This is a genomic window from Lentzea kristufekii, from assembly GCF_033949925.1.
Lineage (GTDB): Bacteria > Actinomycetota > Actinomycetes > Mycobacteriales > Pseudonocardiaceae > Lentzea > Lentzea kristufekii.
Window position 1 is genome coordinate 115,344 of the sequence record NZ_JAXAVV010000016.1, and the last position, 55,896, is coordinate 171,239.

Annotated in this window: 60 protein-coding genes and 1 pseudogene (2 of these 61 running past the window's edge); 36 read left to right on the forward strand and 25 right to left on the reverse strand. The window is 67.9% G+C overall.

Annotated elements, in window-relative coordinates:
- The 10 genes from SK571_RS29725 to SK571_RS29770 form a co-directional block, all read right to left on the reverse strand.
- Positions 1-1,252, reverse strand: partial view of a hypothetical protein gene (locus tag SK571_RS29725; protein WP_319987385.1) — the 5' portion only. It extends 419 nt beyond the left edge of the window; the window shows 1,252 of its 1,671 coding nt (coding positions 1-1,252); its start codon is at positions 1,250-1,252; its stop codon lies off the left edge, out of view.
- A 433-nt stretch (positions 1,253-1,685) separates the two neighbouring features.
- Positions 1,686-2,315 (reverse strand): hypothetical protein, encoded by a 630-nt coding sequence (locus SK571_RS29730; protein ID WP_319987386.1) that lies wholly within the window; start codon positions 2,313-2,315, stop codon positions 1,686-1,688.
- A gap of 218 nt (positions 2,316-2,533) precedes the next feature.
- The gene (locus SK571_RS29735; RefSeq protein WP_319987387.1) at positions 2,534-3,139 is read right to left on the reverse strand and encodes a hypothetical protein; all 606 of its coding nucleotides are present in this window, start codon (positions 3,137-3,139) and stop codon (positions 2,534-2,536) included.
- Positions 3,136-4,365, reverse strand: a complete 1,230-nt coding sequence (locus SK571_RS29740) for a hypothetical protein (RefSeq protein WP_319987388.1) — start codon at positions 4,363-4,365, stop codon at positions 3,136-3,138. The genes SK571_RS29735 and SK571_RS29740 overlap by 4 nt, the downstream gene beginning before the upstream one ends.
- Complete coding sequence (locus tag SK571_RS29745; RefSeq protein WP_319987389.1) at positions 4,362-4,670, reverse strand: hypothetical protein; 309 nt, start codon at positions 4,668-4,670, stop codon at positions 4,362-4,364. Before SK571_RS29745 ends, SK571_RS29740 begins: the two co-directional genes overlap by 4 nt.
- Positions 4,667-5,146, reverse strand: coding sequence for a YbaB/EbfC family nucleoid-associated protein (locus SK571_RS29750; protein ID WP_319987390.1), 480 nt, complete (start codon positions 5,144-5,146; stop codon positions 4,667-4,669). The genes SK571_RS29745 and SK571_RS29750 overlap by 4 nt, the downstream gene beginning before the upstream one ends.
- Complete coding sequence (locus SK571_RS29755; RefSeq protein WP_319987391.1) at positions 5,143-5,895, reverse strand: ESX secretion-associated protein EspG; 753 nt, start codon at positions 5,893-5,895, stop codon at positions 5,143-5,145. Before SK571_RS29755 ends, SK571_RS29750 begins: the two co-directional genes overlap by 4 nt.
- Positions 5,892-7,145 carry a hypothetical protein gene (locus SK571_RS29760; RefSeq protein ID WP_319987392.1) on the reverse strand — a complete coding sequence of 418 codons (1,254 nt, stop codon included), beginning with the start codon at positions 7,143-7,145 and terminating at the stop codon, positions 5,892-5,894. The genes SK571_RS29755 and SK571_RS29760 overlap by 4 nt, the downstream gene beginning before the upstream one ends.
- A gap of 21 nt (positions 7,146-7,166) precedes the next feature.
- Positions 7,167-7,667 carry a DUF3558 domain-containing protein gene (locus tag SK571_RS29765; RefSeq protein ID WP_319987393.1) on the reverse strand — a complete coding sequence of 167 codons (501 nt, stop codon included), beginning with the start codon at positions 7,665-7,667 and terminating at the stop codon, positions 7,167-7,169.
- 29 nt (positions 7,668-7,696) lie between these two features.
- On the reverse strand, positions 7,697-8,143 hold the full coding sequence (locus SK571_RS29770; protein ID WP_319987394.1) for a type VII secretion target: 447 nt from the start codon (positions 8,141-8,143) through the stop codon (positions 7,697-7,699).
- Positions 8,144-8,410: 267 nt separating this feature from the next.
- Here SK571_RS29770 and SK571_RS29775 point away from each other — a divergent pair, with 267 nt between their 5' ends.
- The 16 genes and pseudogenes from SK571_RS29775 (at position 8,411) to SK571_RS29850 (ending at position 25,461) form a co-directional block, all read left to right on the forward strand.
- Positions 8,411-9,061 (forward strand): L-threonylcarbamoyladenylate synthase, encoded by a 651-nt coding sequence (locus SK571_RS29775; RefSeq protein WP_319987395.1) that lies wholly within the window; start codon positions 8,411-8,413, stop codon positions 9,059-9,061.
- A gap of 81 nt (positions 9,062-9,142) precedes the next feature.
- Complete coding sequence (locus tag SK571_RS29780; RefSeq protein ID WP_266038120.1) at positions 9,143-10,285, forward strand: glycosyltransferase family 4 protein; 1,143 nt, start codon at positions 9,143-9,145, stop codon at positions 10,283-10,285.
- Between the two features lie 103 nt (positions 10,286-10,388).
- The gene (locus SK571_RS29785; protein WP_319987396.1) at positions 10,389-10,835 is read left to right on the forward strand and encodes a hypothetical protein; all 447 of its coding nucleotides are present in this window, start codon (positions 10,389-10,391) and stop codon (positions 10,833-10,835) included.
- 149 nt (positions 10,836-10,984) lie between these two features.
- Positions 10,985-11,761 carry a F0F1 ATP synthase subunit A gene (atpB, locus tag SK571_RS29790; RefSeq protein ID WP_319987397.1) on the forward strand — a complete coding sequence of 259 codons (777 nt, stop codon included), beginning with the start codon at positions 10,985-10,987 and terminating at the stop codon, positions 11,759-11,761.
- A gap of 64 nt (positions 11,762-11,825) precedes the next feature.
- On the forward strand, positions 11,826-12,074 hold the full coding sequence (locus SK571_RS29795; RefSeq protein ID WP_319987398.1) for an ATP synthase subunit c family protein: 249 nt from the start codon (positions 11,826-11,828) through the stop codon (positions 12,072-12,074).
- Positions 12,075-12,105: 31 nt separating this feature from the next.
- Entirely contained in the window at positions 12,106-12,651 is a 546-nt protein-coding gene (locus tag SK571_RS29800; RefSeq protein WP_266038117.1) for a F0F1 ATP synthase subunit B, read from the forward strand.
- Positions 12,652-12,654: 3 nt separating this feature from the next.
- Entirely contained in the window at positions 12,655-13,488 is an 834-nt protein-coding gene (locus tag SK571_RS29805) for a F0F1 ATP synthase subunit delta (RefSeq protein ID WP_319987470.1), read from the forward strand.
- A 46-nt stretch (positions 13,489-13,534) separates the two neighbouring features.
- Positions 13,535-15,181: a F0F1 ATP synthase subunit alpha gene (gene atpA, locus SK571_RS29810; protein ID WP_090066619.1), complete on the forward strand. Its 1,647-nt coding sequence runs from the start codon at positions 13,535-13,537 to the stop codon at positions 15,179-15,181.
- A gap of 8 nt (positions 15,182-15,189) precedes the next feature.
- Positions 15,190-16,104 (forward strand): F0F1 ATP synthase subunit gamma, encoded by a 915-nt coding sequence (locus SK571_RS29815; protein ID WP_319987399.1) that lies wholly within the window; start codon positions 15,190-15,192, stop codon positions 16,102-16,104.
- Positions 16,097-17,533, forward strand: coding sequence for a F0F1 ATP synthase subunit beta (gene atpD / locus SK571_RS29820; RefSeq protein WP_090066617.1), 1,437 nt, complete (start codon positions 16,097-16,099; stop codon positions 17,531-17,533). The genes SK571_RS29815 and atpD overlap by 8 nt, the downstream gene beginning before the upstream one ends.
- A gap of 111 nt (positions 17,534-17,644) precedes the next feature.
- Positions 17,645-19,354, forward strand: coding sequence for a GmrSD restriction endonuclease domain-containing protein (locus SK571_RS29825; RefSeq protein WP_319987400.1), 1,710 nt, complete (start codon positions 17,645-17,647; stop codon positions 19,352-19,354).
- Positions 19,341-20,573, forward strand: coding sequence for a type II toxin-antitoxin system HipA family toxin (locus tag SK571_RS29830; protein WP_319987401.1), 1,233 nt, complete (start codon positions 19,341-19,343; stop codon positions 20,571-20,573). Before SK571_RS29825 ends, SK571_RS29830 begins: the two co-directional genes overlap by 14 nt.
- 96 nt (positions 20,574-20,669) lie before the next feature.
- Positions 20,670-20,880, forward strand: a pseudogene (locus SK571_RS29835) (F0F1 ATP synthase subunit beta); the annotation flags it as partial.
- Between the two features lie 126 nt (positions 20,881-21,006).
- On the forward strand, positions 21,007-22,215 hold the full coding sequence (locus SK571_RS29840; RefSeq protein ID WP_319987402.1) for an MFS transporter: 1,209 nt from the start codon (positions 21,007-21,009) through the stop codon (positions 22,213-22,215).
- 16 nt (positions 22,216-22,231) lie between these two features.
- Positions 22,232-23,737 carry an ABC transporter ATP-binding protein gene (locus tag SK571_RS29845; RefSeq protein ID WP_319987403.1) on the forward strand — a complete coding sequence of 502 codons (1,506 nt, stop codon included), beginning with the start codon at positions 22,232-22,234 and terminating at the stop codon, positions 23,735-23,737.
- Positions 23,734-25,461: an ABC transporter ATP-binding protein gene (locus SK571_RS29850; RefSeq protein ID WP_319987404.1), complete on the forward strand. Its 1,728-nt coding sequence runs from the start codon at positions 23,734-23,736 to the stop codon at positions 25,459-25,461. The genes SK571_RS29845 and SK571_RS29850 overlap by 4 nt, the downstream gene beginning before the upstream one ends.
- On the opposite strand, the gene SK571_RS29855 is transcribed toward SK571_RS29850, so the two are convergent.
- On the reverse strand, positions 25,458-26,696 hold the full coding sequence (locus SK571_RS29855) for a hypothetical protein (protein WP_319987405.1): 1,239 nt from the start codon (positions 26,694-26,696) through the stop codon (positions 25,458-25,460). The genes SK571_RS29850 and SK571_RS29855 overlap by 4 nt on opposite strands.
- Entirely contained in the window at positions 26,687-27,175 is a 489-nt protein-coding gene (locus tag SK571_RS29860; RefSeq protein ID WP_319987406.1) for a SigE family RNA polymerase sigma factor, read from the reverse strand. Before SK571_RS29860 ends, SK571_RS29855 begins: the two co-directional genes overlap by 10 nt.
- Before the next feature lie 106 nt (positions 27,176-27,281).
- Here SK571_RS29860 and SK571_RS29865 point away from each other — a divergent pair, with 106 nt between their 5' ends.
- Together SK571_RS29865 and SK571_RS29870 are read left to right on the forward strand one after the other, a co-directional pair.
- Positions 27,282-27,647, forward strand: a complete 366-nt coding sequence (locus SK571_RS29865) for a F0F1 ATP synthase subunit epsilon (RefSeq protein WP_319987407.1) — start codon at positions 27,282-27,284, stop codon at positions 27,645-27,647.
- Between the two features lie 22 nt (positions 27,648-27,669).
- Positions 27,670-28,101 carry a DUF2550 domain-containing protein gene (locus tag SK571_RS29870; RefSeq protein WP_319987408.1) on the forward strand — a complete coding sequence of 144 codons (432 nt, stop codon included), beginning with the start codon at positions 27,670-27,672 and terminating at the stop codon, positions 28,099-28,101.
- A gap of 50 nt (positions 28,102-28,151) precedes the next feature.
- Here SK571_RS29870 and SK571_RS29875 read toward each other — a convergent pair whose 3' ends face one another.
- Positions 28,152-28,724 carry a cob(I)yrinic acid a,c-diamide adenosyltransferase gene (locus SK571_RS29875; RefSeq protein WP_319987409.1) on the reverse strand — a complete coding sequence of 191 codons (573 nt, stop codon included), beginning with the start codon at positions 28,722-28,724 and terminating at the stop codon, positions 28,152-28,154.
- Positions 28,725-28,759: 35 nt separating this feature from the next.
- Here SK571_RS29875 and murA point away from each other — a divergent pair, with 35 nt between their 5' ends.
- Positions 28,760-30,025, forward strand: coding sequence for a UDP-N-acetylglucosamine 1-carboxyvinyltransferase (murA, locus tag SK571_RS29880; RefSeq protein WP_319987410.1), 1,266 nt, complete (start codon positions 28,760-28,762; stop codon positions 30,023-30,025).
- Here the strand turns inward: murA and SK571_RS29885 are convergent.
- Positions 30,015-30,302, reverse strand: coding sequence for a hypothetical protein (locus SK571_RS29885; RefSeq protein WP_319987411.1), 288 nt, complete (start codon positions 30,300-30,302; stop codon positions 30,015-30,017). The two genes, murA and SK571_RS29885, sit on opposite strands and share 11 nt — an antisense overlap.
- 103 nt (positions 30,303-30,405) lie before the next feature.
- On the opposite strand from SK571_RS29885, the gene SK571_RS29890 reads away from it, so the two are divergent.
- The gene (locus SK571_RS29890; RefSeq protein ID WP_319987412.1) at positions 30,406-32,400 is read left to right on the forward strand and encodes a protein meaA; all 1,995 of its coding nucleotides are present in this window, start codon (positions 30,406-30,408) and stop codon (positions 32,398-32,400) included.
- 17 nt (positions 32,401-32,417) lie between these two features.
- Positions 32,418-33,176 (forward strand): enoyl-CoA hydratase-related protein, encoded by a 759-nt coding sequence (locus SK571_RS29895; RefSeq protein WP_319987413.1) that lies wholly within the window; start codon positions 32,418-32,420, stop codon positions 33,174-33,176.
- On the opposite strand, the gene SK571_RS29900 is transcribed toward SK571_RS29895, so the two are convergent.
- Complete coding sequence (locus SK571_RS29900; protein ID WP_319987414.1) at positions 33,091-33,945, reverse strand: helix-turn-helix transcriptional regulator; 855 nt, start codon at positions 33,943-33,945, stop codon at positions 33,091-33,093. The two genes, SK571_RS29895 and SK571_RS29900, sit on opposite strands and share 86 nt — an antisense overlap.
- Before the next feature lie 102 nt (positions 33,946-34,047).
- On the opposite strand from SK571_RS29900, the gene SK571_RS29905 reads away from it, so the two are divergent.
- On the forward strand, positions 34,048-34,749 hold the full coding sequence (locus SK571_RS29905; protein ID WP_319987415.1) for an SDR family oxidoreductase: 702 nt from the start codon (positions 34,048-34,050) through the stop codon (positions 34,747-34,749).
- On the opposite strand, the gene SK571_RS29910 is transcribed toward SK571_RS29905, so the two are convergent.
- Together SK571_RS29910 and SK571_RS29915 are read right to left on the reverse strand one after the other, a co-directional pair.
- Positions 34,746-35,153, reverse strand: a complete 408-nt coding sequence (locus tag SK571_RS29910; protein ID WP_319987416.1) for a hypothetical protein — start codon at positions 35,151-35,153, stop codon at positions 34,746-34,748. The two genes, SK571_RS29905 and SK571_RS29910, sit on opposite strands and share 4 nt — an antisense overlap.
- Positions 35,150-35,728 (reverse strand): DJ-1/PfpI family protein, encoded by a 579-nt coding sequence (locus SK571_RS29915; RefSeq protein ID WP_319987417.1) that lies wholly within the window; start codon positions 35,726-35,728, stop codon positions 35,150-35,152. Before SK571_RS29915 ends, SK571_RS29910 begins: the two co-directional genes overlap by 4 nt.
- Positions 35,729-35,834: 106 nt before the next feature.
- On the opposite strand from SK571_RS29915, the gene SK571_RS29920 reads away from it, so the two are divergent.
- Positions 35,835-36,761, forward strand: a complete 927-nt coding sequence (locus SK571_RS29920) for a GlxA family transcriptional regulator (RefSeq protein WP_319987418.1) — start codon at positions 35,835-35,837, stop codon at positions 36,759-36,761.
- Here SK571_RS29920 and SK571_RS29925 read toward each other — a convergent pair.
- The gene (locus SK571_RS29925) at positions 36,758-37,294 is read right to left on the reverse strand and encodes an NUDIX hydrolase (RefSeq protein ID WP_319987419.1); all 537 of its coding nucleotides are present in this window, start codon (positions 37,292-37,294) and stop codon (positions 36,758-36,760) included. The two genes, SK571_RS29920 and SK571_RS29925, sit on opposite strands and share 4 nt — an antisense overlap.
- Before the next feature lie 54 nt (positions 37,295-37,348).
- Here SK571_RS29925 and nucS point away from each other — a divergent pair, with 54 nt between their 5' ends.
- The 5 genes from nucS to SK571_RS29950 all read left to right on the forward strand — a co-directional run bounded on the left by nucS (position 37,349) and on the right by SK571_RS29950 (position 43,019).
- The gene (gene nucS, locus SK571_RS29930) at positions 37,349-38,008 is read left to right on the forward strand and encodes an endonuclease NucS (protein ID WP_319987420.1); all 660 of its coding nucleotides are present in this window, start codon (positions 37,349-37,351) and stop codon (positions 38,006-38,008) included.
- A 237-nt stretch (positions 38,009-38,245) separates the two neighbouring features.
- Positions 38,246-39,937 (forward strand): sodium:solute symporter family protein, encoded by a 1,692-nt coding sequence (locus SK571_RS29935; RefSeq protein WP_319987421.1) that lies wholly within the window; start codon positions 38,246-38,248, stop codon positions 39,935-39,937.
- Positions 39,938-39,948: 11 nt separating this feature from the next.
- A complete protein-coding gene (locus SK571_RS29940; protein ID WP_266038088.1) occupies positions 39,949-40,185 on the forward strand; it encodes a hypothetical protein in 237 nt (78 codons plus the stop codon).
- Between the two features lie 227 nt (positions 40,186-40,412).
- Positions 40,413-41,426, forward strand: coding sequence for a hypothetical protein (locus tag SK571_RS29945; protein ID WP_319987422.1), 1,014 nt, complete (start codon positions 40,413-40,415; stop codon positions 41,424-41,426).
- A gap of 87 nt (positions 41,427-41,513) precedes the next feature.
- Positions 41,514-43,019, forward strand: coding sequence for an aldehyde dehydrogenase family protein (locus tag SK571_RS29950; protein WP_319987423.1), 1,506 nt, complete (start codon positions 41,514-41,516; stop codon positions 43,017-43,019).
- 28 nt (positions 43,020-43,047) lie between these two features.
- On the opposite strand, the gene SK571_RS29955 is transcribed toward SK571_RS29950, so the two are convergent.
- Positions 43,048-44,040: an ABC transporter substrate-binding protein gene (locus SK571_RS29955; RefSeq protein WP_319987424.1), complete on the reverse strand. Its 993-nt coding sequence runs from the start codon at positions 44,038-44,040 to the stop codon at positions 43,048-43,050.
- Between the two features lie 144 nt (positions 44,041-44,184).
- On the opposite strand from SK571_RS29955, the gene dhaK reads away from it, so the two are divergent.
- The 5 genes from dhaK to SK571_RS29980 all read left to right on the forward strand — a co-directional run bounded on the left by dhaK (position 44,185) and on the right by SK571_RS29980 (position 49,574).
- Complete coding sequence (gene dhaK / locus SK571_RS29960; protein ID WP_319987425.1) at positions 44,185-45,177, forward strand: dihydroxyacetone kinase subunit DhaK; 993 nt, start codon at positions 44,185-44,187, stop codon at positions 45,175-45,177.
- Position 45,178: 1 nt separating this feature from the next.
- Positions 45,179-45,805, forward strand: a complete 627-nt coding sequence (gene dhaL / locus SK571_RS29965; protein ID WP_319987426.1) for a dihydroxyacetone kinase subunit DhaL — start codon at positions 45,179-45,181, stop codon at positions 45,803-45,805.
- Entirely contained in the window at positions 45,802-46,509 is a 708-nt protein-coding gene (gene dhaM, locus SK571_RS29970; protein WP_319987427.1) for a dihydroxyacetone kinase phosphoryl donor subunit DhaM, read from the forward strand. Before dhaL ends, dhaM begins: the two co-directional genes overlap by 4 nt.
- A gap of 651 nt (positions 46,510-47,160) precedes the next feature.
- Entirely contained in the window at positions 47,161-48,936 is a 1,776-nt protein-coding gene (locus SK571_RS29975) for a 3-hydroxyacyl-CoA dehydrogenase family protein (protein ID WP_319987428.1), read from the forward strand.
- Between the two features lie 44 nt (positions 48,937-48,980).
- Positions 48,981-49,574 (forward strand): DUF3558 family protein, encoded by a 594-nt coding sequence (locus SK571_RS29980; RefSeq protein WP_319987429.1) that lies wholly within the window; start codon positions 48,981-48,983, stop codon positions 49,572-49,574.
- Here the strand turns inward: SK571_RS29980 and sigJ are convergent.
- On the reverse strand, positions 49,571-50,443 hold the full coding sequence (gene sigJ, locus SK571_RS29985; RefSeq protein WP_319987471.1) for an RNA polymerase sigma factor SigJ: 873 nt from the start codon (positions 50,441-50,443) through the stop codon (positions 49,571-49,573). The two genes, SK571_RS29980 and sigJ, sit on opposite strands and share 4 nt — an antisense overlap.
- Positions 50,444-50,511: 68 nt before the next feature.
- Between sigJ and SK571_RS29990 the strand changes: the two genes are divergently transcribed.
- A complete protein-coding gene (locus tag SK571_RS29990) occupies positions 50,512-50,883 on the forward strand; it encodes a hypothetical protein (protein WP_319987430.1) in 372 nt (123 codons plus the stop codon).
- On the opposite strand, the gene SK571_RS29995 is transcribed toward SK571_RS29990, so the two are convergent.
- On the reverse strand, positions 50,880-51,086 hold the full coding sequence (locus SK571_RS29995) for an FmdB family zinc ribbon protein (RefSeq protein WP_319987431.1): 207 nt from the start codon (positions 51,084-51,086) through the stop codon (positions 50,880-50,882). The genes SK571_RS29990 and SK571_RS29995 overlap by 4 nt on opposite strands.
- A 32-nt stretch (positions 51,087-51,118) precedes the next feature.
- Between SK571_RS29995 and SK571_RS30000 the strand changes: the two genes are divergently transcribed.
- Positions 51,119-51,412 (forward strand): hypothetical protein, encoded by a 294-nt coding sequence (locus SK571_RS30000; RefSeq protein WP_319987432.1) that lies wholly within the window; start codon positions 51,119-51,121, stop codon positions 51,410-51,412.
- Positions 51,413-51,415: 3 nt separating this feature from the next.
- Here the strand turns inward: SK571_RS30000 and SK571_RS30005 are convergent, their stop codons facing one another.
- Positions 51,416-52,108, reverse strand: a complete 693-nt coding sequence (locus tag SK571_RS30005) for an alpha/beta fold hydrolase (RefSeq protein WP_319987433.1) — start codon at positions 52,106-52,108, stop codon at positions 51,416-51,418.
- The gene (locus SK571_RS30010; RefSeq protein WP_319987434.1) at positions 52,108-52,653 is read right to left on the reverse strand and encodes a GNAT family N-acetyltransferase; all 546 of its coding nucleotides are present in this window, start codon (positions 52,651-52,653) and stop codon (positions 52,108-52,110) included. The genes SK571_RS30005 and SK571_RS30010 overlap by 1 nt, the downstream gene beginning before the upstream one ends.
- A 24-nt stretch (positions 52,654-52,677) precedes the next feature.
- Here SK571_RS30010 and SK571_RS30015 point away from each other — a divergent pair, with 24 nt between their 5' ends.
- Positions 52,678-53,205: a histidine phosphatase family protein gene (locus tag SK571_RS30015; protein WP_319987435.1), complete on the forward strand. Its 528-nt coding sequence runs from the start codon at positions 52,678-52,680 to the stop codon at positions 53,203-53,205.
- A gap of 217 nt (positions 53,206-53,422) precedes the next feature.
- Here the strand turns inward: SK571_RS30015 and SK571_RS30020 are convergent, their stop codons facing one another.
- Both SK571_RS30020 and ccrA read right to left on the reverse strand, forming a co-directional pair.
- Complete coding sequence (locus SK571_RS30020; RefSeq protein ID WP_406602054.1) at positions 53,423-54,871, reverse strand: chromosome segregation protein; 1,449 nt, start codon at positions 54,869-54,871, stop codon at positions 53,423-53,425.
- A gap of 36 nt (positions 54,872-54,907) precedes the next feature.
- Positions 54,908-55,896, reverse strand: the 3' portion of a protein-coding gene (gene ccrA / locus SK571_RS30025; RefSeq protein WP_266038074.1) for a crotonyl-CoA carboxylase/reductase. The gene runs 325 nt beyond the window's last position; only the last 989 of its 1,314 coding nucleotides appear in the window; its start codon lies off the right edge, out of view; the stop codon is at positions 54,908-54,910.

Below are 55,896 nucleotides of genomic sequence, written 5' to 3' on the forward strand. Positions count from 1 at the left end.
ACTGCTCCGGCAGCACGTCGATCTTCCGGTGCTCGGCGTTGATCGGGTGCAGGATGCACGGCGTCCACTCGACGTAGAGCATCTCGTCGTCGAGCCCGAACGTCAGGTACGCGGAGATCACGACGTCGCGGTCCCACGTCTCGACCTGGAACGAGCGGAAGTAGCGCATCCACTCCATCGGCCTGGTGATCAGATCGTCCACAACGGACTGGCTGACGGTGTCCTTCGGTGAATGGTCCTTGTCGGGCAACACGATCCGCGCTTCGGCGTCGTCGATGTGGTCGATCAGCTCGACCGAGGAAATGACGACGCGGTCACCGGTCTTGAGGTTGCGCAGCCGATGACCCGGCGAGAGCGACGGCGAACGGCCCGTCTTGACCAGCTCGCTCGTGATGCGTTCGTACAGCTCCGCCAGGGCGAATCCGGGCAGCGGAGCGTCGAGCTTCCCCTCGGCGGGCTTGAGGGGCAGCGCCATGGACCACGGTTCGAACATCGCGCCGGAGCCGACGAACGGCCGATAGCCGTGGTAGACGATCACCTGCGCGCCGTCCGCGTCGTCAGGCTCGTCGTTCTCCTCGATCGGGTAGAGCGCGAGCGCTTCGGCGTAGCTCGCGTGCCCAAGCCCCCGGAACGCCCACTCGTTTCGCCACAGCTCCCGCTCGCCCTTGCTGGTGCGGAACCCGGCGCGCCGGAAGCTCTTCGTGACCAGCAGCCACGTCACGACCCGATCCGCGAACAGCACCGCGAAGATCAGCACGATCGCGATGATCAAAACCGCGAGCGCGCCGTCGCTGCTCTCCGGCCCGCACTCCTCGTACCTGGGCCTGCAGTACGAGGTGGAGTCGTCGAGCTCTTCGATGAACTTGTACAGCACGAAGAAGAGCGCGATCGCGCTGGCGATCGCGCCGAGCACGGCCGGCCCCCGCTGCATGACGACCCGTCGCGACCGCGCGAACGCCACTCGCGCCCCGGTCCCGAGCGCCGCGATCGAGGCGACCACCAGCCACAGCACGAGCACCGTCCCGCTCGCGGCGAACAGCGCCACCAGCGCCAGCACCAGCAGCACCCCGTCGCGCACCTTGCGCCGCGTGCGCGCCGCCACCGCCTCCCGCAACACCGCGCCGGAGTTGACGCCGGGCGAGCGCGGAATCGACCGAGTGGCCTCCACCAGGTACTCGCGAATGGCGGAATCCGCGAACTCCTCGTCGCGGTGAGCGGCTCCGCAGAGGAAGCGGGTGGTGTCGTCGCGCAACTTCGGAGAATCGTTTCCCGTCGCCGGCGCGGGAGTTGACATTGTCCTGTCCACTTTCTGTCATTGAATCGAGCACTCTGTGTTTGTGCTGGTCAGGGACATGGTGAGACAACAGCAACACGTAATTGAACACTGCTGGTGGAACAATAGTCGGTCCTGATCGGAATGGGGTGAAGATGGCGGAAATAGGCATTGTCAATGCGCCGAACGAGGGCAACTGACGCGCTTGCCGGACGCGCCACCGATCGGTTGCTCCCGGCGCCGCCCGCGAGGACGACGAGCCCTCGCACGTCGTGGGAGTGGCCAAATCCTGGCCAATAACACGACGTTTGATGTCATTGGGGCCAAACGGTCGTATGTTCTCCGCGGGGAGGGCACGCGGTCACGCGCTACGAGGAACCGCCGCCTCGCGCGTGACCGCGTGTGCGCCTACCTAGAGGAAGCCTCGGTCGACCTCGGGCTTGGCTGCCTTCTTCTCGCGTCTCCTGGCAGGCCACCACAGCACGAGACCCACGTGGACGACACCCGCAGCAGTTGCCAGACCCACCAGTGCGCTGACCCACGGCTTGATCGTGTCCGGCTCCGCGTATCCCGCGAGCCCGGTGGGGTCGACCACCAGGTCGATCCGTTCGCCGACCTTCTTCGCCGAGTGCCCCGGGCTGGGGCGATAGGTGATCTGCGACGAGCCGCAGCTGAGCTCGTTCCAGAAGTAGGTCGGCGATCGGCGAGGCGTGTGGGACGACTCCTTGGTCACCACGCATCCGTTCGCCGGCTCTCCATGAACCGAGAGCCACAGGGACTTCATGCCCATCGAGGACACGAAGGCGATCGCAACCACGACGAGCATCGCCCATGCGGTAGTACGGCTCCACGGCCGCAGTCGTGCCGTCGCGAACCAGGCCGTACCTCCACTGGCCAACGCGATGGTGATGGCGATGAGTGATGTCAGATCGCCCTTCATCGCCAGAACCGGTGCCGCGATCGCACAAGCGAGCGCCGCGGCCAGGAGCGCGGCCCAGCTGTTCCGGCCCTTGCGGCGCGGCTGGTCGGCTGAGGAGGTCACACGAAGTCTTCCGCAGAGATGCCTGCCGCTTCTTCCACGATTCCCTTCGGGGCGCCCTGAGCGCGAGGAGGACGGAGCCGACGGCCCCAGGCGGCAGTCAGCGGGACCACTGGCGCACCCGCGATCGCCCAGCGACCGCGCCGTTGACGACGAACCCGCCGAGCCCCATGAGCAGCAGGCAGAGGCGGAGGTTGCAAGTGTTGCTTCGCGTGTGCGCCCTACTCCTGCTTCTTCGCCGTGGCCTGGGTGGGTTCACGAACCGGGAGCCAGGCGACGAGGAAGATGAACACGCCGTTCATGAGCAGGGCGACGAGCAACATCAGGCTGTGCCCCAGCCCCACCTTGTCGGGTTCGAGGTTGGGGACGAACCCCGTCCTGTCGACGACGATGTCCATCTCCGCGCCGGGGTTCCGAGCTGAGCGGGACGACGTCGGCGTGTAGTGCACCTGCCGGTCGCCGCACCGCAGTTCGTTGCTGTACGTCGTGGGGCCGCGTCGGCCGGGGTGTTCCTGGATGCTGATGACGTTGCAGTGCAAGTTCTCCCCGAACGCGGTGAGCCACAACGAATGACTGCCGACGTTCGAGGGGAAGACGGTGACGATGCCGATCACCATCGCGGGAAGACCGGCCCACCTCGACGGCCTGGGCCGGTAGCCCCCGACAGCGAGGACGTAAAAGATCAAGCAGGCGACCATGGCGAACGCCACGAGGATGAAGGCCTTGCCGACCGCCATGAACAGGAAGCTGCCCGCGATGATTCCCGAGGCGAGCAGGCCTGTGCGAACAAGTGCCCTCGGCTGGAGCTCGGGTCTGGTGCGGGTCACTCGTCCAACGACCCTTGCTGTCTCGGAAACGTTCGGCCCTGGTTCTCCAACTCGTCGTACTTCGCCCACTCACGGAGATGGTCTGCCGTCGCTTTGGCGACCCAGCCTCCGTCCTCGATGTTGGGCATCGAGTGCGGCGTCACCGTGCCGTCCGGGCGCGTGCGCGGTTTGTAGGGCGTGTAAGCCCCGACCGCGTCCTGGGAGTGCTCGGAAACCCTCTTGACGTGCTCCCTGTTGCTCCAGGGTTCCTCGTACTTGTTCTTCCAGACGTTGCCCGCGTCTCCGTAGCCGTCCTTGAACTCGCGACCGGCCTGCTTGAGCTTGTCGCCGGCGTCGCTGAGCGACGGGCGCGTGTTGCCCCAGTCCTCCAGCCGCTTGCCCGCATCCGCGAGGCCGTCTCCCCGTGTCGACGGGGTTCGCGGCGCATGCGGTGCGCTCGAGCCGCCGCTCTTGCCGAACCTGCCGAGGCGCTTGAGGGCGTCGCCCAGTTGTCCGAACAGGCCCTTCACTCGGCTCATGATCCGCATGACGAGCCTGACCAGCTTGGCCAGCTGTTGCGTGATCTTGCCGAGCACCACAGCACCACGCCCGACGGCCCATGCCGAGAACGCTGCGATCGAGCTGCCCAGCGACACCACCGACGACGCGAGCGCGATGACCGCGTTGCGGATGACTTCCCAGATGAACAGCGCGATGAGATCGCGGATCATGCCGCGGATCGCCGCCGTGATGGTGCCTGCGGTCGCGACCTCGGATGCGACGTAGGTGCTCATCTTCGACACCATCGCGATCTCGGCGGCCAGTTCGCCCTGGCTCTGCCGGAACCGCTCGGCCGCGGTGCCCTGCTCCCAGCACGGAAGCTCGCTCTTGACGGCCTTGTCCTGTTGCTCGCCGATGTTGTGGAGTTCGGCCGCGACCTGGTTCCACGTGGTGACAGCAGCCTTGATCTTGTCGCCGTTGCCGGCCAACCAGTCGAGCGGTTCGCGCAGGAAGCTGAGATGTTCGATCAGCCAGCCGATGCCGGCGGTGGCGAGCGCGCCCACTGGATCCATGATGGCGCCCAGCACGTCGAGGCCGAGCGCGGCCGCGTTCATGCCGAACTCGGCGACGTCTCCTTCTCCGAGGCGCATCGCCGAGTCGATGGTCTGAGCCAACGACTCGACAGGGCCTGCGCCCGCGTAGTTGTCGGTGTGCAAGGCTCCATCGCCGAAGCCGGTCCAGCTCATCGAGGACCTCCGAACCTGGTGCGGTTCGCGTCTTCATGGGATTCGTAGGTCTCTGCCGTGGCCACGGTGTCTTCGGAGGCTTTGCCGACAGCGGTGGCGAGCTCCCTGATCGCGGCGGTGGTGCCCTGCGCCCACTCCTGGGTGTTCGCGGCGAAGAAGGACAGCAACTGGCCGAACGTGTCGCCGCCCAGGTCGACCACGGCCGCTTTGTTTCCGATGGCGTCCAGTGCGTCTTCCCGCGTGCGCTGGCCCTTCGCGAACTTGAGGAGTTCGACCGGGTCGACTCCGAAGCCCGGGCCGGTCATCGGAGCACGCTCCCGAAGCCGTCGTCGTCATCATCCGCCGGCCGTTGCGGTCGTGGGGCCGGCTTCTGCGCGGGCTCGTTCCACGAGACCTCGCGCATGACCTGACCCTCCTCGGGCGGTGGCGGCGCTTCTTCTTCCACCGGCTGCGGGATGAAGCTGCGCAGGAAGTCCATCGCCTCGGTGCCACCGAACTCGGGCTCCACGATGGACGCGACCTGCTCGGCGGCCTGGATCTGGGCCTTCTGCACGGTCTGCATCACGAGCTGGCTCAGCTGCACGTGCGTCAGGCGCATCGCGACGGGCGAGAACTCGATGTGCTGCAACGCGCCGTTCGGTGCGACCTGGACCGTCACCGCCTCGTTGGGGGAGGTGACGGTGCTGCTGGCCTGCTGGATCTGCTCCTGCATCTGCTGGGAGCGTTGCTGGAGCTGCTGGGCCTTGGACTCGAGGTCCGCGATCATCTGCTCGGGGTTCATCGCTCGCTCGTCATCGCCAGCACCTGTCCGAGGTGTCGTGCCAGTCCCATGTTGTCGGCGGGGCTGATCGTGAACCAGCCTTTGCGGGTCTCGACGTTGGAGTAGCGGCCCTGGTTCGTGTCGATCCACGTGACCGGCGGGAAGTCCCGTTTGGTGCGGCCCTGTCCCATCTGCACGAGGAAGTGGCCGTTGCCGATGGCCGGGCCGGTCAGCATCTGCTTGGCGATGCGGACCTCGTCGCTCTCCGCCGTGCGGACCGACTGCCGGAAGCCTTCTTGTTGCTGCGGACGGCTTTCGAAGGCCTGCGCCGGCACGGTCACGAGCTTGCCCGGCCCCGGCCTGCCGTGCGGCATGGCGTTCGCGAGGCAGGTGGCGATCTCGTTGGGCTGCACCAGGCTCAGCCTGACGGCGGTGTCCTCCTGGACGACCAGCACCGCATAGCCGCCGCGCGCCACCACGCTGGCGCGAACGAGTTTCTGCTGGTTCATGTCCGGGATGCAGAGCGCGATCACGCGGAGTTCGGGGCGCGCCAACAGGTTCAGCGCGTCCTCGAGATCAGGCTCAGGCCTGCCGCGCCGAGCCAGGTTCCGGCGTTCGAGATCAGCGTGCACGGCGGCCTTGATGCGGGCGCGCTCGTCGAGCGTCTCACCGTGCTGGCTGATGTCGAAGGGGTACGGGATGCTCCCCGCCCGCAGGTCCTCCCAGAGGACCTCGAACGCGGGCAGGGAGAGCTGCGCGATCTGCTTCATCCGCCGATCACCGGCGGCGCGACCATGCGATCGTCGTCGAAGAACTCGTCGGTCGGGATCAGGTAGTTGGACTTGTGCTCCTTGTCCTCCTCGCCGCCCCCGGCACCGGCGCCACCCCCGGCACCCATGCCACCCGCACCGGCGGCGCCACCACGGCCCGCGGCACCAGCACCACCGGCGCCCGCAGCGCCGCCCGGACCACCCGCGACGCCGGCGCTGCCACCGGGAGTGGCGGGACCGAAGCTGCCCATGCCACGCCCGGCGCCCGCACCACCCATGCCGCCAGGCCCCATGCCGCCAGGGCCCATGCCGCGACCACCTGCGCCGCCACCGGAACCGCCGCCTCCGGGACCGCCGGGACGCATGCCCGGACCACCACCGGGAGGACGTCCTTGCAGACCGCCGCCGGGCGGCCGCACACCGGGAGGCAGCATGCCGGGCGGGGTGAACGGCGGCCGGTTCTGGCCGCCGGGGTTGTTCTGGTTGTTGTTGCCGGGCTGCAGCGACGGATCCTTGACCTGAGGCGCTGCCCACGCGGTGCTGGTCGTGCCGTTGTTGGAACCCGGCGGCATCGACGGCATGCCCGTGGTGCTGTTGTTGCCGAACTGCTGGTTGGTGTTGACGTTGCTCAGGCTGCTCGTGCTGGTGGTGCTGCTCGTCTGCGTGACGCCCTGGTCCTGCGTGACCTGCGGAGTGGTTTCCATGGCGGGCATGGACATCGCCGCCGACATCATCGTGTTGTCACGCGTCTGCATGACCTGCACGGCTTCGGCCTTCGCCTCCTGCTGTTCGTTGTGCTTGGAGAGCATCTCGAACGGTGCGCCGACCATGGCAGGCGGGAAGATGACCGAGGGGGCGGCGTACTTCTTCATGATGTCCAGCGGACTGAAGCTGACCGGTTCAGGCATGCTGCGGTTCGCCTGCACCGCCGCATCCCGTTGCTGCGCAATGGCACCGGAGGTGCGAACGAAGCCCTCGCCGGTGTTGTCCGCGAACGTCCCCACCTTGTTGAGCGCGGCCCGAACCCCCTCGGCGGCCTTGCCCGTCCACGCCGACTGCGAGCCGTTGACCAGAATGCTGAAGTCCGTGGCCAGTTCCTTGAAGCGCGTCCCCAGCGCTCCCCAGGCATCGATCACCTGGTTCGCGGCGCCGGGGTCGTACTTCTCGGTGACCAGCTTCTTCATCTCTTCGTGCGGCTGGCCGGGGTAGTTCGCGTTCGGATGTGGGACGGTGGGTTTGACGGGTGCCATGAGATTCCCCCTCGGGCAGCGCTACGGCAGTTTCGGTGCGATCAGCTCAGCGGCCTTCGAGGACCGTTCGCAGGCGGCAGCGGTGTCTTCTGAGGTAGCGGTGAGGTTTCCGATCACCACTACCGAGGACGACTCGCTCACACCGATCGCAAAGGTGCAGATGTTCTTGGCGCCGTCCTGCGCCTCGACCTTGGTCGCGTCGTACTTGCCGATCTTGGTCTGCGTGATCTTGTCGCCATCGAGGTTCAAGTCCTTGAGCCCGGACTTGGTGCGGATGCCGGCGCGAAGGCCTCCGTTGCCGCTGATGTTCCAGGCACAACCGTCAGAGGTTCCTACCTGCGACGCCTTGCCTGGGTAGGTGAGGCCCAGGCCTGAAACCTCGGCTTCGGTGAGCAGGTCGCACGGCTTGACTGCCTCCAGTCCCGCTGAGTCGGAACTGCTGGTGGGCGTGGCACCGCCACTCGTCGGAGCCGGATCGCCGCCGACTGTGTTGCCGGTGCATCCAGCAGTGAGGGCGGCCAAGCCGATCGTGGCGATGAGAATGCGCTTCATCATTTCCCGTCGAGTTTCTTGATCGAGTCGGCAGAGCCCTGGTCGGCTGCTGTGTAGGAGGCGCGGCTCTTCTCGATCTGCGTCTTCAGATCGTCAATTGCCTTGGCCAGATCCTTGAGCGTCTGCTGTGCGGCTCGACCGAAGGTCCTGTTGTTCTGGCTGATCTGCTCGGCGTATCCGCCACCGAGTTTGGTGTCGATGCTGAGGTCCGCAGCGTTCTGCTGGACCTCGTCGATCGCGTCCTTCATCTCGGTCAACTTCTTGATCATCGCGTCGACCAGGTGCGGGTCAACGGACAGTTGCTGGGTCTCCACGGCTACCGCGATGGCCTTGCCGGCGTTCATGACGGCGCTCAGGCCGCTGCCGAAGATGCCGTCCCAAGTGCCCCCAGAGGCCCTGTCGGCAAAGCCGCCGACCTTGCCGCTTGTCACCACTTCTTCAGACACAGAAGCTCGACCCTCCCCGATTGCGCTCTGTGGTCGACCCATGACCTTACAGTTGTGCGGCCGTTTGGGGGATGCGTTGAACTACTCAGCCTGTTCGGGCGGAAACTTCACCTGGTCAGAGAGGACGTGGACGCGTGAAGTGAGAACCGAAGCGCAGGTTCATGACCGCTGTTCGGGTCTCGGAGAGCGTCCGGTCCGGCCCGCGTCCGAGTGGGATAGGGCGGGCCTTGCGTCACCAGGTCGGGGAGGCTGGCTAGGCTCACCGAGGTGAGCACGGTCTACGACTGCAGCGAACCGGGCAATCGCGCGGCAGGGCTTGCCGCCGCCGCCGGTGCGGTGCGGAGCGGGCGCCTTGTCGTCCTGCCCACCGACACCGTCTACGGGATCGGCTGCGACGCGTTCGACGCGGAAGCCGTCCGGAGTCTTCTCGACGCCAAGGGGCGCGGGCCTGACATGCCCGTGCCCGTGCTGGTCGGGTCCTGGACCACCATCGACGGGCTGGTTCTCAGCGTGCCGAGGCAGGCGCGGGCCCTCATCGAGGCGTTCTGGCCCGGTGGGTTGAGCATCGTGCTGCCCCACGCGCCGAGCTTGGCCTGGGATCTGGGGCAGACGCGCGGCACGGTCATGCTGCGCATGCCGTTGCACCCCGTTGCGCTGGAGTTGTTGCGTGACGTCGGTCCGATGGCCGTGTCCAGCGCCAACAAGACCGGGCACGCGCCGGCGTCCAGTGCGCAGGAGGCTCGTGACCAGCTCGGTGACGCGGTGCCCGTGTACCTCGACGGTGGACTTAGTGGCGAGAACATCGCCTCTACCATCGTCGACCTCACCGGGCCTGACGCGCTGATCCTGCGCGAGGGTGCGGTCACCAAGGAAGACGTCAACGAGGTGCTCGGTATCGAGGTCGAGGTCGCGCGGTAGCCGGCGGCTGCCAGAATTGATCATGGTCGCCGCGGGTACCGTGGCGAGCACCCCGAACACCCCCGATTGATTGGTAGGCCCGTGGGGCCCGCATCCTCGTTCATCCTTCCCGTGCGCGAGTACCTGCTCGTCGCGTTGATCGCTGCCGTCGTGACGTTCCTGCTCGTGGGCCTGGTGCGCGCGATGGCGTTCCGGCTCGGGGCGGTGGCCTACCCGCGGCAACGGGACGTGCACGTGCAGCCGATGCCGCGCATGGGTGGTGTCGCCATCTACGGCGGTGTGCTGGCCGGCATGTTCGTGGCGCACCAGTTGCCGGTGCTGCGGGCCGCGTTCGACTTCTCCAACGACCCGTGGGGCGTCATCGTCGCGGGCGGCGTCATCGTGCTCGTGGGTGCGATCGACGACAGGTTCGAGCTCGACTCGCTCACCAAGCTCGCCGGCCAGGTCACGGCCGCGGGCATCCTCGTGCTGTTCGGTCTGCAGTGGATGATCGCGTGGGTGCCGTGGGACGGTGGCGCGACCATCTCCCTCGACCAGAACCAGGGCGCGCTGCTGACCGTGCTGCTCGCAGTCACCATGATCAACGCGATGAACTTCGTCGACGGACTCGACGGACTCGCCGCCGGCATCGGCCTCATCGCCGCCGCGGCGACGGCCGCGTTCTCGATCGGTCTGCTGGTCGAACGCCAGGGCGCCGTCGAGGCCTACCCGCCGGCCCTGATCGCCGCCGTCCTGGCGGGTGCGTGCCTGGGCTTCCTGCCGCACAACTTCAACCCCGCGCGCATCTTCATGGGCGACTCGGGCTCGATGCTCATCGGCCTCATGCTCGCCGCCGCCACCACCAGCGCGTCGGGCAAGATCAACCAGGCCACCGGCAGCGCGGCCGACCTGCTCGGTCTGCTCTCGCCGCTGATCGTGGTCGCCGCGGTGCTGTTCGTGCCGCTGCTCGACCTGCTGATGGCGATCATCCGCCGCACACGACGCGGCGAGAGCCCGTTCTCCCCGGACAAGATGCACCTGCACCACCGGCTGCTGGAGATCGGGCACTCGCAGCGCCGCGCTGTGCTGCTCATCTACTTGTGGGCCGGCGTTCTCGCCTTCGGCGCCGTGGCACTCACGCTGTTCGACCCGATCATCGTGGCCACGTGCTTCGTCATCGGGCTGATCGTGACGTTCGTGGTCTCGGTGATCCCTCGGCTCAGGGACGCTCGCAGCAAGTCCTGAAGTTCGCCGGAAATTGGTGCGCCATCTTGTTTGGGGCCGCTTAACCGTCGTTAACGAGGGGCTGCCCGCAGCGTCTCACAAGCGAGTTCCTAGACTTCGGGACATGAGCGACGCGGACAAGGCTGTCACGCACGAGCTGACCGTCCAGCGACTCGCCGGGGAAATGTTCCGCGAGGCCGCGTGGGCCGCGCTCGGCACGTTTGTCCTCGGCGTCGTCGTGTCAACTGTGATCTGGGGGACCGCTGGTCTCTTCGGGTCATTGATCGGTGGTGCGATCGCCATCGGTTCGAGCCTTGCCACGTTGTTGTTGATGCGCAAGACGGCGGCGCTCGATCCGATGTTCGTGATGGTCGCCGCACTCGGCGGATTCATGGGCAAGCTGCTCGTGTTGCTGCTCGCGGTGATCCTGTTGCGCAACCAGTCGTGGCTCGAACCCAAGGCACTGGGAATCACCCTGGTGGCGACAGTGCTCGTCACGTCGTTCCTGGAGGCCAGAGCCTCCAAGCGCAGCCGTAGCCAGATGGTCGTGCCCGCCTCCGAAGGCGCCTAGACCTGCTGATATGGTCCGCGCAGACCAGGGACACCCGATAGCAGGGGTGCCTCTGGTAGTCGCTTGCGAACCGTAAGGTACGTTAAGTCCAGATCGTGACGATTCCCCCGGCGGAGTGAACGCCGGCCGGGAGAACCGGAAGGAACACAGTGACCAAGTTGCTGGCTTCGGGGGGCGAGTTCGTCGCTCCCGGTGTGAAGGACTTCTTCCTCCCGCCGATCTTCGGCTCGGTCACGAAGCCGATGGTCCTGCTGGTGCTGTCGATCGTGATCATCGCCGTCTTCTTCATTGCGGCGACCCGCAACCTCAAGGTCGTTCCCGGCAAGTTCCAGTTCGCCGCCGAGTCGCTTTACGACTTCGGGCGCAACAACATTGCCAGGGAGCAGATCGGTGCGAAGGACTTCAAGCCCTTCATCCCGCTGATCCTCACGATCTTCACCTTCATCCTGGTGAACAACCTGTTCGGGCTCATCCCGATCGTCCAGTTCCCCACGATGTCCCACATCGGCTTCCCGCTCGCCGTTTCGTTGCTCGTTGTTTACCCGGTGTACCACTTCGTCGGGTTCAAGCGGCACGGCTTCGTGGGCTACTTGAAGCACCAGACGGTTCCGCCGGGCGCGCCGTGGTTCGTGCTCCCGCTGCTGATCCCGATCGAGTTCTTCCAGAAGTTCATCCTGAACCCGCTCACGCTGGCGATCCGAGTCTTCGCCGCTATGTTCGCGGGTCACCTCCTGCTGCTGGTGTTCACCCTGGCCGGTGAGTTCCTGCTGCTCAATGGCGGACTGACCGTCATCGTGGCGCCGGTGTCCTTCGCCTTCGCCATCGCGCTGACCTTCCTGGAGGCACTGATCATGTGCCTGCAGGCCTACATCTTCGCGCTGCTGTCTGCCAGCTACATCGGCATGGCGCTGGCAGAAGAGCACTGAGTAACAGCACACAGCCTCCGATCCGCGAACACTCGCGGGCCGAGTTGGAAAGGGAACAGCAACAGTGAGCGCTCTCCAGATCGCCCAGGCCTTCGACGGAAACATCAACCCGGGTCTTGCGGCCATCGGTTACGGCCTCGCCGCGATCGGCCCCGGCATCGGTGTGGGTCTGATCTTCTCCTCGGTCATCAGCGGCACCGCCCGCCAGCCCGAGGCCCGCGGCGTGCTGCTCGGCCTCGCGTGGACCACCTTCGCCATCGTCGAGGTCCTCGCGCTGATCGGCTTCGTCGTTTACTTCATCGCGACTGCCTGACCGAATCCAGATCGCGTTAGGAGAAACCGTGATGGACACCCTCATCCTGGCGGCGGAGGGGCCGGTCAACCCGGTCCTCCCGCACACCTCGGAGATCATCCTCGGTCTCGTCGCGTTCCTGCTCCTCCTCTTCGTCATCAAGAAGTTCGTCTCACCGCGCTTCGAGGCGTTGTACGAGGAGCGGACGGCCAAGATCGAGGGTGGCATCGAGAAGGCTGAGCAGGCTCAGGCCGAAGCCCAGCGTGCTCTCGAGCAGTACAAGGAGCAGCTGGCCGAGGCTCGCGCCGAGGCCGCGCGCATCCGCGACGACGCTCGGGCCGAGGGCCTGCAGATCGTCGAGGAGATGCGTGAGCAGGCGCAGGCCGAGTCCGCGCGCATCGTCGCGCAGGGCCAGCACCAGCTGGACGCTCAGCGCGCCCAGATCGTCGCGGAGCTGCGTGCCGACCTCGGCCGCACCGCTGTCGAACTGGCGAGCAAGGTCGTGGGCGAGTCCCTCGAGGACGACTCCCGCCGCCGTGGCACCGTCGACCGCTTCCTCAACGAGCTGGACGCCGTCGCGGCGCCCGCGAGCAAGTAGAGGCTGCCGATGACGTTGCATGCCGCAAGTCGTGAAGCTCTGGCAGCCGCGGAACTGCGGCTGCTGGAGCTGGCCGACGCCACCACGTCGACGGACGACCTCGCCAAGCTCGGCGAGGAGCTCTTCGCCGTGCTCGACCTGCTGGTCGGTCAGCGCTCGCTGCGCGGCGCGCTCGCCGACGCCTCGTCCGAGGCGGCCGGTCGTGAGCAGCTGGCTCGCGGCCTGTTCGCGGGCAAGGTGAGCGACGCGACCCTGCAGATCCTGGTCGCCGTCGTGACCTCGCGCTGGTCCAGCCCGCGCGAGCTCGTGGACGGTGTCGAGTCGCTCGCCCGCACCACGCTGCTGGTGCGTGCCGAGCGCGACGGCCAGCTGGACTCGACCGAGGACGAGCTGTTCCGGCTCGGCCGCATCGTGGCTGGTTCGAACGAGCTCGAGCTGCTGCTGGCGGACCCCGCCGGTGACGCAGCCGGCAAGGTCGCGCTGGTCGACTCCCTGATCGAGGGGAAGGTCAGCCCGGTCACCAAGACGCTGGTGGACCAGCTGGTTCGCAACCCGCGCGGAGTGCGTGTGGCGGACGGGCTCTCCGAGCTCGCCGACCTGGCGGCCAAGCGCCGTCAGCGTTCCGTCGCGCACGTCCGGTCCGCCGTGGCGCTGACCGCGGAGCAGGTCGACCGCTTGACCGCGACGCTGACCACGATCTACTCGCGCCCGATCGCGCTGCACGTGGAGGTCGACCCCTCACTGGGCGGCGGCCTCTCGATCAAGATCGGCGACGAGATCATCGACGGAAGCATCGCCGGCCGGTTGGCGGCACTGCGCCGCAATCTCGCCAGCTAGCCCCCGAGCCCTTTCCCAAGAACGAAGAAGTGAGAGCAGGAACGACATGGCGGAGCTGACGATCTCGTCGGACGAGATCCGCAGTGCGATCGAGAAGTACGTCTCGAGCTACTCCCCGGAGGTCAGCCGGGAAGAGGTCGGTACCGTCTCCGAGACCTACGACGGCATCGCCATCGTCGAGGGCCTTCCGGGCACGATGACCAACGAGCTGCTCGAGTTCCCCGGTGGCGTCCTCGGCGTCGCCCTGAACCTCGAGGTCCGCAACATCGGTGCGGTCATCCTCGGTGACTTCGACAAGATCGAAGAGGGCCAGGAAGTCCGCCGGACGGGCAAGGTCCTGTCCGTGCCGGTCGGCGACGGCTTCCTCGGTCGTGTCGTCAACCCGCTGGGCACGCCGATCGACGGCCTCGGTGACATCGTCGCCGACGACACCCGCGCCCTGGAGCTGCAGGCGGCGTCCGTGCTGCAGCGTCAGCCGGTGTCCGAGCCGATGCAGACCGGCATCAAGGCCATCGACGCGATGACCCCGATCGGTCGCGGTCAGCGTCAGCTGATCATCGGTGACCGCAAGACCGGCAAGACCGCGGTCTGCATCGACACGATCATCAACCAGAAGAAGGCCTGGGAGTCGGGCGACCCGAAGCAGCAGGTCCGCTGCGTCTACGTCGCCATCGGCCAGAAGGGCTCCACCATCGCGGGCGTCAAGGCCGCGCTGGAGGAGGCGGGCGCACTCGAGTACACGACGATCGTCGCCGCCCCCGCTTCTGACTCCGCCGGCTTCAAGTGGCTGGCGCCGTACACCGGCTCCGCCATCGGCCAGCACTGGATGTACCAGGGCAAGCACGTCCTGATCATCTTCGACGACCTGACCAAGCAGGCCGAGGCGTACCGCGCGATCTCGCTGCTGCTGCGCCGCCCGCCGGGCCGCGAGGCCTACCCCGGCGACGTCTTCTACTTGCACTCGCGTCTCCTCGAGCGTTGCGCGAAGCTCTCGGACGAGCTCGGCGGCGGTTCGATGACGGGTCTCCCGATCATCGAGACCAAGGCGAACGACGTGTCGGCGTACATCCCGACCAACGTCATCTCGATCACCGACGGTCAGTGCTTCCTCGAGTCCGACCTGTTCAACGCCGGTGTCCGCCCGGCCGTCAACGTGGGTATCTCCGTTTCCCGCGTTGGTGGTGCCGCGCAGATCAAGGCGATGAAGGACGTCGCGGGCTCGCTGCGTCTCGACCTGTCGCAGTTCCGCGAGCTGGAGGCCTTCTCCGCGTTCGCGTCCGACCTCGACGCCGCGTCGCGCGCCCAGCTGGACCGCGGTGCCCGTCTGGTCGAGCTGCTCAAGCAGGGCCAGTACTCCCCGGTGCCCGTCGAGGAGCAGGTCGTCGAGATCTTCGCCGCGACCAAGGGTCACCTGGACGACGTCCCCGTCGCCGACATCCGCCGGTTCGTCGCGGACTTCAAGGACTCGCTGCGCCGCAACCACGCGGACGTGCTGAGCAGCATCGTCGAGACCAAGAAGTTCCCCGAGGACTCGCAGAAGCGCGTTGCCGCCGCCGTGGCCGAGTTCAAGAAGCAGTTCACCGCTTCGGACGGCACGACGATCGTCAACGAGGCGCCCGAGAAGGCGATGGACGCCGACAAGGTCGCCCAGGAATCGGTGAAGCTCCACAAGCCCGAGCCCACCAAGAAGTGATCTGAGCCATGGGCGCACAGATTCGGGAGCTCCGCCAGCGGATCCGAACGGTCAACTCGACCAAGAAGATCACGAAGGCGTACGAGCTCATCGCCACGTCTCGCCTCGCCAAGGCGCAGACCAGGGTCGCGGCCTCGCGCCCCTACGCGGACGAGATCACGAACGTGCTCTCCGCGTTGGCCGAGGCCTCGGCGAACCTCGACCACCCGCTGCTGTCGGAACGGGAGAACCCCAAGCGTGCCGCCGTCCTGGTCGTGACCAGTGACAAGGGCATGTGCGGTGGTTACAACGCGAACGTGCTCAAGGCCGCTGAGCAGCTGATCCAGCTGCTCAAGTCCGAGGGCAAGGAGCCGGTGCTGTACGTGACCGGCCGCAAGGCGATCGGGTACTACAACTTCCGCCGTCGCGAGGTCACCGCGTCGTGGAGCGGGTTCTCCCAGACCCCGCACTACGTCAACGCCGTCGAGGCCGGTGACGCGCTGGTGGAGGCGTTCCTGGAGGGCACGGAGAACGGTGCGCAGGGCGTGGACGAGATCCACGTCGTGTACACCGAGTTCAAGTCCATGCTGAGCCAGACGCCGACCGCCAGGCGGATCGCGCCGATGGACGTCGAGTACACCGGTGAGACCCCCAAGGGCCCGCGCGCGGTGTACGACTTCGAGCCCAGTGCGGAAGCGCTGCTCGGAGCGATGCTGCCCAAGTACGTGAAGACGCGGCTGTTCTCGGCCATGCTGGAGGCGGCGGCTTCGGAGTCGGCGGCTCGTCGTACGGCCATGAAGGCGGCGACGGACAACGCGACGGAGCTCGTGCGCAACCTCAGCCGGGCGGCGAACTCGGCCCGTCAGGCCCAGATCACCCAGGAGATCAGCGAGATCGTCGGTGGCGCCTCCGCGCTTACCGGTGGCGCAGGAAGTGATGACTGACATGAGTGCTACTGCCACCACCACCCGCACCGGCCGTGTGGTCCGGGTGATCGGTGCGGTCGTCGACGTGGAGTTCCCGCGCGGCGCCGTGCCAGAGCTGTTCAACGCCTGCCACGCCGAGATCACCTTCGAGGCCGTCGCCAAGACGCTGACCCTCGAGGTCGCTCAGCACCTCGGCGACAACCTGGTCCGCACCATCTCGATGCAGCCGACCGACGGTCTGGTGCGCGGTGCGACCGTGACCGACACCGGCAAGGCCATCTCGGTCCCCGTCGGCGACGTCGTCAAGGGCCACGTCTTCAACGCCCTCGGTGACTGCCTCGACGTGCCCGGCCTCGGCCGGGACGGCGAGCAGTGGGGCATCCACCGCAAGGCGCCCGCCTTCGACCAGCTCGAGGGCAAGACCGAGATCCTCGAGACCGGCATCAAGGTCATCGACCTGCTCACCCCGTACGTCAAGGGTGGCAAGATCGGCCTGTTCGGCGGCGCGGGTGTCGGCAAGACCGTGCTCATCCAGGAGATGATCACGCGTATCGCGCGTGAGTTCTCCGGTACGTCGGTGTTCGCCGGCGTCGGTGAGCGCACCCGTGAGGGCACCGACCTCCTCCTCGAGATGGAGGAGATGGGCGTTCTCAGCGACACCGCCCTGGTCTTCGGTCAGATGGACGAGCCGCCCGGCACGCGTATGCGCGTCGCGCTGTCCGCTCTCACGATGGCGGAGTACTTCCGCGACGTGCAGAACCAGGACGTGCTGCTCTTCATCGACAACATCTTCCGGTTCACCCAGGCCGGTTCCGAGGTGTCGACCCTGCTGGGCCGCATGCCTTCGGCCGTGGGTTACCAGCCGACGCTGGCGGACGAGATGGGTGAGCTCCAGGAGCGCATCACCTCGACGCGCGGTAGGTCGATCACCTCGCTGCAGGCCATCTACGTGCCCGCGGACGACTACACCGACCCCGCCCCGGCGACGACCTTCGCCCACCTGGACGCGACGACGGAGCTTTCCCGTCCGATCTCCCAGAAGGGCATCTACCCGGCCGTCGACCCGCTGTCGTCGTCGTCTCGAATCCTCGAGCCGTCGATCGTCGGCGAGGAGCACTACCGGGTCGCCCAGGAGGTGAAGCGAATCCTGCAGAAGTACAAGGAGCTGCAGGACATCATCGCCATCCTCGGTATGGACGAGCTCTCCGAGGAGGACAAGGTCCTCGTCGGTCGCGCGCGTCGTCTCGAGCGCTTCCTCGGCCAGAACTTCATCGTGGCCGAGAAGTTCACCGGTCAGCCCGGCTCCTTCGTGCCCATCAAGGACACGATCGAGGCGTTCGACCGCGTGTGCAAGGGCGAGTTCGACCACTACCCGGAGCAGGCGTTCTTCTCCTGCGGCGGGTTGGACGACGTCGAGGCCAACGCCAAGAAGCTGGCCGGCAACTGATTCGTAGCTGGTGACAGGGCCGGAACCCGGATGGGTTCCGGCCCTGCGGCGTTAAATGCCTGCGTTTGTCGGTGTCACCTGCGATCCTTGACCTGAACTTTGGAGGACTCAATGCTAGGTGGACTCGACAGGCAGCAGACCGCGACCGCCTACGACTTGGAGGATCTCGTCAAGCGGACGTGGGAAGGCGGCATCCGCGTCCCGTATTTCCAGCGCGACTTTCGCTGGGGACAGCAGGATGTCACTCGCCTGTTCGACAGCATCGTCAAGCGCTACCCGATCGGCAGCCTGTTGTTGTGGCAGAAGGCTGCCCCTGCGGACATGCTGCGTCTCGGTAATCTCCGGGTGCGCGCTAACGCGATGAGCCAGGCTCATTTCGTGGTCGACGGTCAGCAGCGACTCGTCAGTCTGGCGAACGCCCTGCACCCTCAGGGTGCGCAGCGCGCCCCTTTCTCGTTGTTTTACGATCTCAACGAGGAGAGTTTCACGGTTAAGGCATCGTCCAACCGGCCTTGGCTGATTCCCCTGCCGGTTCTGTTTGATCTGCAGGAGTTGTTGCGGTGGTTCGCCGCTAACCCTGAACTGACCAGTCGTTTCGACCAGGCGACCGAGATCGCGAAGATCCTGCGTCAGTACCAGGTTCCGGCCTACGTGGTGAGTCACCATGATGAGCAGGTTCTGCAGGACATCTTCGACCGAATGAACAACTATGGCAAGCGTCTGACCAAAGCTGAGGTGTTCTCTGCGCTCAACGCGAAGAACGGTACGGCAAGTGATGACAGCTTTGATATCTCGCTCATAGCTGATCGGATCGCTAACAACCTGCAGTTTGGGAAGATCGACGAGAACACGGTTCTCAGGGCTGTGCTTGCCCGGCGCGGTCCGGATGTTGAACGAGAGATTAGGCTGGAATTCTCTCCGGACCGTAAGGGGCAGGTCGACTTTCCGTTGGAGGACCAGAACACCGCTTTCCAGGAAGGAGAAGCGGCGCTGCGTCGGGCAGTGCAATTTCTTCAGGAAGTCGCGGGAGTTCCTCATATAACGATGGTTGCGTACAAGTTTTTGCTGATCGTGTTGACCAGAGTGTTCGCTCACCACCCCGAGCTGGATCCCCGCAACCTCCAGTTGCTTCGACGCTGGTACTGGAGGACGGCTCTCGCGGGGCCAAGTCTGTTCAAAGGCAGCACCACAGGCACAACCAGGGCGCTCAACACTCGTGTGCGTCTGGGAGATGTCTCAGGAACCGTTCAGGATCTGCTGGCAACGGTTCCTGAGAACAAGTACCCCCTGCCCAACTTGTCGAAGTTCGCGACCAACGTAGGCGAGGGGAAGATCGTGCTGGCTGCGTGGTGGAACACCGGGCCGCGATCATTGCTGACAGGTGAGCCTTACGATCGTGCGGCGTTGTCCGTTGCGCTCGAGGACAGCAGCACGGCTGCTGACGCGGTGCACTCGGTGATCAACCGTCGTGACGTCCCACCTGCTCTTCGTAGTTCGGCCGCGAATCGTGTGCTGGCCCCCGACGAGGGTTTGCCGAAGGACGGGATCGACGCAGAGTTGTCTCGCCGCCCACTGACCATGAGCGCTGAGGGATGGGCGGAAGTTCTCCGAACGCATTCGATTACGTCTGCCATGGCTGAGCTTCTCGCCGACGGTCGAACTACGGCGTTTCTCGAGGCTAGGGGCAAGCTTCTCGAGAAGCAGTTGGAGGACTTCCTCCGACGGATGTGTGAATGGGACTTCGAGAACACGCCACCACTCGAAGACCTGCTATTTGATGAGGACCAGGATGAGGACGAGGGTGACGATGTCCTCTTCTGAGTCTCGCTTCGACGTGCGGCTGCACGGTCGCCGAGTTGGCACGTTGTACCAGCGAGGTGACCACACCCGCCTCGTTTTGGCCGATGACTACGTGGATGATCCTGGGCGTCCAGTCCTCGGGCTGGTGTTCGAGCAGAACCTCACCGCTGTCCATGCAGCGGCGCTGCGGCTACCGCCGTGGTTTTCCAACTTGCTCCAGGAAGGTGTACAGCGCCGCTGGATCGCGACTGCGCGACACGTGTCACCTGACCGCGAGATGGAGTTGCTCGCGGAAGTCGGCCACGACCTGCCCGGAGCCGTGCGGGTTGTTGCCGCTGACGAACAAGCGCCAGATCTCGATTGGGATACCGCACCTGTCCCTCGGCTGGCCTCACAGGCTGGCGATGACTACCGTCGAATCAAGTTCTCCCTAGCTGGTGTGACCCTGAAGTTCTCAATGGTGGCAACGGGGGAGCGACTTACCCTCCCCGCCTACGGCGAGGGTGGAGACTGGATCGTCAAGCTGCCGGATAACGAGTTTCCCCATGTCCCGCAGAACGAGTTCGCGATGATGACTCTTGCAGGCGCCTGCGGTATCGAGGTGCCGGACGTGCGGTTGGTGCACCGTGATCAGATTGATGGACTACCTGATCGGCTGTGGCCAAACGGAGAGATGTGGGCATATGCCGTGCGTCGGTTCGATCGTGATGAGAACCGACGTTTGGTGCACATCGAGGATCTGGCGCAGGTGCGCAACTTCTACCCAGGTGCGAAGTACCAGGGCAACTTCGAGACGGTCGCCGCATTGATCTACCGTCGTCGTGATCTCCCCGCGCTGCAGGAGTTCGCTCGGCGGCTCGCCTTCAACATCTTGATCTCGAACGGCGACGCGCATTTGAAGAACTGGTCGCTGATCTATCGAGATCCCCGCGTGCCGACGCTTGCCCCCGCGTACGATTTGGTGTCCACGGTTCCATACATGGAGCGAGAAGACCTCGGTTTGAAGTTCGGTGGCTCGAGACGATTTGATCGAGCTTCTCTCGGTACGTTCAGGCTGCTTGAGCAACGTATCGGTGTGACGTCTGCGGGACTTGTCGAGCAGGCGGCCGCCACGGCACATCTGGTTCGCAGGCGGTGGCCGGAGGTCGCACAGTTGCTTGAGGCCGACTCCAAGCTTCAGCAGGCGATCTCGACGAGCATCGAGCAGCGGCTGCGTACCTTGTTGATCTCTGGTGACTGATGAACGTGCTGCTCGTCATCGACAACATTTTCCGGTTCACCCAGGCCTGTTCCAAGGTGTCGACCCTGCTGGGCCGCGTGCGTTCGGCCGTGGGGCGCTCAGGAGGTGAAGCGAATCCTGCAGAAGTACAAGGAGCTGCAGGACATCATCGCCATCCTCGGACTCCTTCGTGCCCATCAAGGACACGATCGAGGCGTTCGACCGCGTGTGCAAGGGCGAGTTCGACCACTACCCGGAGCAGGCGTTCTTCTCCTGCGGCGGGTTGGACGACGTCGAGGCCAACGCCAAGAAGCTGGCCGGCAACTGAGCCAGGTTCTTTTCGAGAGGGCCGTTCCTCCTTTGTGGAGGGACGGCCCTCTCGGCGTTTCTGCAGCACATGACGTTTCCGTTGGATGGAAACCGCACTCCCGATCGAGGGCTCTGACGTCGCACGATGCTCGGCATCACCAGGCGCCTCGACGAGGAGGAAGAGCGCGTGAACAAATGGGTGTTGCCGCTGTGCTGGACCGCTGTCCTGCTCGACGGCTTTGACCTCGTGGTGCTCGGCACGGTGATTCCTGTGCTGTTGCAGGAGAAGCTGCTCACGACGGCGAGCGCCAGCGCGGTGTCCACGGCCGGTCTGGTCGGGATGATGCTCGGCGCGCTGATCATCGGGACCATCACCGACGTCGTCGGGCGCCGCAAGGTGATGATCTACGCGGTGGCCGGGTTCTCCGTGTTCACGCTGGCCTGTGCGTTCGCGCCGGACGCGACGACGTTCGGGATCCTCAGGTTCCTCGCGGGGCTCGGCCTCGGTGGCTGTCTGCCCACGGCGATCGCGCTGGTCAACGAGGCCAGGCCGCAGCAGGGCGGGCGGGCCACGACGCTCATCATGACCGGCTATCACGTCGGTGCGGTCATCACGGCGTTGCTGGGGATCGTGCTCATCCCGCAGCTGGGCTGGCGGTCGCTGTTCGTGGTGGGGGCGCTGCCGGCGTTGGTGCTGATTCCGTTGATGGTCAAGCACTTGCCGGAGACGGTGGCGCGCACGGCTCCTGCGCTGGAGGCGGTCGGGTCTCTGTTCAAGCCGGGTCTGCGGAAGGCGACGATCGCGTTCTGGGTGGCGTCGTTCATGGGGCTGTTGCTCGTGTACGGGCTTAACACGTGGTTGCCGCAGATCATGCGCAGTGCCGGGTACGAGCTCGGTACGGCGCTGGCGTTGTTGCTCACGCTCAACATCGGTGCGGTGGTGGGACTTCTGATCGCCGGAGCGGTCGCCGATCGGATCGGGATCAGGCCCGCGGCCATCGGGTGGTTCGCGGCTGCCGTGGTGTTCCTGGCCTTGCTGAGCATCAAGCTGCCGGGTGTGGGCGTGTACGTGGCCGTGTTGCTGGCCGGGTGCTTCGTGTTCAGCGCGCAGGTGCTCGTTTATGCCTATGCGGGACGGGTTTACGAGGAGAACCGGGCCACCGGCATCGGGTGGGCCGCTGGGATCGGGCGGTTGGGTGCCATCAGTGGGCCGTTGCTCGGCGGTGCGTTGCTCACGGCTGGATTGGCGCACCCGTGGGGCTTCTACGCGTTCGCGTTCGTAGCTGCGTTGGGCGCAACGGCCGTTGGTGCGATTGGGCTGAAGGCGAAAACGGCCCTGGCGCCCGCTGGATGATGGCAAGGTCGGGTGCATGGCCCGACACGTTCCGTACGACGACCCGGGGACGCCGGACGTCCGATCGCCCTGGCGGTACCTGTGGTGGCTCGTGCTCGTGCAGCGCGGGCGGGTGCTCGCCGGGGCGTGGTGGGGCTCGCTGTCGATGTGCGGGCTGATCCTGCCGCCGTACCTCATCTCGCGGGCCGTCGAGGCCGGAGTGCGGGATGGTGACCGGACCGCGTTGCTGTGGTGTTGCGGTGCTCTGCTCGGGGTGGCGCTGGGCCTGGCCCTGGTCTTCATCGCCCGCCATCGCACGATGACGCTGGTGCGGACCGATGCGTCGTTGCGCACGGCCCAGATCGTCGTCCGGCACGTCACCCGGCTGGGCGGGGTGGTGCGGCGGAAGCTGTCCACAGGGGAGCTCACGTACCTGCAGAACGGCGACACGGCGCGGATCGCGCACGCGCTGACCAGTACCGGGCCCGGAGTGGGTGCCGTGGTCGCGTACGTGGCGACGGCGGTGTTGCTGGTGCGGATCTCGCCGTTGGTCGCCGTTGTGGTGTTGCTAGGGGTGCCGGTGCTCGCCCTGGTGACGGGGCCCGTCCTGAGGCGGTTGCACGCCGTGGAGGCCGGGTACCGGCAGCGGCAGGGAGAGCTGAGTTCGCGGGCCGGGGACATCGTGGGCGGACTTCGGGTGCTGTCCGGGATCGGCGGGAAGCCGGCGTTCGAGGCGCGGTTCCGGGCCATGTCGCGGGAGGTCCTCGAGGACGGCTACCGGGTGTCGGCGTGGCTGAGCTGGGTGCAGGCGCTGACGTGGGGGCTGCCTGCGTTGTTCCTCGCCGTCGTCACGTGGATCGTGGCGCGCATGGTGGTCACCGGTGCCATCTCGATCGAGGAGATGGTCGCGGTCTACCTGTACGTCACCACGCTGACCGTGCCGGTCGGCTTCTTCATGGAAGGGGCGGACGCGATCCCGCGTGCGCTGGTGTCGGCGCGGCGGGTGATCGACGTTCTCCGGTTGCAGCCCGAGGAGAAGGACCCCGACGCCGTTCCGCTGGAGGTGAAGACCGGCGCGTTGACCGTGGTCGTCTCGGCGAACGCGATGCTGGCGAGGGACGCCGTCGACCGGTTGCCGGGGGTGGTGGCGGACAACGACGACTACCTGTTCGCGGGCACCGTGCGCGAGGCGGTGTCGGTGGCGGTGCACGGTGACCGCGAGCTGGACGAGGCGTTGTACGCGGCGGCCGCGGTGGACGTCGTCGAGGCGTTGCCGGACGGCCTCGACTCACACCTGGAGTCGCAGGGGCGCAACGTGTCCGGCGGTCAGCGGCAACGGCTGCGGCTCGTGCGGGCGTTGCTGAGCGAACCGGAGCTGCTCGTGCTGGTGGAGCCGACGTCCGCGCTCGACGCGGTGACCGAGGCGGCGGTGGCGAAGAGGGTGCGGGAGAGGCGGTCGGGGCGGACCACGGTGGTCGTGTCGTCGTCGCCGTTGTGGGCGAACCAGGCGGATCAGGTCGTGCAGCTGGAGGAGAGCCGATGACCAGGCTGCCGATCGCGGACCGCAGTGAGGTGCGGCAGGCCGCGGCGCGGCTGCTCCGGGGTGAACGGCGTGCGCTGGCCGTGGTGCTCGTGCTCACCGCGCTTTCGGCGTTGTCGGGGCTCGTTGGGCCGTACCTGCTCGGCAAGATCGTCGGCGGGGTGGAGGCCGGATCGCTGACGCTGTCCACTGTGGACCAGCTCGCGCTCGGAGTGCTCGGTGCGGCCGTCGTGCACCTGGTGCTGGTGCGGTACAGCGCGTTGCGGGCGGCGAGGCTCGGCGAGCGGTTCCTGGCCTCGTTGCGGGAGGAGGCGGTGACGCGCACGCTGGCGTTGCCCGCGCGAGTGGTCGACCGGCTGAGCACCGGCGACCTGCTGACCCGCGTGACGAGCGACGTCGGCACGGTCGGCCAGGCGTTGCGGGACAGCGTGCCCGAGGTGCTCGCGGGCGCCGTGCACCTCCTGGTCGTGTTCGTGGCGGTGTTCTGGCTGGACCCGGTGCTCGGTCTCGTCTCGCTGGCCGGGATGCCGTTCGTGGTGTGGGTGGTGCGCTGGTACCTCGCCCGTGCGCGCGACGCGTACCTCGCGGAGAGCGAGGCCAACGGGGACGTCGCGGAGATGTCCGCGGCGGTCGGCGAGGGCAGCCGGACGATCGAGACGTACGGCCTGAGGGCTCGGATGGTGGCGGCGGCGGACGGCGCCATCGCGCGGTCGTACCGGGCGCGGCTGCGGACGCTCGCGCTCAGGAACGTGCTGTTCCCGGTGACCACCTTCGTGAACACGCTGCCGGCCGCGCTGGTGCTGCTCGTCGGTGGCTTCTTCTACGCGTCCGACGGCGTGCGGATCGAGGTCGTCGTCACGGCGGTGCTGTGGGTCTGGCGGCTGGTCGAGCCGATGGACCGCATCCTGTTCTGGGTCGAGTTCCTGCAGCGCGGCGGCGCGTCGTTCGCGCGGATCGAGGGAATCGGGGCCCACGTCGAACCCGCGCCCGCCGTCCGCGAACCGGACGGCGACCGCATCGAGGTGAGCGGAGTCCACTACTCCTATGTGGACGGTCATGAGGTCCTGCACGGCGTCGATCTCGTGGTGCAGCCGGGAGAACGGCTGGCGATCGTCGGCGTCTCCGGCGCGGGCAAGTCGACGCTGGGCCGGTTGATCGCGGGCGTCGACCGGCCGAAGGAGGGTTCGGTGCTCGTCGGCGGGGTGCCCGTCGCCGACCTCGCGGCAGCCGGGGAGCAGCGGATCGTGCTGGTGACGCAAGAACACCACGTGTTCATCGGCACGGTCAGGGAGAACCTCGCGATGGCGGCTCCGGACGCTTCGGACGACCGGTTGCTCGAAGCGTTGCGGACCGTCGGCGCGGCGTGGTTCGAGGAGTTGCGCGAAGGGCTGGACACGCTGCTCGGTGCGGGCGGAGTCGAACTGGATCCCGCGCAGGCGCAGCAGTTGGCGCTCGCACGCGTCGAGGTCGCCGATCCGCACACGTTGGTGCTGGACGAGGCGACGTCCTCGCTCGACCCGGCCACTGCCAGGCATGCGGAGCGCGCGATCGCGGCCGTGCGGGAGAGACGCACGGTGATCGCGATCGCGCACCGCCTGCAGACCGCGCGGGACGCCGACCGGATCGCGGTCGTCGACGCGGGGCGCGTCGTGGAGCTGGGATCCCACGACGACCTGGTCGCCAGAGACGGCATTTACGCGACGCTCTGGCGTTCCTGGCACGGCTAAGGCAGCCGGATCACCCTGGGCACGCCCTTCTGGCGCACGGTGACCTCCTTGGTGCCCGCAGGGGCCAGCCAGGCGTTGTCGCGCTCCTGAGGGCCGACGGTGGCGCCGAACTCGGCGACGATCGTGCCCTGGCCGTCCGGCAGCGGCAGCACCGCCGAGTCACCCTTGACCACCTTGCCGCCGACGACGGAGGCGCTGAACGTGCCGTCCGGCCGGTAGAGCGCGCCGTACAGCTCGCCGTACGACTCGAACATCAGGGCGTACCGGCCGTCGGGCAGCCACGCGCAGACGCTCCAGTCGGTGGTCCCCTCCCAGCTGACGACGTAGTCGAGCACCGCGCGCTTCTGCAGTTCCTGCCGGACCGTCTGCATCGTCAGGCGCTGCCACGACCTCTTCTGCTCCGGGTTCTGCTCCGGGAAGTCCGTGGCGCAGAAGTTCCCCTCCCAGCCGAGGCCGGGGTGAGGTTCGAACGGGAGGTCCGGCTGAAGGTCATCGCTGATGATCGCGGGCTGGGTGAAGTCGCCGGGCTGGGGAACGGAGTCGCCGCGCACGAACACGGGCCGTTCGTCCACCGGGACGACGGTGAAGACCACGCCGTCCTGGTCGTGGGGCGCGGAGGCCCACGTGCGGGTCAGCCGGTGGTCGGGGCCGCGCTTCGGGCTCTGCGACCAGAACACCGTCTTGCCGAGGGTCAGCACCACGTACTGGTCGCCGGTCGGGCCGAAGCGGTAGAGCCCGGCCTCGCGATGCCTGGCTTCCGAGAGCACGACCTCGCGGTTCACCACCTTGCCGTCGGCGACGAGACCGACGAGCGTCGCGGGTTTCTCGGAGGTGTACACCTTCACCTGCTGCGCGACCAGGGCCGCGGGGCCGGTCGGCGTCTGCCCGGTCCAGAACATGTTCGGCTTCGACGAGACTTCGGTCACCGGCTCGTCCCGCTTCCACGGCTCGTCCTTCTGCGCTTCGTTCCACAGGTGCAGCGCGGTCGCGATGAACTCGGCGTCGCCGGCGAGCGGACCGGTCGGCGCCGCCGTCAGCCGCAGGTCGGGCGACTGCTCCGCCAGCCGCGTCAGCACCACCCCCGCCGTCACGCCTGCGAGCAGCGCCACCGCCGTGGCCACCGCCACCAGCCTGCGCGTGTGCTTCCGCCGTCCCCCCGCCATCACGTCCCCCACGAACCCGGGCCGCACGTCCAGCTCCGCCGTCGCGACCTCCATCGCCTGCTTCAGTTCCACGTCAGCACCTGCTCACCCATCAGTTCGCGCATGCGGGCGAGGCCGCGCGAGGTCTGGCTCTTCACCGTGCCGACGCCGCAACCGAGTGCGCGTGCGGTCTCGGCCTCACTGAGGTCGTCGAAGAACCGCAGCACCAGAACGGCACGCATCTTCTTCGGCAGTCGCGCCAACGCCCGCACCACGCTGTCCGCGTCCACGACCTGCTGCTCGTGTCCGCGAGCCGACGGCACCGCGCCCAGTTCCAGCGGTGCCTCCGGCTTGCGGGCCCGCCGGCGCCAGCGGTTCGCGGCCGCGTTGGCCAGTCCGGCGCGTGCGTACGCTTCCGGTGAGGAGCTGATCCGGCGCCACTTGCCGTACATGCTCATGAGGACGTCCTGCAGAATGTCCTCAGCGGCGCCTTTGTCGCCGCCGCACAGCAGGTAGGCGGTGCGCAACAGTGCCTGCGACCGCAACGCCACGAACTCCTCGAAGTCCTGCATGTCCCCCCTTCGGCGGTCGTCGAAGGTACTGACACCGGGCGGGGCGGCAAGGTTGTCAGGCGACCGTTTAGACTCAGTTCGACTCCAGACGACGAGGGAGATACGCGTGGCCGAGATGACCGTTGAACTGGTCGCCGTTGAACGCCGTTTGTGGTCCGGTAAGGCCACCTCTGTTTCGGCGCAGACCACCGAGGGCGAGATCGGCATCCTGCCCGGTCACGAGCCCGTGCTCGGCCAGCTGGTCGAGGGTGGCGTGGTGCGCGTGCGCACGACGGACGGTGGCCTTGTCACCGCCGCTGTGCACGGTGGCTTCCTGTCCGTGACCGGCACCGGCGTATCGATTCTCGCCGAGGACGCCGAACTGGCGGGCGAGATCGACGTGGACGCGGCGCGCACTGCGCTGCAGGACGCGGACGACGCAGACCGCGCACGTGCGGCGGCGCGCGTGCGGGCCGTGGAACAGTCGGCCTGAGACCGGGCACGAGGCCGCAGCCGTGGGGATCACCGAGATTGCCGGCCTGATCCTTCTTGGGGTGGCGATCGTCATCACCTGCTTCGCCTGGCGCCGCATCCGGCTGCTGCGTGAGGGTGGCGTGCACGTCGCCCTGCGCAGCAAGTTCGATGACCGTGGGCGTGGCTGGCACCTGGGCGTGGGGCATTACCGGGGCGACTCGTTCGCCTGGTTCCGGGTGCTGTCGCTCGGATCAGGGCCGAACGAGCTGATCTCGCGGGACGGGCTGGAGATCGACGCCCGGCGGGAGCCGACCGGGCCTGAGGCCTATGCCATGCCCGTGGGGGCGACCGTGCTGCGATGCCGGTCCGCCTCTGGTGAGGTCGAGATCGCCATGGGACCGGATGCTCTGACCGGGTTCTTGTCCTGGCTGGAGTCTTCGCCGCCTGGGCGGTCCATTCCCTGGGCTTCTTGAGTTTGTGAGAACGACCCGCTGGGGTTCCCCGGCGGGTCGTTTTGCGTGCGTCAGGCGTTCTCGCCCGGCTGCCACAGGACGTCGCCGTCCGGGTTCGCCACGCGGGCCAGGATGAACAGCAGGTCCGAGAGCCGGTTCAGGTACTTCGCCGTCAGGACGTTCGTGTGCTCGGCGTCCTCTTCGATCAACGACCACGTGCGCCGTTCCGCGCGGCGGGCGATGGTGCGTGCCTGGTGAAGCAGGGCCGCTCCCGGGGTGCCTCCGTTCAGGATGAACGAGTCGAGTTTGCCCAGGCGTTCGTTGAACGTGTCGCAGTAGCCCTCCAGGCGGTCCACGTAGGCCTGGGTCACGCGCAGCGGCGGGTACTTCGGGTCGGGTGTGATCGGGGTGCAGAGGTCCGCTCCGACGTCGAAGAGGTCGTTCTGCACCTTGCGCACCACCTCGAAGACGTCTGGTGCCAGCCGGCCCAGCGCCAGGGCCACGCCGAGGGACGCGTTCGTTTCGTCCACGTCCGCGTAGGCCTCGATGCGTGCCGAGGTCTTGGGGACGCGCGAGAAGTCGCCGAGTCCGGTCGTGCCGTCGTCGCCGACTCGTGTGTAGATCTTGGTGAGATGCACCGCCATGGCTGGCACTTTAGAGCCGTACGTAGGATTGCCGCGTGAGCGAGCATTTCCGGGTACACGGTGGCGCAAGGCTGGTCGGCGATGTTGACGTCGTCGGCGCCAAGAACAGCGTGCTCAAGCTGATGGCCGCAGCCCTGCTGGCCGAGGGCACCACGACCATCACCAACTGCCCGGACATCCTCGACGTGCCGCTGATGGCGGACGCGCTGCGGAGTCTCGGGTGCGAGGTCGAGCTCGAAGGCGACGTGGCGAGGATCACGACTCCCGCCGAGCTGAGCCATCGGGCTGATTCCGAGGCCATGGGCAAGCTGCGCGCGAGCATCTGCGTGCTCGGGCCGCTGGTCGGGCGGTGCAAGCGCGCGGTCGTGGCGTTGCCCGGCGGTGACGCGATCGGCTCGCGGCCGTTGGACATGCACCAGAGCGGGCTCGAGAAGCTCGGTGCGAGGACGTGGATCGAGCACGGCTGCATCGTCGCCGAGGCCGAGGGGCTCCAGGGCACGCAGATCTGGCTCGACTTCCCGAGCATGGGCGCCACCGAGAACATCCTGATGGCGGCCGTGCTCGCCACCGGGACGACGGTCATCGACAACGCCGCTCGTGAGCCCGAGATCGTCGACCTCTGCCTGATGCTCAACCAGATGGGCGCGAAGGTCGAGGGCGCCGGCACGTCCACCCTCACCGTCCACGGCGTCACCGAGCTCAAGCCGACCGAGCACCGCGTCATCGGTGACCGGATCGTGGGTGCCACCTGGGGTTTCGCCGCAGTCATGACGCGGGGCGACGTGCGGGTGCGTGGTGTGAACCCGCACCACCTCGACCTGGTGCTCGAGAAGCTGCGCATGGCGGGCGCCGAGGTCACCGTCTACGAGGGCGAGGACGAGGGGTTCCGCGTCGTCATGGAGGGCCGGCCCAAGGCCGTCGACTTCGTGACGCTGCCGTATCCCGGGTTCGCCACGGACAACCAGCCGTTCGCGATCGCGCTGTCCACGGTCTCCGAGGGCACCTCGATGATCACCGAGAACCTGTTCGAGTCACGGTTCCGGTTCATCGACGAGATGATCAGGCTCGGGGCTGACGCGCGTACGGACGGTCACCACGCCGTGATCCGCGGGATCGAGAAGCTGTCCAGCGCGCCGGTGTGGGCGTCGGACATCCGCGCTGGCGCGGGGCTCGTTCTCGCCGGTCTGTGCGCCGACGGGGCCACCGAGGTCTATGAGATCTTCCACATCGAGCGCGGGTACCCCGGTTTCGTGGAGAACCTCCGCAAGCTCGGTGCGAACGTGGAGCGCGTCAGCTCCTGAGCACCAGCCGCGCGTTCGGGACGTCCGCCGGGAACACCATCACCTGGTAAGGCGCGTGTCGCGAACGCGTGGCACGCACCCCGTTCTGCTTCAGCTTCTGCACGAGAACGTTCGCGGCCTCTTCCGTCGGGACGACCGCGACCTCGCTCAGCAACCCGAAGTCCGTGCCGTCCAGATCCGGCACGGGCCGCTTGTCGTTCCCCGCGAAGTACCTCAGCACCAGAGCCAGCAAGCCGAGAACCGCGAAGACGATCCCGGTCTGGTAGAAGCCCGTCACCTCTTCATCATGCTCCCAGTGGTCACGATTCAGTGAGCAATCGCACGCGCGGCGACGGTTACCGGCCAGTACGCTCCGGTGAACGACGATGTGGGAGGTTGCTGTGCCGTACCCAGCTGACCGTGAGCGCGACCGGCCCTGGGTGATGCGCACGTACGCGGGTCACTCGTCAGCCGCCGCCTCCAACGCGCTCTACCGCCGCAACCTGTCGAAGGGCCAGACCGGCCTGTCGGTGGCGTTCGACCTGCCGACGCAGACCGGCTACGACCCCGACGACGAGCTCGCGAAGGGTGAGGTCGGCAAGGTCGGCGTGCCCGTCAGCCACATCGGCGACATGCGGCAGCTGTTCGACCAGATCCCGCTCGCCGCCGCCAACACGTCGATGACGATCAACGCGACGGCCATGTGGCTGCTCGCCATGTACGTCACCGTGGCCGAGGAACAGGGCGCGGACCCGTCGGCGCTCGCCGGCACGACGCAGAACGACATCATCAAGGAGTACCTGTCCCGCGGCACCTACGTGTTCCCGCCGGGACCGTCGCTGCGGCTGATCACCGACATGGTCGCGTGGACCGTGTCGAACGTGCCGAAGTGGAACCCGATCAACATCTGCAGCTACCACCTCCAGGAGGTCGGCGCGACGCCGGCGCAGGAGGTCGCGTACGCGATGTGCACGGCGATCGCCGTTCTCGACTCGGTGCGCGACTCCGGTCAGGTGCCGCAGGAGAAGTTCGGCGAGGTCGTCGCCCGCATCTCCTTCTTCGTGAACGCCGGTGTGCGGTTCATCGAGGAAATGTGCAAGATGCGCGCGTTCGCCCAGCTGTGGGACGAGATCACGCTGGAGCGTTACGGCGTCGAGAACCCCAAGCACCGCCGGTTCCGCTACGGCGTGCAGGTCAACTCCCTCGGTCTCACCGAGGCGCAGCCGGAGAACAACGTCCAGCGCATCGTGCTGGAAATGCTCGCGGTGTCGTTGTCCCGCAACGCCCGTGCGCGCGCCATCCAGCTCCCCGCGTGGAACGAGGCACTCGGACTGCCGCGCCCGTGGGACCAGCAGTGGGCGTTGCGCATGCAGCAGGTGCTCGCCTACGAGACGGACCTGCTGGAGTACGAGGACATCTTCGACGGCTCACCGGTCGTCGAGGCGAAGGTCAACGAGATCCTGGCCGGTGCCCGCGAGGAGATCGACCGCGTGCAGGCGATGGGCGGCGCCGTCGCGGCCGTCGAGTCCGGCTACATGAAGTCGAACCTCGTGTCCTCACTGGCGGATCGCCGCCGCCGCGTCGAGGCGGGCGAGGACGTCGTGGTGGGCGTCAACAAGTTCGACACGACCGAGCCGTCGCCGCTGCAGGCCGAGGGCGCGAACTCGATCGAGACCATCGACCCGGTCGTCGAGGCGCAGGCCGTCGAGGCGATCAAGCAGTGGCGTGCCGACCGCGACAACGCTGCTGTAGAGGCATCTTTGGACGCCCTGCGCGAGGCCGCGAAGACCGACCAGAACCTCGTCGAGGTGACGCTGGCGTGCGCACGTGCCGGCGTGACGACCGGCGAGTGGTCGCAGGCGCTGCGTGAGACGTTCGGCGAATACCGTGCTCCCACAGGCGTTTCCGGCGCGTCGGCTTCCGGCGAGGCGGGCTCGGAGATCGCGCGCGTGCGCGACCGGGTGCGCTCGACCGGCGAGGAGATGGGCGAACGCCTGCGCATGCTCGTCGGCAAGCCGGGCCTCGACGGCCACTCCAACGGCGCCGAGCAGGTCGCCGTGCGCGCCCGCGACGTAGGCTTCGAGGTCGTCTACCAGGGCATCCGCCTCACGCCGTCGCAGATCGTTTCGGCCGCCGTGCAGGAGGACGTGCACGTCGTGGGCCTCTCGATCCTCTCCGGCTCGCACCTGGAGGTCGTGCCCGCGGTCGTCGACGGCCTGCGTGAGGCCGGCGCCGGGGACATCCCGGTGATCGTCGGCGGCATCATCCCGCCGGACGACGCCGCCAAGCTGCGCGAGCGTGGCGTGGCGCGGGTGTTCACGCCCAAGGACTACGAGCTGACCGAGATCATGGACGAGATCGTCACCGTGATCCGAGAGGTGCGCTCCCTCCCGTAGGGCCTTAGTGTCGCGGAATGGTTGACGTTTCGCGGGACGGTTCCGTCGTCCGGATCACGATGAACCGCGCGGCCAAGCGCAACGCGCTGTCCGCCGAGCACCTCACGGAGCTGTTGGACGCGTTCCGCGAGGCACGCACGTCGGACGCGGCCGGGATCGTGCTGGCCGCCGAAGGGCCCGTCTTCTCCGCCGGGCACGACTTCGCGGACGTGCACGCCCGTGACGAGGAAGGCGTGCGGCTGCTGCTGGAGCTGTGCACCGTGCTGATGAAGACGATCCAGTCCGCGCCGCAGGTGGTCATCGCCCGCGTGCAGGGGCTGGCGACGGCGGCGGGGTGTCAGCTCGTGGCTTCGTGCGACCTCGCGGTGGCGGCGGACACGGCAGGGTTCTCGTTGCCCGGTGGCAAGGCCGGGTGGTTCTGCCACACGCCCGCGGTGCCGGTGGCGCGGTCGATCGGGCGCAAGCGGTTGATGGAGCTCGTGCTCACCGGTGACGTGATCGACGCGGCGACGGCGGTGGAGTGGGGGCTGATCAACCGCGCCGTGCCGGTGGACGAGCTGGACGCCGCCACGGACGACCTGCTGGCGCGCGCCACGCGGGGGAGCCGGGCGTCGAAGGCGATCGGCAAGCGGACGATCTACGCGCAGCTGGACCGGCCCGAGATCGACGGGTACGAGATCGCGCTGTCCGTCATGGCCGAGACTTCGCAGTCCCCGTCAGCCAAAGAGGGACGGGCGTCGTTCCTGGAGAAGCGGCCGCCCGTGTGGCCCGACTAGTCGCGAGGAGCCTCAGCGCATCGGCGTTCGGGCCCGGTTCCGCCTGGTAGATCACCAGGAACTGGCCGGGCGCCTCGCGGACGTCGAACGAGTGGTAGTTCAGCTTCAGCGCGCCGACGGCCGGGTGCACGAACTCCTTGGCGTCCTGGGTCTTCCCGCGCACCTCGTGCTGGTCCCAGAGCTCGCGGAACACCGGGCTCTCGCTGAGCGCCTCCACCATCTGGCGCAGGCGCGGGGACTTCGGGTCGGCGGTCTGCCGCAGGTGGCCGACGGTGCTCTGCGCGACCCAGTTCCAGCGCGGGTAGAAGCTCGCGGCGGCGGGGTCGAGGAACGTCATCCTGGCCGCGTTGTCGGCGGGCGTGAACGGCTCGTAGAGGGCTTCTGCCAGCGGGTTCACCGCGAGGATGTCGAGCAGCGAGTTCATCACGAACGCGGGCAGGTCGTGCATGCCGCCGATGAGCCGCAGCAGTTCCGGGCTGACCTTGTCGGTCGAATGACCTTCGTCCGCGACGACTCCGGCGAGGCGGTGCATGTGCGCCCGCGCGTCGGTGTCGAGCTGGAGCGCGCGGCTCAGCGCGTCGAGGACCTGCGCGGACGGGTTGGTCTCGCGGCCCTGTTCGAGGCGGGCGTAGTAGTCCGCGCTCACCCCGGCGAGCACCGCGACCTCTTCCCTGCGCAGGCCCTTGACCTTGCGCTGGGTGTGGCTCGGCAGGCCCGCGTCCTGGGGGTTGACGCGGGCGCGGTGGGCTTTCAGGAACTCGCCTAGCACGGTGCCGAGGTTATTGCCCGGCTGGGAATCTTGCCTGGGTGTGCCACACCTAGGGAGAAGGTGTCCTGGCAGAGGCCGCGCCGCGCGCCGATCGTCGGTGCCATGAGCGAAAAAGTTGTGGTGATCAGCGGAGCTTCCAGCGGTATCGGCGAGGCGACGGCCCGAGTCCTCGCCAAGGCCGGTCACAAGGTCTTCCTGGGGGCACGGCGGGAGGACCGGCTGGCGGCGCTGGCCGACGAGATCGGTGGTGCGCACGCGCCGCTGGACGTGACCTCCCGCGAGTCCTTCCAGTCCTTTGTGGATGCCGCCGTGGAGCGGTACGGGCGGGTCGACGTGCTGGTGAACAACGCGGGCGTGATGCCGTTGTCCCTCATGGACTCGCTGAAGGTCGACGAGTGGGACCGCATGGTGGACGTCAACATCAAGGGCGTGCTGAACGGCATCGCCGCCGTGCTGCCGCGCTTCACGGGCGGCGGGCACGTCGTGAACGTCGCCTCGATCGGCGCGCACATGGTCATGCCGACCGCCGCCGTGTACTGCGCGACGAAGTACGCGGTGTGGGCGTTGTCCGAGGGGCTGCGACAGGAACGCGACGACCTGCGCGTCACCGTGATCTCGCCCGGTGTCACGGAGTCCGAGCTGGCGGACACCATCACCGAGGACTTCGCGGCGTCGCTGATGGAGGACTTCCGCAAGCTCGCGCTGCCGGCGTCCGCCATCGGTGACGCCATCGCCTACGCGATCTCGCAGCCCGCGGAGGTCGACGTCAACGAGATCGTCGTGCGGCCGGTGTCGCAGCGTTAGGCACCTGTTGTCGAGCCCGGCCGGAGGATCATCAGCACGGTCACGGTCGCCCACAGCAGGTTGAAGATCCCCGTGTACATGGCCAGGTGCTTGATGTCCTTGGTCTTGAGGGCTTTCTCCTGGCCGGGCAGGATTTTCAGGGCGAGCAAGAACGCGGCGGCGGTGGTGAGCGCGATCGACAAGATCACCCAGGGGTGGCCGGTCACGCCCATCACGCCGGCCGTCGCGAACCCGAAGACCGGCACCGAGATGCCGATGAGCGCGTAGACGCGGCAGATCCGGTGCAGGAGCTCGGGATTGCCGGCCGTGGTCACGGCCTTCGGGAACATGCTGGCGGCGACGGTGATCGGGCCGATCGCGACGATGGCGGCCAGGACGTGCAGTGAGAGGAAGAACTTGCTCACGCCGCGCTCCACACCGTGCCGCGGCGTTCGTGGGCGAACAGCGTCTCGACCTCCAGGGCCTGCTGGGCGCCGACTTCGCGTTCGATGAGGTAGAGACCGAGGTCGACGCCGGACGTGACGCCGGCGGCGGAGACCAGGTCGCCGTCGTCGACGATGCGGGCGCGGACGGCGTTCACCCCCATCGACTCCAGCGCGTGCAGGCCGAGGTGGTTCGTGGTGGCGTTCCGGCCCTTGGCCAGGCCGGCGATGGCCAGCACGAGCGATCCACCGCACACGGTGGCGATGATCGCCTTCGAGCCCGCGAGCACGGGTCCGAGTGTGGCGGCGGCCGCGCTGAGCAGGGCGAACACCTCCTCGTCCTGCATCGACGCCGCACCGGGCACGACGATGAGGTCGATGCCTGGGTCGAGCCGGGCGGTGGCGTCGAGGGACAACAGGTTCATCCCGGCGGGGACCCGGCGCGGCCCCTCCGCCGACACCAGTTCGGTCCGGATCCCGCCCGCCATCAGCGTCTCGTACGGGCCGATCACGTCCAGCGGGTCGAAGCCGTCGAACAACACCACTTGAGCTCTCACTGCGTCTCCTCACGTCGGTGATCAAAACCGTAGGAGCGGACGCGGCCGCGCAGAACTGGCTGGAATGCCATGTTCCAACGGATTCTCGCCAGCTACGGTGGTGGGCGTGCACGAGGTGGCAGTGGTGGCGATGGACAGCGTCGTCCCGTTCGACTTCGCGACACCGGTCGACGCGTTCAACTGGGTCGGGCGGTACCGCGTGCGGGTGTGCGGTCCGAAGAGGACGGTCGACGCGGGCTGTTTCGAGATCAAGGTCCCGCACGGCTTGGAGTTGCTGTCCGAAGTGGACACCATTGTTCTGCCGGGGCACGATCCGGACATGGTCGTCCCGAAGCCGTTGATCGACGCGCTGCGGCAGGCGGCGGCGAGGGGCACGCGGATCGCGTCGATCTGCACGGGCGCGTTCGTGTTCGCGGCGACCGGTCTGCTCGACGGGGCAAGGGTGACCACGCACTGGCTGGGAGCCGAGGAGCTGGCGGCGCGGTTTCCGGCGCTGGAAGTCGATCCGGACGTGCTTTACGTCGACAACGGCCAGTTCCTGACGTCAGCCGGTGCCGCCGCGGGGCTGGACCTGTGCCTGCACATGATCCGGCGCGATCACGGGTCGGCTGTGGCGGCCGACGCGGCGCGGTTCGCCGTGATGCCCCTTGAGAGAGAAGGCGGGCAGGCGCAGTTCATCGTGACACCGCCCGTGACGCCTCAAGGAGCCGAACTGGAACCCGTGCTGCGGTGGATGGAGGCCAACGCGGCGCTCGACCTGACGCTGGAGGACATGGCGAAGCAGGCGGGCATGAGCACGCGGACGTTGAACCGGCGCTTCCGCGAGCAGACGGGCACGACGCCGCTCCAGTGGCTGCAGCGCGCGCGGGTCCGCCAGGCGCAGCACCTGCTGGAGACGACCAGGGACCCCGTGGAGCTGATCGCCAGCCGCGTGGGCTTCGGATCGGCCACGGCGTTCCGCGACAGGTTCAAGCGGATCGCCGGGACCTCACCGCAGAGCTACCGGGCGGCGTTCCAGGGCTGCCAGAACTAGGGCTGGGAGTGCTCGTGCAGCAGGAGAAGCGTGTAGGCGGCGATCGACTGGGCGTCGGTGATCTCGCCCTTGGAGATCATCGACTCGAAGTCGGCACGCGGGAACCACGCCGACCGCATGTCCTGCTCCTCGTGCTCCCGCTCGTGGAAGCCCTCGGACAGGTCGGTCGCGAGGAACACGCGGCCGCGCTGCGACGACATACCGGGAGCGACGTCGAGCACGCCGAGCTCGATCATCCGGCCGGCGCGCAGCCCCGTCTCCTCGCGGAGCTCGCGGCGGGCGAGCTCCAGCGGGTCGGAGTCGGCGCGGTCCGGCGCGGTGCCCTGGGGGAACTCCCAGCGGCGCAGACCGATCGGGTACCGGAACTGCTCGACGAGCCGCACGCGTTCACCGTCGAGAGGGATGATCAGCGCGAAGTCGGGCTTGTCGACAACGCCGTAGATGCCACTCGAGCCGTCCGCGCGTTTGATCTCGTCCTCGCGAACGGTCATCCACGGGTTTGCGTACACCTCACGGGTGCCGAGGCTTTCCACGGCACGGACCGTACCTAACGTCCGGTTGTTGGACACACCCCGTAGCCTGTCGCGGTGCGTCTCGTCATCGCTCGCTGCAAGGTCGACTACGTAGGCCGACTCACCGCCCATCTGCCCATGGCTCAGCGACTACTGCTGATCAAGGCGGACGGCTCGGTGTCGATCCACTCCGACGACCGCGCGTACAAGCCGTTGAACTGGATGAGCCCGCCCTGCTGGCTGATCGAGGACCCGGACATCTGGACGGTGCAGAACAAGGCGGGGGAGAAGCTGATCATCACCCTCGAAGAGGTCCTGCACGACTCCAAGCACGAGCTCGGCCCGGAGCCCGGCCTGCAGAAGGACGGTGTCGAAGCCGACCTGCAGAAGCTCCTCGCCGAGCACGTCACGACCCTGGGCGACGGCTGGTCCCTGGTGCGCCGCGAGTTCCCGACCCCGATCGGCCCGGTCGACCTGATGTGCCGCGACTCCGCCGGCAAGTCGGTCGCCGTGGAGATCAAGCGGCGCGGTGACATCGACGGCGTCGAGCAGCTCACCCGGTACCTGGAACTGCTCAACCGCGACCCGCTGCTGGCGCCGGTCAAGGGAGTGTTCGCGGCGCAGCAGATCAAGCCGCAGGCGCGGGTGCTGGCCGAGGACCGCGGGATCCGGTGCGTGGTGCTGGACTACGACGCGTTGCGCGGGATCGAGCCGGACGAGTTCCGCCTGTTCTGATTCGCCGCGCCAGTGCCTCGGCGTCGTTGTTCGGCTCGTCCACGGCATGAGCTTCGTCGAACGGCCACCCGTCCGCACGCCGTTTTTCGCATGCCCCCTGGCTTCAGTGAGCGATCCGCGACACCTCGTGGTTTGGTGATCATCCACGCGGGGTAGGAACTCGCTCACCTGGAGTGCTGTCCTCTCCTGGTCGTTTCTGTTCGACTTTGTTGGAAGGCTTGGAGGTGGGCAGTGTCGATGTCGGTGCTGGCCGAGGCGGACCTGCGGCTTGACGCGGGACCGATCGACTACGCGTTGCTCGTCATCTACTTCGTGGTGGTTCTCGGCATCGGCGTGATGGCACGACGATCCGTCTCCTCCAGCCTCGACTTCCTGCTGTCCGGGCGATCGCTGCCGGCGTGGGTCACCGGTCTCGCGTTCATCTCCGCGAACCTCGGCGCGCTCGAGCTCATGGGCATGACGGCGAACGGCGCGCAGTACGGCATGGCGACCGTGCACTACTACTGGATCGGCGCCATCCCCGCGATGGTGTTCCTCGGTCTGGTGATGATGCCGTTCTACTACGGCTCGAAAGTGCGCAGTGTCCCCGAGTTCATGCGCCGCCGGTTCGGCAAACCGGCCCACCTGGTCAACGCCATCAGCTTCGCCGTCGCGCAGATCCTGATCGCGGGCATCAACCTGTTCGCGCTCGCGGTGATCATCGATGCGCTGCTCGGGTGGCCGTTGCCGGTGTCCATCTGCGTCGCGGCGCTGGTGGTGCTCGCGTACACGACGCTCGGCGGTCTGAGCGCTGCCATCTACAACGAGGTGCTGCAGTTCTTCGTCATCGTGGCCGCGCTGGCGCCGTTGACGATCGTCGGCCTGATCAAGGTCGGCGGCTGGCAGGGCATCGTCGAGAAGGTCACGGACCAGGAGCAGCTGTCCGCGTGGCCGGCGACAGAACTCACCGGCATCAACAGCCCGGTGTGGAGTGTCGTCGGATTGGTGTTCGGTCTCGGCTTCGTGCTGTCGTTCGGTTACTGGACGACGAACTTCGCCGAGGTGCAGCGCGCGATGAGCGCGAAGTCGATGTCCGCGGCCAAGCGCACGCCGATCATCGGCGCGTACCCGAAGTCGTTGATCCCGGCGATCATCATCATCCCCGGCATCATCGCCGCGGTGATCGTGCCGGAGATGGCGCAGCTCAAGGCCGGTGACACGAGCAGCGGAGTGGCCTACAACGACGTGCTGCCGCTGCTGATGCGCGACCTGTTGCCCAACGGCATCCTCGGCATCGCGATCACGGGTCTGCTGGCGAGCTTCATGGCCGGTGTGGCGGCGAACGTCAGCTCGTTCAACACCGTCTTCACGTACGACCTGTGGCAGGACTACGTGAAGAAGGACAAGCCGGACGAGTACTACCTGCGCATCGGCCGTCTCGCCACGGTCGGAGCGTGCGTTCTCGCGATCGGCACGGCGTTCATCGCGGCGGCGCTCGGCGGGTCCAACATCATGGACTACATCCAGGCGCTGTTCTCGTTCTTCAACGCGCCGCTGTTCGCGACGTTCATCCTCGGCATGTTCTGGAAGCGGATGACGCCGACCGCCGGCTGGGTCGGTCTGCTCGCGGGCACGTTCACCGCGATCTTCATCTACGCGATCTCGGAGCCGTCGTTCGGCATCAACCTGCTGGAACTGCCCGGTCAGGGCGCGAGCTTCCTCGGCGCGGGTCTCGCGTTCGTGGTCGACATCGTCGTGAGCGCCGCGGTCACCATGGTCACGAGGCCCAAGCCGGACAGTGAGCTCGTCGGGCTGGTCTACAGCCTCACGCCCAAGGCGGACAGGGCGCACTCCACCACCGGTGAGGACGCCGGCTGGTACCGCTCGCCCGCCCTGCTGGGCGGCGGAGTGCTGGCCCTGACCACCGTTCTCTACTTCATCTTCGGCTGAGGGAGGCTGCCATGAGGTTGTTCGACCTGCGACTGATCATCGCTTTCCTCTTCGGCCTGTACGGCGTTGTACTGGTCGTCATCGGGTTCGGGTTCACGACCGACGAGGACCTGAAGAAGGCCGAGGGGGTCAACATCAACCTGTGGGCCGGCATCGCGATGGTGGTGCTGTCGGCGGTGTTCGCCGCGTGGGCGATGCTGCGCCCTCAGTTCGCGGACACGGACAAGCAGCCGCTCAAGGAGCTATGACTGGGGACGACCAGGGTAAACAGGGTTGAAGGCCTCGATCGTCCACGCGTCGAGCCAGTTGAATGCGCGGCGAATTCGGTTTCGCACGTCTCTCCTTCTGTCGGGGTCTTCACCTTGTACATCGCGTTGATGTTCTGAATCGTTCCCGTAGCTGTGGGTGACATGTGCCACGGGGTAACTCGGGGTACCGCCCACGAGGGCGCGCAAAGGTCGCTACCGTGCACGTCGTGCCTCGTTTTCGTGCCACCGCTGTGGTCGCCGCCGCCGCGTTGCTGATGGCCGGCTGTGCGACCGGGCCGGGTCTTGCCAAGACCAACTCGCCGCGCCGCACCGTGCAGGCGGGTGCGGACACGTCGACGTCGACCGACCCGTCGGTCAAGCAGTCCGCGCCGCCGAACAAACCGGTCGATCCGGCGTTCGCTCCCGAGCGCCTGCGCCTGATCAACCCGTGCGCTTTGATCGAGAAGGAGCTGCTGCAGACGGTCGGCACGCCGTCGAAGTACTCGAGCAGCTCCTACACGCGCTGCTCCAACTACATGAAGGACAAGGCCGGCAAGACGCTCAACTTCACGCTGGACATCGGCTACTCGCTGACGTCCACCGAGCTGAAGAAGGCGACCAAGCAGATCGCGGGCCTCAAGAGCGGTGAGCAGAAGCTCAACAGCACCTCGTGCTTCATCACGGCCGTGACGCAGGAGAACCCGGCACAGGCCGTGCGACTGCAGGTGAACACCGGCACCGACGGCAGCGAGGCGTGCGAGCCGGGGCGCAAGGTGCTCGAAGGCGCCGTCCGCAAGCTCAAGGGCAACCCGCAGAAGTACAGCCCGCCGAAGGGCTCGCCGGTCGAGGTCGACCCGTGCGCGATCGTGGAGAAGTCGACGCTCGCGCCGGTGCTCGGTGCGTCGCCGCGTGCGCTGCCGTACGGTCTGCACCAGTGCTCGTGGACGGGGCAGAGCGCGCAGATGCAGATCGAGTTCAAGACGGCGCGCATTCCGAAGGACGGCAAGTTCGACAGCAGGTCCGTCGAGACCGATCTCGGTGGCGGGCTGAAGGGCTACCAGTCGTTCAGGGACGGCGCCTACCCGACGTGCGAGCTGGTGCTGATCCGGACGAGGGACCAGGCCGACGCGGGTGAGATCGTGGAGTTCATCGTCGCGGCCTCGAAGGAGAAGGAGCTGGATCGCTGCCAGGCGGCGCAGACGTTCGCCAAGGCGGTTCTCCCTTCACTGCCCCAGGCCTGACCGCCCCGCGCGGGACCAGGCAGGGGCTGAAAGTTCCCCGAGTACGCGTTAGTGTCGAGGTTACTGGCGAGTACCGAAGGAGCTCTCATGACGCAGACCGCTTCGGACAGCGCGCTGTCGGCCGATGGCGAGCAGCGGCGGTTCGCATCACTGGACCCGCGCACGGGTGAGGTCGTCGCACACCACCCGATCCACACGGCTGCCGAGGTCGAGGACGCGGTGTCCTCGGCGCGCGAGGCCGCCGCGTGGTGGGCGGGTCTCGGCTTCGAGGGCCGCAAGACCAAGCTCGACGCGTGGCGCAAGATCCTCTCGCGGCGCTCGGACGAGTTCATCGCGTTGATCAGCTCGGAGACGGGCAAGCCCGCGGACGACTCCCGGGTCGAGGTCGCGCTGGTGATGGACCACCTGCACTGGGCCTCGCGGCACGCCGGTCGTGTGCTGGGCAAGCGCCGGGTTTCCTCGGGCATGCTGATGTTCAACCACAGCGCGACGCTGGAGTACCGGCCGTTGGGCGTCATCGGTGTCATCGGGCCGTGGAACTACCCCGCGCACACGCCGATGGGTTCGATCTCGTACGCACTTTCCGCGGGCAACACCGTGGTGTTCAAGCCGTCGGAGTTCACGCCGGGCGTCGGCACGTTCCTCGCGTCGACGTTCACCGAGGCGGTACCGGAGTACCCGGTGTTCCAGGTGGTCACGGGCTTCGGTGAGACGGGTGCGGCACTGGTCGCCTCGGGTGTCGACAAGATCGCGTTCACCGGTTCCACCCGGACCGGCAAGAAGGTCATGGCCGCCGCCGCGACGTCGCTGACGCCGGTGCTGGTCGAGTGCGGTGGCAAGGACGCGCTGATCGTCGACTCGGACGCCGACCTGACCGCCGCCGCCGAGGCCGCGATCTGGGGTGCGGTGTCCAACGCCGGCCAGACCTGCGCGGGCGTGGAACGGATCTACGTGGCCGAGGACGTCGCCGACGAGTTCACCGAAATCGTGGTGAAGCGGGCGAAGAAGCTCAAGCCGGGCGGCGAGCCGAACGCGAACCTCGGGCCGATCACGATGCCGTCGCAGGTGGAGATCATCCGCGAGCACGTGCAGGACGCGCTGGACCGCGGCGGCAAGGCCCTGGTGGGTGGGCCGGACTCGATCAGGCCGCCGTACGTCGAGCCGGTGGTGCTTGTCGACGTGCCGGAGGACTCGCTGGCGGTCACGGAGGAGACCTTCGGGCCGACCGTGGTGATCAACCGGGTGCCGAACGCGCTGGAGGGCGTGCGGCTCGCGAACCAGTCGAAGTACGGGCTGGGTGCCGCCGTGTTCTCGAAGTCGCGTGGCGAGGAGCTGGCCGCCGAGTTGCGGGTCGGGATGGTGTCGGTCAACTCCGTGCTGACCTACGCGGCGATTCCCGGGCTGCCCTTTGGCGGTGTCGGCGACTCCGGGTTCGGGCGCATCCACGGTGAGGACGGGCTGCGCGAGTTCGCCTACGCCAAGGCCGTGACGAAGCTGAAGTTCAAGTCGCTGATCAACATGGCGACGTTCGACAGGCCGTCCATGGCGGGCAAGCAGATGCTGCGCCTCGCGCGGACGCTCTTCGGCCGCTGAGGCGCCGAAGAGCATCCGCCCGGGTGTCTCAGACGCCGAGCTGCTTCTTCATGTCGTCCAGGACGACGTCCGCGGCGAGCACGCCGAGGCCGAGGAAGTAGGTCTCGTCGAGGACCGGCTTCGCCTTGCCCGCCTTGACGGCGTTCAGGCCGCTCCACAGCGGGCCGCCGACGACGGCGCCCGTCGCGGTCTTGGCCGGGTCGCCGTAGGTGGAGTAGAGGATGAAGTCGCCGTCCGCCTTGCTGATCTGCTCCGCGCTGACCTCGGCGGCCAGGTCGTCCACCTGGGACGAGGTCGGCTGGCCGATCTTGGCGTCGATCAGGATCGTGCCGATGAACGACTTCTTGGCGTAGAGGCGGATGCGACCGGGCATGAAGCGCAGCGCCGTCACCGTCGGGCGCACGCCGAGCTTCTTCTCGATGGCGTTGCCGGTCTCGGTGGCCTTGTTCGTGTAGTCCTCGAGCATCTTCGCGGCGTCGGCCTGGCGGTCGAGCGCGGCGGCGTTGAGGAGGAAGTTCTCCTTCCACACGTAGCCGGGGCGCACGCTGAACACCGTCGGCGCGATCGCCGCGAGCTTCGGGTAGAGGGCCTCCGCGCGCAGCTGCGAGCCCAGGATGAGGTCCGGGTTCAGCTTCGTGATCGCTTCGAGGTTGAGGTTGTTGGTCGTGCCGACGTTCTCCGGCGTGCCGCCCTTGTCGCCGATGTAGGACGGCATGGTCGGCGAGCCGTCGGTGTAGGCGATGCCGACCGGCTTGATGCCGAGCGCCACGACGTTGTCGAGCTCGCCGGTGTCGAGCACGATCACCCGTTCGGGTTTCTTCTCGAGCTTGGTCTCACCCATCGCGTGCTTGATCGTGCGGGGGAACTCGCCGGGCTTCTGCGTCGTGCCGAAACCGTTGCTCAGTTCGTACGCCTTGCCGAAGTCCTCGCCACCTTGGGCGACGGTCGGCTTGTCCGGCGTGCTGGAGCAGGCGGTCAGGGTCAGGGCGACTGCTACGAGCAGCGCTGCTCTCTTCGACACGACGTTGTTCCTCCACTACGGAACGTGATGTTGACCTGCATTTCTTAGGGCGGCCTAACGGTACGCGGGTCCTTTGCCAGTTCCGAGTGTCAGACCCCCGGAGTAAGAAGGAACACGGCACCGACTCCTCGGGAGGGCTGTTCGATGAAGAAGATCATCAACGATCCGGAAACCGTGGTGCAGGACGCACTGCGGGGAATGCAGGCAGCCCATTCCGATCTGCTGACCGTGCACTACGACCCGGCCGTCGTCGTGCGCGCGGACGCGCCGGTGCGGGGCAAGGTCGCGATCATCTCGGGTGGAGGGTCGGGCCACGAACCGTTGCACGGCGGGTTCGTCGGGCGCGGCATGCTCGACGCGGCCTGTCCGGGCCCGGTGTTCACGTCGCCGACGTCGGACCAGGTGGTCGACGCCGTGTCGCGGACGGACGGTGGCGCGGGCGCGTTGCTGATCGTGAAGAACTACACCGGCGACGTGCTGAACTTCGAGATGGCCGCCGAGCTCGCGGAGTCGGAGGTCAGGTCCGTCGTGATCGACGACGACGTGGCGGTGAAGGACTCGCTGTACACGGCAGGGCGTCGCGGCGTCGGCGGCACGGTGCTGCTGGAGAAGATCGTGGGCGCGGCGGCCGAGCGCGGTGCTGATCTGGCCGCCTGCGAGGCGCTGGCGTTACGGGTGATCGCGTCGGTGCGGTCGATGGGCCTCGCGCTGACCGCGTGCACGGTGCCGCACGTGGGTTCGCCGTCGTTCGAGCTGGCCGACGACGAGATGGAGATCGGCATCGGCATCCACGGCGAGCCGGGCCGGCAGAAGGTGCACGCCGGTACCGCCGCGGAGATGGTCTCGGCGTTGCTCGACCCGATCCTGGAAGACCTGCCGTTCGCGTCAGGTGATCGGGTGCTGCTCTTCACGAACGGGATGGGGGGGACACCGCTGCTGGAGCTGTACCTGGCGCACGGCATCGCGGAGCAGTTGCTGGCTGATCGGGGGATCACGGTGGAACGAAGGCTGGTCGGTCCGTACATCACGAGCCTGGAGATGCAGGGCATGAGTCTCACGCTGCTCCGTCTCGACGACGAGATGGTCGAGCTGTGGGACGCGCCGGTCCACACGCCGGCACTGCGGTGGGGAGTCTGAGGTGGGCTGCACGGCAGCGGACGTCGTGGCGGCCCTGCGAGCCGCCGCGGCCGTCGTCCAGGAGCACCGCGACGAACTGGTGCGCCTGGACCAGGCGATCGGCGACGCCGACCACGGCGAGAACATGAAGCGCGGCTTCACCGCGCTGCTGTCCCGTTTGGACACCGAGCCACCCGACACGCCCGCCAAGGTGCTGAAGCTGGCCGCCACGACGTTGATCTCGACGGTCGGCGGCGCGGCGGGCCCGTTGTACGGCACCGCTTTCCTGCGCGCGTCAGCCGCGGTGGGCGATGCGGCCGAACTGGACCGCGACGCGGTGGCCCGAGCCCTGCAGGCCGCACTCGACGGCGTGGTCGCGCGCGGCAAGGCCGTGGTGGGTGACAAGACGATGGTCGACGCCCTGACCCCGGCCGTCACCGCCGCGGCGTGCGCCGAGGGCACGGTGGCCGCCACCCTCTCCGCAGCCGCCGACGCGGCGGCGGAGGGCGCTTCCTCGACCGTGCCGATGGTGGCGCGCAAGGGCCGCGCCTCCTACCTCGGTGAGCGCAGCGCCGGCCACATGGATCCAGGCGCGAGGTCGACGGAGTTGCTGTTGCGCGCCTTCGCGGACGCGGCGGCCAAGGCATGACGGCGGCGGTACCTGCGAGCCGAGTGGGCCTGGTGGTCGTCTCGCACAGCGACATGCTGGCCAACGGCGTGGCGGAACTGGCCGTCCAGATGGCCCCGGACGTCGCGGTGCTCCCCGTGGGCGGCACCGAGGAAGGCGGCTTGGGCACCGACTACGGCGCGGTGGTCGAAGCCCTGGCCGACGCAGACTCGGGCGCGGGCGTGGTCGTGCTCTACGACCTGGGCAGCGCCAAGATGACGGCGGAGATGGCCGTCGAGTCGGCGGACGACCCCTCGCGCTACTCGGTGGTGGACGCCCCCTTGGTGGAAGGCGCGGTGGCGGCAGCCGTAGCCGCCCAGGGAGGCGCCCCGTTACCCGACGTGGCGAGTGCCGCCGAAGGTGCCTCAGGAGAGGCCCCGGTGGCCGCGCCCAGCCGCCCGGCGCTGCACCTGGTGCCGGACGCCGTGTCGGCAGAAGTGTTGCTGACCAACGAGGTGGGCCTTCACGCCCGCCCAGCAGCCCTGCTCGCCCGCACGGTCGCGGAACTGGATGCCGACGTGGTGGTCCGCTACGGCGATGAGGAGGCGAACGCGGCAAGCGTGCTGGCCCTGATGGGCCTGAGCGCACCCGGCGGCAAGTCGATCACCGTGGTGGCCACGGGCAAGGATGCGGGGGAGGCGGTGCGCCGCATCGAGGAGCTGGCGGCGAGGGGTTTCGACGACTGACGCCGGTCGTCGGCGTGGCGATCGGGCTGTGCGGCAGTCCTGGCCGGCGGTGATCGGCGGCGGGGAGCGGCGGCGGGGAGCGGCGCGGCGGGGGTCTGCGTGGCGGGAGTTTGCGTGGCGGGAGGCTGTCGCGTGGTGAGTTGCTGTCGCGTGGCTGCAGGGACGTGATGAAGCTGCGGGTTGCCACCCGCCGTCCCCGATGTGCAGTGCGCGCTGGTGGCCGGTGCGCTCTCTGGGGTTGTGACCCGCCCTGCACCGTGATCCGGCCGCCTCAGTTCGGCGCGATCCACCCTTGCCCCCGAGGCCCACCCTCCCCGAGACCCACTTCGGTGAAGTCCAACCCCGCTGCGGTCCGTTCCCGCCGCGGCCCGCCCTTCCCGCGGCTCGCCCTTCCCGCCCGCCCGGCTCGCCGCCCGCCCGGCTCGCTGCCCAACACGGCCCCGACCAAGCCGCCGCCCCCTCAGATGGCGGAACCCTCCGTTCCCCCACAAGGGTTCATCAGGCAAAAGGCCGGTTCCAGGCGTTTGCTAGACCGATAACTGTTTCGATCCCGATGGCGAAGCTCACGACGCCCGGCGGCGCTGGGAGTGGCATAGTCGCCCGCAAGTTACTCCTTGGTAGCCCACGCTTTACCCCGCAGGGAGGTCTGCAGTGGCGCGCGAAATCAACACCGTCGGAGTCGTCGGCTTCGGAACCATGGGCGCGGGCATCGTGGAGGTACTCGCGCGCACCGGGCTCACCGTGAAGGTGGTGGAAGTCGACGCGGCCGGCGTCGAGCGCGGTCTCGGGCACCTCGAGCACTCGACGCAGCGGGCCGTGAAGCGGGAGAAGCTGACCGCGGACGAGAGCGCGGCGCTGCACGGCAGGGTCACCACGAGCCTCGACCTGAGCAGCCTCGCGGACTGCGACCTCGTCATCGAGGCGGTGCCGGAGAGCATCGAGCTCAAGGCGCGGATCTTCAAGGACCTCGACGAGGTCCTGAAGCCCGAGGCGATCATCGCGTCCAACACGTCGTCGTTGTCGATCACCGAGATCGGTGTCGTGACGAAGCGGCCCGGCAAGGTCGTCGGCCTGCACTTCTTCAACCCCACGCAGGTCCTCAAGCTGGTCGAGGTCGTGCGCACGGTCGTCACGGAGCCGGACGTGATCACCGACGTGGTCGCGTTCACCGAGAGGCTGGGCAAGTCGCCGGTCGTGATCGGGGACAGGGCGGGTTTCATCGCGAACGCCCTCCTCTTCCCCTACCTCAACCACGCCGTGAAGATGCTGGAGTCCAAGTACGCGACGCGCGAGGACCTCGACGCGGCCATGCGGTACGGGTGCGGTTACCCGATGGGACCGTTGGCACTGCTGGACCTCATCGGTCTCGACACCGCGTACGAGATCCTCGACACGATGTACCACCAGTCGCGCAACCGGTTGCACTCGCCGGCTCCGCTGCTGAAGCAGATGATCACGGCCGGTCTGCTCGGCAGGAAGACCGGGCGCGGTTTCTACACCTACGACGGGCCTGATTCGCCGGTCGTCGTCGAGGACGTGCACACGCCGTCCGAAGTGGACAGCGCGACGCAGGCGCGTGAGGTCCAGCGGGTCGGTGTCATCGGCACCGGCACGATGGCCACGGGCATCGCCGAGGTGTTCGCCAAGCGCGGGTACGACGTGGTGCTGCGGGCGCGCGGTCTGGACAAGGCCGAGAAGGCGATCGGCGCCGTCCGCAAGTCGCTCGACCGCGCGGTCAGCAAGGGCAAGCTCTCCGAGGCGGACCGCGACGCGACGCTCGCCCGCATCTCGCCCGCCGTGGAGTTCGTGGAACTGGCGGACTGCGACCTGGTCGTCGAGGCGGTGGCCGAGGAGATCGGGATCAAGAAGGAGGTCTTCGCGGCGCTCGACGAGGTGTGCAAGCCCGGTGCGGTGCTCGCGACGACCACGTCCTCGCTGCCGGTCATCGAGGTCGCGGCGGCCACCAGCAGGCCGGCGGACGTCGTGGGCCTGCACTTCTTCAACCCCGCGCAGGTCATGAAGCTGGTGGAGATCGTGGAGACGATCTCCACGGGCGCCGACGTGGTCGCGACGGCCCGCAAGATCTGCCTCGACCTCGGCAAGCACCCGGTGCACTGCGGCGACGTGGCCGGCTTCATCGTCAACGCGCTGCTCTTCCCGTACCTGAACGACGCGGTGAAGATGCTGGAGGCCCACTACGCGGAGGCCGACGACATCGACAACGCGATGAAGGTCGGCTGCGGTCTGCCGATGGGACCGTTCGCGCTGCTCGACGTGGTGGGTCTGGACGTGTCGCTGGCGATTCAGCGCACGCTCTACAACGAGTTCCGCGAGCCCGGCTTCGCGCCGGCGCCGTTGCTGGAGCACCTGGTCACGGCCGGTCGTCTGGGCCGCAAGACCGGCAAGGGCTTCCGCGACTACTCGTGAGCCGCTCACAGGGGCACCATGTCGCGTCTGGCATGGTGGGAGCCATGCGGCGACTGGTGCTCCTGTTGGCTGTCCTCGTGCTCGCGTCCGGATGTGCGCGTGCGGTCGTCGAGGGCAGTCCGGTCGCGCAGGCCCCGCTCGACGTGACCTCTCCGTTCGACAAGGAGGGGTCGACGGACCCGAGCGCCGAGCCCGGTGAGTCCGAGGATCCGGAGACCGCGCCGATCGACGGCGAGATCACGCCCCACTGCGCCAAGCTGAAGTGGACGGACCTGCCCTACCCCGGTGCCAAGGCCGAAACGCCGCCCACGCAGATCAACTACGACTCGACGTTCGAGGAGTCGTGCCGCTGGACGACGAAGATCGACGGCGTCGAAGTCGGTGTCTCCCTGCGCTTCCGGGAGGGCACGCCGATCAAGATCGAGCGCACCACCGGCGACTGGGACGTGAAGGGCCACAAGGTCTCGTACCTGAACCGCACGGGCGAGCAGGACGTCGAACCGTCGTGCGTGCTCGCCCTGCCCTACAGCGGTGGCGGGCTCGGCATCATCGTCATCGACTCGAGCGGCAAGTTCGGCGACGTCTGCGAGCAGGGCCGCAAGGTCGCCGAGGTCATGATCGACCGCGAGACGTCCTAGTCCTGTACCGCGGTTCGCCAGGGCTTCAGCTTCTCCGGGTTGCGCACCGCCCAGATCCTGGTGATCTGGTCGTTCTCCACCTCGAGAGCAGCCACCGTCACCGCGACACCGTCATAGGTCGCCACCAGGCCGGGCCTGCCGTTGACCGTCCTGGTGAGGATCGTCAGATCCGGCGCGATCTTCCCGATGCCGATGAGGTAGCGGGCGATCTGCTCGCGGCCTTCCACCGGCTCCAGCACCGTGCCGACCTGGCCGCCGCCGTCGGCGATCATGATGGCGGCCGGGTCCAGCAAGGCGATCAGGGCCTGGATGTCCTGCGCTTCCCAGGCTTGTTTGAAATCTCGCACCACGTCCGCCTGCCGCGCGGCCGGGATCTCGTCGCGCTGCGATGCGCGAATCCTCCGTCGCGCGGACGTGGCCAGTTGCCGGCACGCCGCAGGGCTCCTGCCGACGATGTGCGCGACCTCCGCGAACGGGAACCGGTAGACGTCGTGCAGCACGAAGCTGACCCGTTCCGCCGGAGTCATCTGCTCCAGCACCACCAGGAACGCCATGGTGACCGACTCGTCGAGGGTGACGCGGTCCGCCGGATCGGGCCCGCCGCCCCATTCCTCGCGGTCCGGGAGAGGCTCCGGGATCCACTCACCGACGTAGCGCTCCCGCCTGACCCTGGCCGACCCCAGCACGTCCAGGCAGATGCGGCCGGCCACCCTCGTCAGCCACGCTCCCGGGGACTCGATGGTGTCCCGCTGGTCCGGTGACAGCGCGTACCACCGCGCGTAGGTCTCCTGCAGCACGTCCTCGGCGTCGGCCAGTGAACCCAGCAGGCGGTAGGCGAGGTTCAGCAGTTGCCGCTGTTCGCTCACGATCGCGTGCACACCAGAATCAGCCAAGGCCCCCCGCCTCACATTTCCGGATGCTGCGTCGTCGGACTGTCATGGCCACGCAAACCACGGCGAAGCCCGCCAGCGTCAAGCTCCTGCACGCCACCGTCGCGCTGCAGACCGCAGCCGTCTTCCTCCAGTCCGTCACCGCGGGGTTGATGATGACCCTCCCGTACGGGCACGTCCTGCACAGCGCCGGCTCGTACACGTTGTGGGTCGTCACGGTCGTCCACGTCGTCGTCGCGGTTCTCGCGTGGCGGCCGGGCGGCGGATCACCTCAGCCCATCTGGTACGCGGCAGGCTTTCTGGCGCTGATCACCGCCCAGGTCTTCAGCGGCCTCCTCCACCTCACGGCGCTGCACGTTCCCCTCGCCGCGGCACTGCTCGTCGCCAGCGTGGTCTACCTCTTCAAGTTCCGGCGCTAGCCGCAGCAACCTCCACCGCAACAACCGCCGCCACCACCACCGGGCGCGGCCTGCTGCGTGCCGCCGATACCGGCCATGGACAGCAGCTTCACCGTGTCGGGATGGCCCTCGGGGCAGCTCGCAGGCGAGGACGACTCGCTCATCGGGCGCTGCACGTCGAAGGTGTCGTCGCAGGTTCGGCAACGGAACTCGTAGGTCGGCACGCCCTGATTCTACGAGCGGTTAACGTGTTGTCGTGCCACGTCGTAACAGCCCCAAGCCAGACGACTCCCGTCCCCTCGGCGGGGGTGTGGGCTGGGCGCGCACCGAGTCGGGCCCGGACGGCGACTGGCTGGTCCGCGCCATCTCGGGCGCGCAGGCGCAGAAGACCTACCGCTGTCCCGGCTGCGACCACGAGATCCGCCCCGGCGTCGCACACGTCGTGGCGTGGCCCGCCAGGGAGACGGGCTCGGTGGAGGAACGCCGGCACTGGCACCAGGCGTGCTGGAACTCGCGCGGCCGGCGATGGCCGGCCGCGCGCCGCTGGTAGTCGCTAGACCCCGATCTGCTCGCGCCACCGTTCGAGCCGGAAGCGGAACTCGTCCGGCTGCTCGACGGGCGGCAGGTGGCCCGCGCCCTCGATGCGTTCGCTCGTGGAGTGCATCAGCGTCACGGCGAGCTTCGCGGCCACGTCGGGCGGCGTGAGCTTGTCGTGTTCGCCCACGAGCACCAGGGACGGGACGTTCAGCGACTCCAGCACGTCCGTCGAGTCCGGCCGCTTCGCCATCGCGCGCTGCCACCACGCCACGTCCTCGGCCTGCTGCTCGAGGATCATGGTGCGCACCGACGCCCGCGCCGTGTCCGAGGCGTCCGGGCTGAGCAGGTTCGGCAGCATCGCGTCCGCCAGCCACTCGCCGACGCCCTCGCGTTCGACGCGGTCCGCCATCGCGTGGCGGTTCGCGGCCGCCTCCGGCGTGTCCGCGGTGTGCTTGGTGTCGACGAAAACCAGGCCCTTGACGCGTTCCGGCGCACGCCTGAGCAACGCCATCGCCACGTAGCCGCCCATCGAGCAGCCGCCGAGCACGACGCGGTCCAGCTTCCGTTCGTCGAGCACACCGAGCACCTGTGCGGCGACGGTGTCGAGATCGGGTTCACCGCTGCCGCGCAGCGACGGCGTCAGCGCGCCCGGCACGTCCCACATCCGCGCGTCGAGCGGAAAGGCGTGCAGCAGCACCAGGTCGTCCATCAGCTCTCCCACTCCGGCGCCAGCACCGACCACACCTCGAGGTCCTGACGAACCCCGCGGTGCAGGAAGTACGAGCGCAGCACCCCGTCCCTGCTCATCCCGAGCCGCCGCGCGACCGCGATGCTGGGTGCGTTCGCCGACGACACCAGCCACTCAACCCGATGCACGCCGCGCTCGCGAATCACCCAGTCGATGAGGACCTTCGACGCCCGCGTGACCAGCCCCTTGCCGGTGGCGGCCGGCTCCAGCCAGCACCCGACCTCGGCGCGGCCCTGCGGGACGTCCATCACGCGCAGCAGCACGCCGCCGACCAGCTTGTCGTCCAGCCAGATCCCGAAGATCCGCCCGGTGTCGGCCGCAGCCTTGTCCGCGTAGCCCTGCAGGAGCTCGCGCGTGCTCTCCAGGTCTTTCGCCTTGTCCGCGAACCCGATGTGCTGCCCGATGAACTCCCGGCCGCGCTCCATGTGCGCGAAGAACTCCTCGGCCTGCCACGGTTCCAGCGGCCTGAGCTCGGCACCCTCTGTGCCCAGCGCTTTCACGAACATCCTGTTCCCCCAAGATGGTGTGTTGTGACGACGCGAATCGTATTGGTGCGCCACGCGCAGTCCGTGCCGCCGCCCTTCGGCGTGCCCGACGACGACCGGCGCCCGCTGACGCCGGCGGGCGTGGAGGCGGCGAAGTCGTTGGCCGAGCGCCTCGTCGCGTACGAGCCGGCGGCGGTGCTGTCGAGCCCGCAGTTGCGCGCGGTGCAGACCGTCACACCGGCGGCCGATGCGCTGGGTCTTGCGGTGACGACGTGGCCCGAGCTGCGGGAGTGGGAGTCGGGGCTGCTGCCGAGCGCGGACTGGGAGGACCGGTACGCCCGCAGCTGGGCTCATCCGGGAACCGCGCACGGGGCGGGGGAGAGCCTCGACGCGCTGACCTCGCGGGCCGGGAAAGCGTTGGCGCGCATGGCCGGGGAGTACCCGGACGTGACGGTGCTGGTGGGGTCGCACGGGACGTTTCTGACGCGTGCGCTGATCGCGGCGGGGTGCCGCATGGACTGGGCGTTCTGCCGTGCGCTGCCGATGCCGGCGGTCTACGAGATCATGCGCTGACCTGCGCGGACGCGGAATTGTCGGTGCTGGCTGGGATAATTGAAATCAGGGGTCCCCCTGGGCGGGGGACCCCTGCGTGAGCTTGGTGGCGGCAGGATTTCCCAGCGGCTGCGTGCTACCGCGTGCGGTTGGACGGCTGGAGACTTGGGCTGCGTGCTACCGCGTGCGGTTGGACGGCAGGAGACCTGGCTACCTGCCGCCGCGTGAGCTTCTGGGATCAGGACTTCTTGGCGGTCTGCGGGCGCGCGAGTTGTGCCGTGGGGCCGTCGACCTGAGATGCCTGAGCCTGGGGAGCCGGTGCCTTCGGAGCCGGTACCGGCTTGTTCGGCGCGGCGGGCGCGGCCTGCTGAACCGGAGACGCCTGCTTCGCAGGAGCCGGCGCCTGGGCTGGCTTGGCCTGTGCCGGAGCGCCCGACCCCTGTGTGGGAGCAGCCTGGCCCTGCGTGGGAGCAGCCTGGCCCTGCGTGGGAGCAGCCTGGCCCTGCGTGGGAGCAGCCTGACCCTGCGCGGGAGCAGCCTGACCCTGCGCGGGAGCAGCCTGTGCCTGGCCGCTCGAACCCTGTGCCTGGCCGCCCGACCCCTGTGCCGGAGCGGTCTTTGCCTGGCCAGTCGGCGCCTGGGCCGGAGTGCCCGGCCCCTGCGGCGCGGCAGCGGGCGCCGCCGGCTTCTCCTCGTCCACCGGGTCGAGCAGCGGCACGACCTCCTGCAGCGCCGTCCGCACGTTGTGGAGCTGGTGCGACAGGCGGTTGCGGAGGTTGCGGAGCTGTTCGACGCGCTGCGTGGCGGCGGTGGTGCGGCGGTTGGCTTCCTCGGTGGCCTCGCGCACGCGGCGGTTCGACTCGTCGGTCGCTTCCTGGATGCGTGCGGTGGCCTCGGTGATCGCGTCGTGGCGGCGGCGGTTCGCCTCTTCGGTGGCCTCGCGGACTCGGCGTTCCGCGTCGGCCTTCGAGGTGGTCTGCTCCTGCGCGATCGCGGCGCGGACGCGGGCGGCCTCCTCGGCGGCCTCGCGCATGCGGCGGTCGGCCTCGTTCTTGGAGGCGGCTTCCTGGGCTGCCAGCGTCGCCATCGCCTCGGAGCGGCGGGCGGCCATCGCGATCTCGAAGTCCTCTTCGACGGTCACGCGGCGCTGCTCGGACTCGTCGGCGATCTTGCGGGCGGCGCTCTCGGCCTCGGAGACGATCTTCTCGGCCTCGTTGCGCGCCGTCTCCAGCACGCCCTTGTGCTCGGCCTCCATGGCCGCGCGGCGCTCGTCCAGTTCGGCGATCAGCGTTTCGTAGCGCTGGCGCAGCACACCCGCGTCGGCTTCCGCCTTGGCGCGGATGTGCCCGCCCTCGGCTTCGGCACGGGCCTTGATCTCGTTGGCCTCGTCCTGGGCCAGCCGCAGCATGCGCTGGAGGCGCTCGGAGAGCCCCTCCAGCGTCGTCGGCGGCAGTGACAGGCGCTCCACCTGGTTGCGCATCTCGGTGATCTCCGAGCGTGCGGCTTCCAGCTGGCGCGCCAGGTCGGACGTCTGGGACACGGCGGCATCGCGGTCCGCGGCGAGCAGCCGCAGGTCCGAGTCGAGGCGTTCGAGATGATCCTCGACCTGAGCGCGGTCGTAACCGCGCTTGACGATGTCGAAGCCGGATCCCAGTGGGACGAGGTCACGGTCGTCGGCGAGGCCCATGCCCCTCACGCTACCCGTTCGGGTAACCCCGGAAGGTCATACACCCCGGAATCGATTGATAGCTGTGAGGTGCTTCGCGCGCAGTTCGTGATCCAGCACACCAAGACCTTCTTCCGGCGCAAGGCAGAGCACGCCGACCTTGCCCTGGTGCACGTTGCGGTGCACGTCGTGCGCGGCCTGGCCCGTTTCGTCCATTGAGTACACCTTGGACACCGTCGGGTGGATCTTTCCCTTTGCGATCAACCGGTTCGCCTCCCACGCCTCGCGGTAGTTCGCGAAGTGCGAGGAGATGATGCTCTTCAGGTTCATCCACAGGTAGCGGTTGTCGTACTGGTGCATGTACCCGGAGGTCGAGGCGCACGTCACGATCTTGCCGCCCTTGCGCGCCACGAACACCGACGCGCCGAACGTCTCGCGGCCGGGGTGCTCGAACACGATGTCCGGGTCCTCACCGCCCGTCAGCTCACGGATGCGAGCGCCGAACCGCTTCCACTCGCGCGGGTCCTGCTCGTGCTCGTTCTTCCAGAACTTGTAGCCCTCGGCGGAACGATCGATGATCAGTTCGGCGCCCATGGAACGAACGATCTCCGCCTTCTCCGGAGAGGAGACGACGCAGATGGGCGTGGCGCCACCGTTCAGCGCGAACTGCGTGGCGTACGAACCGAGGCCGCCCGAGGCGCCCCAGATCAGCACGGTGTCGCCCTGCTTCATGTTCGCGCCGTTGGTCGACACGAGCTGCCGGTACGCGGTGGAGTTCACCAGGCCCGGCGACGCGGCCTCTTCCCACGTGAGGTGCTTCGGCATCGGCATCAGCTGGTTCGACTTCACCAGCGCGAGGTCCGCGAGGCCACCGAAGTTCGTCTCGAAGCCCCAGATCCGCTGCTGCGGGTCGAGCATCGTGTCGTTGTGGCCGTCCGGCGCCTCCAGCGGCACGTCCAGGCAGTGCGCCACGACGCGGTCGCCCGGCTTCCACGCGGTGACGCCGGGACCGGTGCGCACGACGACGCCGGCCAGGTCCGACCCCA

What these genes read in the sequence shown, in the direction of transcription:
- SK571_RS29740 (WP_319987388.1), bottom strand. Translation starts at nt 4,365, where the DNA reads ATGAGCTGGACCGGCTTCGGCGATGGAGCCTTGCACACCGACAACTAC.
- SK571_RS29745 (WP_319987389.1), bottom strand. Translation starts at nt 4,670, where the DNA reads ATGACCGGCCCGGGCTTCGGAGTCGACCCGGTCGAACTCCTCAAGTTC.
- SK571_RS29750 (WP_319987390.1), bottom strand. Translation starts at nt 5,146, where the DNA reads ATGAACCCCGAGCAGATGATCGCGGACCTCGAGTCCAAGGCCCAGCAG.
- SK571_RS29755 (WP_319987391.1), bottom strand. Translation starts at nt 5,895, where the DNA reads ATGAAGCAGATCGCGCAGCTCTCCCTGCCCGCGTTCGAGGTCCTCTGG.
- SK571_RS29760 (WP_319987392.1), bottom strand. Translation starts at nt 7,145, where the DNA reads ATGGCACCCGTCAAACCCACCGTCCCACATCCGAACGCGAACTACCCC.
- SK571_RS29785 (WP_319987396.1), top strand. Translation starts at nt 10,389, where the DNA reads ATGAGCGACGCGGACAAGGCTGTCACGCACGAGCTGACCGTCCAGCGA.
- SK571_RS29800 (WP_266038117.1), top strand. Translation starts at nt 12,106, where the DNA reads ATGGACACCCTCATCCTGGCGGCGGAGGGGCCGGTCAACCCGGTCCTC.
- atpA (WP_090066619.1), top strand. Translation starts at nt 13,535, where the DNA reads ATGGCGGAGCTGACGATCTCGTCGGACGAGATCCGCAGTGCGATCGAG.
- SK571_RS29815 (WP_319987399.1), top strand. Translation starts at nt 15,190, where the DNA reads ATGGGCGCACAGATTCGGGAGCTCCGCCAGCGGATCCGAACGGTCAAC.
- atpD (WP_090066617.1), top strand. Translation starts at nt 16,097, where the DNA reads ATGACTGACATGAGTGCTACTGCCACCACCACCCGCACCGGCCGTGTG.
- SK571_RS29825 (WP_319987400.1), top strand. Translation starts at nt 17,645, where the DNA reads ATGCTAGGTGGACTCGACAGGCAGCAGACCGCGACCGCCTACGACTTG.
- SK571_RS29830 (WP_319987401.1), top strand. Translation starts at nt 19,341, where the DNA reads ATGTCCTCTTCTGAGTCTCGCTTCGACGTGCGGCTGCACGGTCGCCGA.
- SK571_RS29840 (WP_319987402.1), top strand. Translation starts at nt 21,007, where the DNA reads ATGCTCGGCATCACCAGGCGCCTCGACGAGGAGGAAGAGCGCGTGAAC.
- SK571_RS29845 (WP_319987403.1), top strand. Translation starts at nt 22,232, where the DNA reads ATGGCCCGACACGTTCCGTACGACGACCCGGGGACGCCGGACGTCCGA.
- SK571_RS29850 (WP_319987404.1), top strand. Translation starts at nt 23,734, where the DNA reads ATGACCAGGCTGCCGATCGCGGACCGCAGTGAGGTGCGGCAGGCCGCG.
- SK571_RS29860 (WP_319987406.1), bottom strand. Translation starts at nt 27,175, where the DNA reads ATGCAGGACTTCGAGGAGTTCGTGGCGTTGCGGTCGCAGGCACTGTTG.
- SK571_RS29875 (WP_319987409.1), bottom strand. Translation starts at nt 28,724, where the DNA reads ATGGCGGTGCATCTCACCAAGATCTACACACGAGTCGGCGACGACGGC.
- SK571_RS29895 (WP_319987413.1), top strand. Translation starts at nt 32,418, where the DNA reads ATGGTTGACGTTTCGCGGGACGGTTCCGTCGTCCGGATCACGATGAAC.
- SK571_RS29905 (WP_319987415.1), top strand. Translation starts at nt 34,048, where the DNA reads ATGAGCGAAAAAGTTGTGGTGATCAGCGGAGCTTCCAGCGGTATCGGC.
- SK571_RS29935 (WP_319987421.1), top strand. Translation starts at nt 38,246, where the DNA reads ATGTCGGTGCTGGCCGAGGCGGACCTGCGGCTTGACGCGGGACCGATC.
- SK571_RS29940 (WP_266038088.1), top strand. Translation starts at nt 39,949, where the DNA reads ATGAGGTTGTTCGACCTGCGACTGATCATCGCTTTCCTCTTCGGCCTG.
- SK571_RS29950 (WP_319987423.1), top strand. Translation starts at nt 41,514, where the DNA reads ATGACGCAGACCGCTTCGGACAGCGCGCTGTCGGCCGATGGCGAGCAG.
- dhaK (WP_319987425.1), top strand. Translation starts at nt 44,185, where the DNA reads ATGAAGAAGATCATCAACGATCCGGAAACCGTGGTGCAGGACGCACTG.
- dhaM (WP_319987427.1), top strand. Translation starts at nt 45,802, where the DNA reads ATGACGGCGGCGGTACCTGCGAGCCGAGTGGGCCTGGTGGTCGTCTCG.
- SK571_RS29980 (WP_319987429.1), top strand. Translation starts at nt 48,981, where the DNA reads ATGCGGCGACTGGTGCTCCTGTTGGCTGTCCTCGTGCTCGCGTCCGGA.
- SK571_RS29990 (WP_319987430.1), top strand. Translation starts at nt 50,512, where the DNA reads ATGGCCACGCAAACCACGGCGAAGCCCGCCAGCGTCAAGCTCCTGCAC.
- SK571_RS30005 (WP_319987433.1), bottom strand. Translation starts at nt 52,108, where the DNA reads ATGGACGACCTGGTGCTGCTGCACGCCTTTCCGCTCGACGCGCGGATG.
- SK571_RS30010 (WP_319987434.1), bottom strand. Translation starts at nt 52,653, where the DNA reads ATGTTCGTGAAAGCGCTGGGCACAGAGGGTGCCGAGCTCAGGCCGCTG.
- SK571_RS30020 (WP_406602054.1), bottom strand. Translation starts at nt 54,871, where the DNA reads ATGGGCCTCGCCGACGACCGTGACCTCGTCCCACTGGGATCCGGCTTC.